Origin of the sequence: Pseudomonas sp. IT-P218 (assembly GCF_949767605.1) — a bacterium.
GTDB classification, from domain to species: Bacteria; Pseudomonadota; Gammaproteobacteria; order Pseudomonadales; family Pseudomonadaceae; genus Aquipseudomonas; species Aquipseudomonas putida_AE.
Window position 1 is genome coordinate 1 of sequence record NZ_CATKQQ010000009.1, and the last position, 57,223, is coordinate 57,223.

Annotated in this window: 49 protein-coding genes, 1 tRNA gene, 1 rRNA gene and 2 pseudogenes (1 of these 53 cut by a window edge); 32 read left to right on the top strand and 21 right to left on the bottom strand. The window is 59.9% G+C overall.

Translation table 11 applies throughout. The annotated features are described in order from the left end of the window. Nucleotides 1-59 precede the first annotated feature (59 nt). Nucleotides 60-175 (top strand): 5S ribosomal RNA (rrf, locus tag ACM6I6_RS05970). 70 nt (nt 176-245) lie between these two features. Here the strand turns inward: rrf and ACM6I6_RS05975 are convergent. Next, nucleotides 246-953, bottom strand: a complete 708-nt coding sequence (locus ACM6I6_RS05975; RefSeq protein WP_414919580.1) for a GntR family transcriptional regulator — start codon at nt 951-953, stop codon at nt 246-248. Nucleotides 954-1,147: 194 nt separating this feature from the next. Here ACM6I6_RS05975 and lapG point away from each other — a divergent pair, with 194 nt between their 5' ends. Continuing rightward, entirely contained in the window at nt 1,148-1,840 is a 693-nt protein-coding gene (gene lapG, locus ACM6I6_RS05980; protein ID WP_414919581.1) for a cysteine protease LapG, read from the top strand. A gap of 14 nt (nt 1,841-1,854) precedes the next feature. Next, complete coding sequence (lapD, locus tag ACM6I6_RS05985; RefSeq protein WP_414919582.1) at nt 1,855-3,801, top strand: cyclic di-GMP receptor LapD; 1,947 nt, start codon at nt 1,855-1,857, stop codon at nt 3,799-3,801. Nucleotides 3,802-3,863: 62 nt separating this feature from the next. Here lapD and ACM6I6_RS05990 read toward each other — a convergent pair whose 3' ends face one another. The 10 genes from ACM6I6_RS05990 to bcsE all read right to left on the bottom strand — a co-directional run bounded on the left by ACM6I6_RS05990 (nt 3,864) and on the right by bcsE (nt 18,216). After that, nucleotides 3,864-4,229 (bottom strand): tryptophan synthase subunit beta, encoded by a 366-nt coding sequence (locus ACM6I6_RS05990; protein WP_414919583.1) that lies wholly within the window; start codon nt 4,227-4,229, stop codon nt 3,864-3,866. A gap of 80 nt (nt 4,230-4,309) precedes the next feature. After that, nucleotides 4,310-7,912: a cellulose synthase complex outer membrane protein BcsC gene (gene bcsC / locus ACM6I6_RS05995; RefSeq protein ID WP_414919584.1), complete on the bottom strand. Its 3,603-nt coding sequence runs from the start codon at nt 7,910-7,912 to the stop codon at nt 4,310-4,312. After that, nucleotides 7,900-9,033 carry a cellulose synthase complex periplasmic endoglucanase BcsZ gene (gene bcsZ, locus ACM6I6_RS06000; RefSeq protein ID WP_414919585.1) on the bottom strand — a complete coding sequence of 378 codons (1,134 nt, stop codon included), beginning with the start codon at nt 9,031-9,033 and terminating at the stop codon, nt 7,900-7,902. The genes bcsC and bcsZ overlap by 13 nt, the downstream gene beginning before the upstream one ends. Further along, nucleotides 9,023-11,314 (bottom strand): cellulose biosynthesis cyclic di-GMP-binding regulatory protein BcsB, encoded by a 2,292-nt coding sequence (bcsB, locus tag ACM6I6_RS06005; protein WP_414919586.1) that lies wholly within the window; start codon nt 11,312-11,314, stop codon nt 9,023-9,025. The genes bcsZ and bcsB overlap by 11 nt, the downstream gene beginning before the upstream one ends. Then, nucleotides 11,311-13,908 (bottom strand): UDP-forming cellulose synthase catalytic subunit, encoded by a 2,598-nt coding sequence (gene bcsA / locus ACM6I6_RS06010; RefSeq protein ID WP_414919587.1) that lies wholly within the window; start codon nt 13,906-13,908, stop codon nt 11,311-11,313. The genes bcsB and bcsA overlap by 4 nt, the downstream gene beginning before the upstream one ends. After that, nucleotides 13,905-14,624, bottom strand: a complete 720-nt coding sequence (bcsQ, locus tag ACM6I6_RS06015; RefSeq protein WP_414919588.1) for a cellulose biosynthesis protein BcsQ — start codon at nt 14,622-14,624, stop codon at nt 13,905-13,907. Before bcsQ ends, bcsA begins: the two co-directional genes overlap by 4 nt. Next, complete coding sequence (bcsR, locus tag ACM6I6_RS06020; protein WP_323626477.1) at nt 14,621-14,875, bottom strand: cellulose biosynthesis protein BcsR; 255 nt, start codon at nt 14,873-14,875, stop codon at nt 14,621-14,623. Before bcsR ends, bcsQ begins: the two co-directional genes overlap by 4 nt. Next, nucleotides 14,845-16,488, bottom strand: coding sequence for a cellulose biosynthesis protein BcsG (gene bcsG, locus ACM6I6_RS06025; protein WP_414919589.1), 1,644 nt, complete (start codon nt 16,486-16,488; stop codon nt 14,845-14,847). Before bcsG ends, bcsR begins: the two co-directional genes overlap by 31 nt. Then, nucleotides 16,475-16,675 carry a cellulose biosynthesis protein BcsF gene (gene bcsF, locus ACM6I6_RS06030; protein ID WP_323626480.1) on the bottom strand — a complete coding sequence of 67 codons (201 nt, stop codon included), beginning with the start codon at nt 16,673-16,675 and terminating at the stop codon, nt 16,475-16,477. The genes bcsG and bcsF overlap by 14 nt, the downstream gene beginning before the upstream one ends. Further along, the gene (bcsE, locus tag ACM6I6_RS06035) at nt 16,672-18,216 is read right to left on the bottom strand and encodes a cellulose biosynthesis protein BcsE (RefSeq protein WP_414919590.1); all 1,545 of its coding nucleotides are present in this window, start codon (nt 18,214-18,216) and stop codon (nt 16,672-16,674) included. The genes bcsF and bcsE overlap by 4 nt, the downstream gene beginning before the upstream one ends. 532 nt (nt 18,217-18,748) lie before the next feature. Here bcsE and ACM6I6_RS06040 point away from each other — a divergent pair. From ACM6I6_RS06040 to ACM6I6_RS06055, 4 genes are read left to right on the top strand one after another with little or no spacing between them, the layout of a single operon-like run. Next, the gene (locus ACM6I6_RS06040) at nt 18,749-19,636 is read left to right on the top strand and encodes a TauD/TfdA dioxygenase family protein (RefSeq protein ID WP_414919591.1); all 888 of its coding nucleotides are present in this window, start codon (nt 18,749-18,751) and stop codon (nt 19,634-19,636) included. Between the two features lie 18 nt (nt 19,637-19,654). Continuing rightward, nucleotides 19,655-20,680 carry an ABC transporter substrate-binding protein gene (locus tag ACM6I6_RS06045; protein WP_414919592.1) on the top strand — a complete coding sequence of 342 codons (1,026 nt, stop codon included), beginning with the start codon at nt 19,655-19,657 and terminating at the stop codon, nt 20,678-20,680. 5 nt (nt 20,681-20,685) lie between these two features. Then, a complete protein-coding gene (locus ACM6I6_RS06050) occupies nt 20,686-21,546 on the top strand; it encodes an ABC transporter ATP-binding protein (protein ID WP_274075009.1) in 861 nt (286 codons plus the stop codon). Nucleotides 21,547-21,568: 22 nt separating this feature from the next. Continuing rightward, on the top strand, nt 21,569-22,435 hold the full coding sequence (locus tag ACM6I6_RS06055) for an ABC transporter permease (protein ID WP_406591427.1): 867 nt from the start codon (nt 21,569-21,571) through the stop codon (nt 22,433-22,435). Between the two features lie 32 nt (nt 22,436-22,467). Here ACM6I6_RS06055 and ACM6I6_RS06060 read toward each other — a convergent pair whose 3' ends face one another. Then, complete coding sequence (locus ACM6I6_RS06060) at nt 22,468-23,406, bottom strand: RHS repeat-associated core domain-containing protein (RefSeq protein ID WP_414919593.1); 939 nt, start codon at nt 23,404-23,406, stop codon at nt 22,468-22,470. Nucleotides 23,407-23,555: 149 nt separating this feature from the next. Here ACM6I6_RS06060 and ACM6I6_RS06065 point away from each other — a divergent pair, with 149 nt between their 5' ends. From ACM6I6_RS06065 to ACM6I6_RS06085, 5 genes are all read left to right on the top strand, one after another. Continuing rightward, a complete protein-coding gene (locus ACM6I6_RS06065) occupies nt 23,556-24,479 on the top strand; it encodes a LysR family transcriptional regulator (RefSeq protein WP_274075012.1) in 924 nt (307 codons plus the stop codon). 195 nt (nt 24,480-24,674) lie between these two features. Next, nucleotides 24,675-26,210 carry an MFS transporter gene (locus ACM6I6_RS06070; protein ID WP_414919594.1) on the top strand — a complete coding sequence of 512 codons (1,536 nt, stop codon included), beginning with the start codon at nt 24,675-24,677 and terminating at the stop codon, nt 26,208-26,210. A gap of 26 nt (nt 26,211-26,236) precedes the next feature. Beyond that, nucleotides 26,237-27,301 carry an HlyD family secretion protein gene (locus ACM6I6_RS06075; RefSeq protein ID WP_323626490.1) on the top strand — a complete coding sequence of 355 codons (1,065 nt, stop codon included), beginning with the start codon at nt 26,237-26,239 and terminating at the stop codon, nt 27,299-27,301. Further along, nucleotides 27,298-28,791, top strand: a complete 1,494-nt coding sequence (locus ACM6I6_RS06080; RefSeq protein WP_414919595.1) for an efflux transporter outer membrane subunit — start codon at nt 27,298-27,300, stop codon at nt 28,789-28,791. Before ACM6I6_RS06075 ends, ACM6I6_RS06080 begins: the two co-directional genes overlap by 4 nt. A 114-nt stretch (nt 28,792-28,905) precedes the next feature. After that, entirely contained in the window at nt 28,906-29,466 is a 561-nt protein-coding gene (locus ACM6I6_RS06085; protein ID WP_274075016.1) for a hypothetical protein, read from the top strand. Nucleotides 29,467-29,479: 13 nt separating this feature from the next. Here the strand turns inward: ACM6I6_RS06085 and ACM6I6_RS06090 are convergent, their stop codons facing one another. Continuing rightward, on the bottom strand, nt 29,480-30,238 hold the full coding sequence (locus tag ACM6I6_RS06090) for a slipin family protein (RefSeq protein WP_274075017.1): 759 nt from the start codon (nt 30,236-30,238) through the stop codon (nt 29,480-29,482). Between the two features lie 2 nt (nt 30,239-30,240). Further along, nucleotides 30,241-30,774, bottom strand: a complete 534-nt coding sequence (locus ACM6I6_RS06095; protein ID WP_406591422.1) for an NfeD family protein — start codon at nt 30,772-30,774, stop codon at nt 30,241-30,243. A gap of 196 nt (nt 30,775-30,970) precedes the next feature. Between ACM6I6_RS06095 and ACM6I6_RS06100 the strand changes: the two genes are divergently transcribed. Both ACM6I6_RS06100 and ACM6I6_RS06105 read left to right on the top strand, forming a co-directional pair. Then, nucleotides 30,971-31,432 carry an aminoacyl-tRNA deacylase gene (locus ACM6I6_RS06100; protein ID WP_274075019.1) on the top strand — a complete coding sequence of 154 codons (462 nt, stop codon included), beginning with the start codon at nt 30,971-30,973 and terminating at the stop codon, nt 31,430-31,432. A gap of 130 nt (nt 31,433-31,562) precedes the next feature. Next, nucleotides 31,563-31,808 (top strand): DUF2789 domain-containing protein, encoded by a 246-nt coding sequence (locus ACM6I6_RS06105; protein WP_274075020.1) that lies wholly within the window; start codon nt 31,563-31,565, stop codon nt 31,806-31,808. Between the two features lie 4 nt (nt 31,809-31,812). Here the strand turns inward: ACM6I6_RS06105 and ACM6I6_RS06110 are convergent. Together ACM6I6_RS06110 and ACM6I6_RS06115 are read right to left on the bottom strand one after the other, a co-directional pair. Further along, nucleotides 31,813-32,095 (bottom strand): annotated as a pseudogene (locus ACM6I6_RS06110) (type II toxin-antitoxin system RelE/ParE family toxin). Further along, nucleotides 32,092-32,202: pseudogene (locus ACM6I6_RS06115) on the bottom strand (antitoxin of toxin-antitoxin stability system); the annotation flags it as partial. The pseudogenes ACM6I6_RS06115 and ACM6I6_RS06110, both read right to left, overlap by 4 nt. 143 nt (nt 32,203-32,345) lie before the next feature. Here ACM6I6_RS06115 and ACM6I6_RS06120 point away from each other — a divergent pair. The 7 genes from ACM6I6_RS06120 to ACM6I6_RS06150 all read left to right on the top strand — a co-directional run bounded on the left by ACM6I6_RS06120 (nt 32,346) and on the right by ACM6I6_RS06150 (nt 39,872). Beyond that, entirely contained in the window at nt 32,346-32,774 is a 429-nt protein-coding gene (locus ACM6I6_RS06120) for a MarR family winged helix-turn-helix transcriptional regulator (protein ID WP_323608091.1), read from the top strand. After that, on the top strand, nt 32,771-34,843 hold the full coding sequence (locus ACM6I6_RS06125) for an FUSC family protein (protein WP_414919596.1): 2,073 nt from the start codon (nt 32,771-32,773) through the stop codon (nt 34,841-34,843). The genes ACM6I6_RS06120 and ACM6I6_RS06125 overlap by 4 nt, the downstream gene beginning before the upstream one ends. Continuing rightward, a complete protein-coding gene (locus tag ACM6I6_RS06130) occupies nt 34,840-35,049 on the top strand; it encodes a DUF1656 domain-containing protein (RefSeq protein ID WP_093227920.1) in 210 nt (69 codons plus the stop codon). The genes ACM6I6_RS06125 and ACM6I6_RS06130 overlap by 4 nt, the downstream gene beginning before the upstream one ends. Then, nucleotides 35,046-35,933, top strand: coding sequence for an HlyD family secretion protein (locus ACM6I6_RS06135; protein WP_274075024.1), 888 nt, complete (start codon nt 35,046-35,048; stop codon nt 35,931-35,933). Before ACM6I6_RS06130 ends, ACM6I6_RS06135 begins: the two co-directional genes overlap by 4 nt. Then, nucleotides 35,930-37,378 carry an efflux transporter outer membrane subunit gene (locus ACM6I6_RS06140; protein WP_414919597.1) on the top strand — a complete coding sequence of 483 codons (1,449 nt, stop codon included), beginning with the start codon at nt 35,930-35,932 and terminating at the stop codon, nt 37,376-37,378. Before ACM6I6_RS06135 ends, ACM6I6_RS06140 begins: the two co-directional genes overlap by 4 nt. A 92-nt stretch (nt 37,379-37,470) precedes the next feature. Beyond that, on the top strand, nt 37,471-38,106 hold the full coding sequence (locus ACM6I6_RS06145; protein ID WP_274075026.1) for an NADH:ubiquinone oxidoreductase subunit N: 636 nt from the start codon (nt 37,471-37,473) through the stop codon (nt 38,104-38,106). 254 nt (nt 38,107-38,360) lie between these two features. Beyond that, nucleotides 38,361-39,872, top strand: a complete 1,512-nt coding sequence (locus ACM6I6_RS06150; RefSeq protein ID WP_414919598.1) for a YdgA family protein — start codon at nt 38,361-38,363, stop codon at nt 39,870-39,872. A gap of 96 nt (nt 39,873-39,968) precedes the next feature. Here ACM6I6_RS06150 and ACM6I6_RS06155 read toward each other — a convergent pair whose 3' ends face one another. Beyond that, complete coding sequence (locus ACM6I6_RS06155; protein WP_414919599.1) at nt 39,969-41,489, bottom strand: FAD-dependent oxidoreductase; 1,521 nt, start codon at nt 41,487-41,489, stop codon at nt 39,969-39,971. A 140-nt stretch (nt 41,490-41,629) separates the two neighbouring features. On the opposite strand from ACM6I6_RS06155, the gene ACM6I6_RS06160 reads away from it, so the two are divergent. The 5 genes from ACM6I6_RS06160 (at nt 41,630) to ACM6I6_RS06180 (ending at nt 45,483) form a co-directional block, all read left to right on the top strand. After that, nucleotides 41,630-42,193 (top strand): YbhB/YbcL family Raf kinase inhibitor-like protein, encoded by a 564-nt coding sequence (locus ACM6I6_RS06160; protein ID WP_414919600.1) that lies wholly within the window; start codon nt 41,630-41,632, stop codon nt 42,191-42,193. An 86-nt stretch (nt 42,194-42,279) separates the two neighbouring features. Continuing rightward, nucleotides 42,280-43,992: a vWA domain-containing protein gene (locus ACM6I6_RS06165; protein WP_414919601.1), complete on the top strand. Its 1,713-nt coding sequence runs from the start codon at nt 42,280-42,282 to the stop codon at nt 43,990-43,992. Beyond that, nucleotides 43,992-44,603 carry an RNA polymerase sigma factor gene (locus ACM6I6_RS06170; RefSeq protein ID WP_414919602.1) on the top strand — a complete coding sequence of 204 codons (612 nt, stop codon included), beginning with the start codon at nt 43,992-43,994 and terminating at the stop codon, nt 44,601-44,603. Before ACM6I6_RS06165 ends, ACM6I6_RS06170 begins: the two co-directional genes overlap by 1 nt. Next, a complete protein-coding gene (locus ACM6I6_RS06175) occupies nt 44,600-45,193 on the top strand; it encodes a hypothetical protein (protein WP_414919603.1) in 594 nt (197 codons plus the stop codon). The genes ACM6I6_RS06170 and ACM6I6_RS06175 overlap by 4 nt, the downstream gene beginning before the upstream one ends. A gap of 20 nt (nt 45,194-45,213) precedes the next feature. Beyond that, nucleotides 45,214-45,483: a hypothetical protein gene (locus ACM6I6_RS06180; protein ID WP_274075033.1), complete on the top strand. Its 270-nt coding sequence runs from the start codon at nt 45,214-45,216 to the stop codon at nt 45,481-45,483. A 243-nt stretch (nt 45,484-45,726) separates the two neighbouring features. Here ACM6I6_RS06180 and ACM6I6_RS06185 read toward each other — a convergent pair whose 3' ends face one another. Next, a complete protein-coding gene (locus tag ACM6I6_RS06185; RefSeq protein ID WP_323626556.1) occupies nt 45,727-46,734 on the bottom strand; it encodes an Abi family protein in 1,008 nt (335 codons plus the stop codon). A gap of 172 nt (nt 46,735-46,906) precedes the next feature. Beyond that, nucleotides 46,907-46,983, bottom strand: a tRNA-Arg gene (locus ACM6I6_RS06190). 348 nt (nt 46,984-47,331) lie between these two features. Between ACM6I6_RS06190 and gabD the strand changes: the two genes are divergently transcribed. The 3 genes from gabD (at nt 47,332) to ACM6I6_RS06205 (ending at nt 51,604) form a co-directional block, all read left to right on the top strand. Next, a complete protein-coding gene (gene gabD / locus ACM6I6_RS06195; protein WP_046815380.1) occupies nt 47,332-48,774 on the top strand; it encodes an NADP-dependent succinate-semialdehyde dehydrogenase in 1,443 nt (480 codons plus the stop codon). Nucleotides 48,775-48,974: 200 nt separating this feature from the next. Continuing rightward, nucleotides 48,975-50,252, top strand: coding sequence for a 4-aminobutyrate--2-oxoglutarate transaminase (gene gabT / locus ACM6I6_RS06200; protein ID WP_274075035.1), 1,278 nt, complete (start codon nt 48,975-48,977; stop codon nt 50,250-50,252). A gap of 137 nt (nt 50,253-50,389) precedes the next feature. Continuing rightward, on the top strand, nt 50,390-51,604 hold the full coding sequence (locus ACM6I6_RS06205; protein WP_406591398.1) for an HDOD domain-containing protein: 1,215 nt from the start codon (nt 50,390-50,392) through the stop codon (nt 51,602-51,604). A gap of 109 nt (nt 51,605-51,713) precedes the next feature. Here the strand turns inward: ACM6I6_RS06205 and ACM6I6_RS06210 are convergent, their stop codons facing one another. Both ACM6I6_RS06210 and desA read right to left on the bottom strand, forming a co-directional pair. Then, nucleotides 51,714-52,700: a sensor domain-containing diguanylate cyclase gene (locus tag ACM6I6_RS06210; protein WP_323608081.1), complete on the bottom strand. Its 987-nt coding sequence runs from the start codon at nt 52,698-52,700 to the stop codon at nt 51,714-51,716. A gap of 148 nt (nt 52,701-52,848) precedes the next feature. Beyond that, nucleotides 52,849-54,033: a delta-9 fatty acid desaturase DesA gene (gene desA / locus ACM6I6_RS06215; protein WP_274075038.1), complete on the bottom strand. Its 1,185-nt coding sequence runs from the start codon at nt 54,031-54,033 to the stop codon at nt 52,849-52,851. A gap of 146 nt (nt 54,034-54,179) precedes the next feature. On the opposite strand from desA, the gene dibA reads away from it, so the two are divergent. From dibA to ACM6I6_RS06230, 3 genes are all read left to right on the top strand, one after another. Then, nucleotides 54,180-56,084 carry a phosphodiesterase DibA gene (dibA, locus tag ACM6I6_RS06220; RefSeq protein WP_414919604.1) on the top strand — a complete coding sequence of 635 codons (1,905 nt, stop codon included), beginning with the start codon at nt 54,180-54,182 and terminating at the stop codon, nt 56,082-56,084. Between the two features lie 189 nt (nt 56,085-56,273). Continuing rightward, complete coding sequence (gene oscA, locus ACM6I6_RS06225) at nt 56,274-56,456, top strand: sulfur starvation response protein OscA (RefSeq protein WP_274075040.1); 183 nt, start codon at nt 56,274-56,276, stop codon at nt 56,454-56,456. Nucleotides 56,457-56,537: 81 nt separating this feature from the next. Then, nucleotides 56,538-57,223, top strand: the 5' portion of a protein-coding gene (locus tag ACM6I6_RS06230; RefSeq protein ID WP_414919605.1) for a sulfate ABC transporter substrate-binding protein. It continues 328 nt past the right edge of the window; the window shows 686 of its 1,014 coding nt (coding positions 1-686); it begins with the start codon at nt 56,538-56,540; its stop codon lies beyond the right edge, outside the window.

Below are 57,223 nucleotides of genomic sequence, written 5' to 3' on the forward strand. Positions count from 1 at the left end.
TAGTAGAAGCATCAAGAATTCGCTGGCACGTCGTAATGACGGACTGGCACACAGAATTTCTTGACGACCATAGAGCGTTGGAACCACCTGATCCCATCCCGAACTCAGAAGTGAAACGATGCATCGCCGATGGTAGTGTGGGGTTTCCCCATGTGAGAGTAGGTCATCGTCAAGATTGAATTCCGAAACCCCTGTCTGCTAACGCAGACAGGGGTTTTGTCGTTCTGGGCCTGCCGTTGCCTTTGCTACGAGGTTTTTTTGTTCTGGGCTTCTGGACTGGCGAGGTACCGGGTGATGACCTCAACCCCGCGATTGAGATGGTTGACCAGCAATTGCACCGATCCTTCGACATCCCGCGCGTCGGCGGCCCGCCACAAGGCCCGGTGATCTTCCTGGGACAACTTGCCCAGGCCCATCGCTTCGAGGTTGAAGCGCAGGAAACGCTCTTCTTCGTTCAGTCCGTCCTCTACCAGTTTCAGTAACCGGCGATTAGGTGCCCTGCTGTAGAGCGACATATGGAAGAGGCGATTGAGCCGGCCGATTTCGGTATAGTCCTGTTCCGTCTCCAGCTCGTCGATATAGCTCGCGGCCTGTTCGAGATCCGCCGCCTCAAGCAACGGCACCGATAAACGTAGTGCTTCGGACTCCAGTAAAATCCTTAGGGCGTAGGTTTCCGCGGCATCGCCCTGGACGAGCGGGGCAACCACAGCGCCTTTATGGGCGATCACGTTGAGCAATGCCTGGGCTTCCAGTTGGCGCAACGCTTCACGCACCGGCATGCGGCTGACCCCGAAGAGATCGGCCAGGTCTTGCTGGCGCAGAGCGATGCCACACGGCAGGCGACCGTCCAGGATGGCCGAGCGCAAGGTTTCTTCGATCACCGAGCGCGCCAGGTGCGCGGGAATCGGCCCGTTGACCTTGATACTGCTGAGGGGGTTGGGCTTTTGTGTCACTACTACGCACCCTGATTGACTGAAGTTTTGGATCCAATTGACACTAGTGACTGCCTGACGGCTTGTCAAACGCCCCATAAGAGCGTCTTTCCCTTAGTTTAGCGTGCCGTCAGTGATCTCAGTGTGCCATTATTTTTTCCCGAGCTAACCTACACCTTCACTCGATTCCACCTGACTACCCTGGATGCCTCGCCTTGGCGGTACGTTTTCCGATATCCCGGATCTTGCGCTGCTCGTGCGGCGCCTTGCTGCTGGCCGGTGTGCTGCTGGGCGGTGTGCATGCCGATTGGGACTTTTCCCTGATCAGCGCTCGGGCGCAGGCATTGTACGGATCTTTGGGCGACGGTCAGCAGCGCATAGATGCGTGGCAGCACATGTTGGCTACGCAGAAACAAGTTGGCGAGCTGGAACAGCTCAACGTGATCAACCGCTTCTTCAACAAACAACTGCGTTACGTCGAAGACATCGACCTGTGGCATCAGGTCGATTACTGGGAAACACCCGTCGAAGCCTTGTGGAAAGGCGCCGGTGATTGCGAAGACTACGCAATCGCCAAATATTTCAGTCTGCGCCACCTTGGCGTTTCCAGTGACAAGCTGCGCATCACGTACGTAAAGGCGCTGAGCCTGAATCGCGCGCACATGGTGCTGACTTACTACTCAAGCCCGGAAGCCGAACCGCTGGTGCTCGACAGCCTTGTCGACTCGATCAGGCCAGCCAGCCAGAGAAAGGATTTGCTGCCGGTCTACGCTTTCAACGCAGAAGGGTTGTGGTTACCGGGGGCCAAGGGCAATCAGAAGGTCGGGGACACCAAGCGTTTGTCCCGTTGGCAGGATGTGCTGAAAAAAATGCAGGCCGAAGGATTCCCGGTCGAGACGACTAACTAGGAGCACGCCCACAGATGTCTTTGTTCAAACAGCTTTTGATCGCTATCTGTCTGTTCCTGGTCGTCGCCTTCACCGGCAGCTTCATGGTCAGCCTGGAAAGCTCGCGCTCCCAGTACGTCAACCAGCTGCGTTCCCACGCCCAGGATGCGGCGACGGCGCTGGCGCTGTCACTGACGCCCAATATCGACGACCCGGCGATGACCGAATTGCTGGTCAGCTCGATCTTTGACAGCGGTTATTACGCCAGCATCCGTGTGGTCGATTTATCCAACGACAAGACCCTGATCGAACGCAGCGGCATTGCGGCCGATACCCGGGTGCCTGACTGGTTCGTCAAACTGATTGGCCTGGAGCCTGCCGGGGGCGATGCGATAGTCAGTCGCGGTTGGGTACAGGCCGCACGGGTCGAGGTGGTCAGTCACCCGATGTTCGCGCTGGCCAAGTTGTGGCAAAGCGCGTTGGGCAGCTTGGGGTGGTTGCTGTTCTGTGGCGTGGTCAGCGCGATACTGGGCGCGCTGTTGCTGCGTCGGCAATTGAAGCCCCTCGATTACATGGTCCGGCAGTCCCACGCCATTGCCCGCCGCGAGTTTCTCAGCCTGCCGCAATTGCCGCGCACGCCGGAACTGCGTCGCGTGGTGCAGGCCATGAACCAGATGGTCGAGAAGCTCAAGGCGCTGTTTCAGGAGCAGGCCGAACGCAGTGAAAAGCTGCGGGTCGAGTCCTATCAGGACAACCTGACCGGCTTGGCCAACCGACGTTACTTCGAGATGCAACTGAATGCACGGGTGAGCAATCCCGAGCAAGCCAGCTCCGGTTACTTGCTGCTGTTGCGGGTCAAGGATCTCACCGGGTTGAACCAGCGGCTGGGCGGCCAGCGCACGGATGCGTTGCTCCAGGCGGTTGGTCAGCAGTTGTCCCGCGAGTGCGCCAGATATCCGGAAACAACCAACCTGGTCACACGGATTCGTGGCGGCGAATTCGCCGTTCTGGCCCCAGGCCTGGTGCGTGAAGAGGCGGTGCAACTGGCGCAGCACCTCGACACGGCCTTAGGCAGTCTATACGCGACCGGTGCTACTGACGTCCCCTCTGTAGCGGCGATCGGGCTGGCGCCCTTTATTCATGGCGACGCCCCGCAAGCCGTACTCGGGCTGGCGGATCAGGCATTGGCGCAGGCCGAAGGCCAGACCGATTCGAACTGGGTCTGCCTCGATCACAGGGCCCCGACCCATGTCGGCGACGACCATCATGCCTGGCACAACCTGCTGGATCAGGCCTTGGAGCAACGACGATTCAAGTTGTTTTTCCAGCCCGTGGTGGCCAGTCAGAACACGCAGCTGGTACTGCACTACAAAGTGCTTTCCCGCCTGATCGACGACCAGGGCGAGAGCATCCCTGCCGGACGTTTCTTGCCGTGGCTGGAACGGTTCGGCTGGGCGGCGCGACTGGACCGGCTGATGCTGGAGCTGGTACTGGAGCAGATGAGCACCCACGAAGAATCAATGGCGCTGAACCTGTCGTCGGCCACCCTCGAAAACCCGCAAGCGTTGACTGCGGTCTTCGCCACGCTGCGTTCGCACTCCAATCTGGGACCGCGACTGACCCTGGAAATCGGCGAAGAGCAATTACCACAGCAAGCCAGTCTCGAAGCGCTGACCCGGCGTTTGCGAGCGCTCGGGTTCTCCTTGGGTCTGCAGCATTTCGGTGGACGCTTCAGCATGATCGGCAACCTGGCGCGCTTGGGGTTGGCCTACTTGAAGATCGACGGTAGCTACATCCGTGCGATTGATCAGGAGCGCGACAAACGCCTGTTCATCGAAGCCGTCCAGCGTGCGGCCCACAGTATTGATCTGCCGCTGATTGCCGAGCGGGTCGAGACGCATGGGGAGTTGGCGGTGCTTAGCGAGATGGGCGTGTACGGCGTTCAGGGGCGGTTGGTGGGTGAACCCAAGCCTTGGCAATAGGGTAATCGCAAAGGTTGCAGCCTTCGCACAGCTGTCGCTGACGAAGGCTGCGACCCCGGATGTCAGATAAACCCTGCCTCATCATCCTCAACCAGATTACTCAACCCACCCAACGCCTCACGCGCCTGGAAGCGGTCCATGAGTTTGGTCTGCGCGGGCTCTGGCAGGTCCGTTACGAGAATCACGCCTTTGCTGATCAGCACGGCGATCAAGTCGTCGAGTACCCGGATCATTTCCAGGTCGCTCTGGCGCAGTTGCTTGAGCTGTTTGATTTGCAGCAGTTGTTTGTGGCTGGTGGCCATGACTTCATTGGCGAACCAGGCCTGGAGGTCAGGGTGGTCGGCCGGCAGCGTTTCCGTGGATTCGGCGTAGGCTTCGGCTTCCACGCGCAGCAGTCGGCCGTCTGTATTGCGTTGCACGTAGAACATCGAGCATCCCTCAGAAGTGAACCGCGTCATGCTGTCAGCAGCATAGCTAACACCGTGCACAGCAGCGAGATTTCACATCGTCACCGCATATCCGCATAGGGTGTTACGGGTTCGATCGGCATCGGGAGGTTGCCCTGCCATTCATCGAAGGTGTAACGCAAATACAGCATCGCGCGGCTTGGGGCGTAGCCTTCGCTGTGTTGCAGGGTGATCCCCGAGCCCACGACCATATGATTGGTCAGGCGGCGTTCGACCAAACCCTGCAGGCGGATACTGGCGCCGCTGCTGCTGCTTCCGTCCTTGGTCAGGGTCGTGTCTGGATCGATTTCCAATCCAGCGGCGGCGGCCTGGCTGAATAGCTTGCCCGCCGGACCATCCAGTGGATACAAATCGCTTCCATCGGTTTTCGAGACGGACCAGCCCACCGAACTGTCCAGCTGAGCCGACCAGTTGGCATTACGCCACGCGTAGCTAAAGGGTATGCCGATCGAGTAGTACCGTTGTGGACTGTAATAGCCGCCCTGACCCAGGGTGTACTCGCTCAAGTCTTTGTCGTAACCCCAATACATGAGGGTCAAACCGGTGCGCATGCGCTCGTCGGCGCGGTCCACCAGTCGGTAGTAGTAGCCGGTCATGGCCGAAAGGCGCTGATTGTCGACCACGTTTTTACCGCGTAGCCAATGGCTGCCGAGACTGGCCCACACACCATCAACGCCACCTTCATCATGGCTCAGGCTCAAGGTCACACCGTTGCTGGTCACGCCACCCCAGCGTGTACCGGACACGGGATCGACGGCTCCGGCGTATGACACGACCGAGTTGCTCATGGGCCGGCGTGAGGCGGTCAACGTCCAGCCAATGGACCTCCAGTCACTGCTGTAGGCGATACCTCCAAGCCAGTTGCCCACTTCGAAACCTTGCGGCGAATGGCCAAGGTCGAGCGCCCATTGATCGTTTTTCCAGCCCACAGCGAGGCTTGGCCCGTTGGTGCTCAGTGAAGTGCCGGGACAGCCATTGGGCACAGGCGCACCTGTGGCCTGAACCCGATATTGCACGGCGCAGGTGCCGAACTGTTCCCGGTGTAAACCATCGGCGTCGGTGTCGAAGGCGCTGGCGTCAAGGTCCACCTGTTCGGCCTGAACGAAGCCCTCTCCTTGGGCGAACGGCGAGTCGATACGCACAATGGTTATCTGCGTCGTCAGGTCGGAGATGCCCGGTGCCGTGTTGTCGGTACGCCAAGCGTAGTCATGGTAAAGATTGACGGTCGGGTTCTGCTGTTTGTAAAGCTCGTCGACATCACTGCGCAGGCTTCGCGCCAGCCACTCATCGCTGTCCTTGGCGCGACTGGCCTCGGTCATGGCTACGTTGTCGCGGGGGCTGGCTTGGGCAGGTGAAATCAATCCTGCTGCGGCCATGCTGCGGGCGTAATTATCCAGCGCCTGTTGCGGCTGATCCCTGGCCATCAGACGCGCCGCATCGCGGTAGATCAGCGGATCGGTCTGGGGTGTTTTCAGCAGATTGGCGAACATCGCGCTGGCTTTGTCCTTTTCACCCACCGCAGACCAGGCATTGATCAGGCGTCGTTGCCAGGGCGCAGGTGCCGAAGGCGACGGGACGATTTTTTCCAGGCCGGCACGCGCTTGCTGGATGTGCCCGGTGGCAATCTGCATTTCGATCAAGCCCAACTGCGCCTCGTCATTCTGCGGCTGGAGCTTGAGCACCTTGCGGTAGTAACGTTCGGCTTCGACGTAATCTTCACGCTGGGCGGCCCAATCGGCGAGGGTGCCAAGATCATCCACCGTTGGATCACGCAACAACAAGGCAATGGCCTCAGACTCATGCCCGCTGTTACGTCGCTGTTCGACCTGAGCCATCAACTGCCGACGTTTGATCCGAGTCTGCAGTTCACGCATGTTATCGGTCCAGGCGGTGGCCGGAATCTGCCCGAGGGTGGCCAGCACTTCGCTGTCGCGGTTCTCATTGGCCAGGTACAGACCATGGGCGTAACGAGCCTCGGGATTGCGGCTTTGCAGCGCCAATAATTCATGGAACGCTTTATCAGCCTCTCGCGGTTGTCCCATGGCAATCTCGGCGGTGGCCAGGCGATAGGTCGTCCATGGATTGTCGGGGTCCAGCGTGCGGATTTTCTTCAGCAGTGATGCCAACTGAGCCCAGTCCGAATGCTGACTGGCGAGGTCAGCCTGCACATTCAGCCGCTCAAGTTCAATGCTCCGACGCAGGCTGGCAAACTCAGGCTGGTTGCTGGCCGGCAAGGTATTGAGGAAGGCTTCAGCGCGCTCGCTTGATTGCCCGCGATACAGTCGGACCAGTGCACGCACCACGCTGCCATTGCCCGGTTCGACCTTGCGCGCCTGTAACAACAACGCTTCGGCCTCGATTTCATTGGACTCGGCCATAGCGACATTGGCGAGGCCGATCAATGGCTCGGCGGAATCAGCCTTGAGGGTTCGCGATTGCCGATACGCACTACGCGCCGCCGCATAGTCCTTGCGTTGCAGGGCTTCATCGCCTTTCTGCAGGAGCATCCAGTTGCGCGTAACAGCCTGTAGATCCTGCCATTTGCTGATGTAATCGGTGTCCTGTTCCTTGCTCAGAGCCGTGGAGAAAGCCTCATGTGCCGCCGAGTATTTGCCTTGGCGCATCAACGCGGTACCCAGTGCGCCGTAAAGGCTTGAATCTTGCGGATAAGCCTTAACGGCACGGCGTAACAGTCCCTCGGCTGTTGCAGCCCTGGCCACAGCGTCCGTGGCATTGTCTTGCTCAAGCAGGCCCTTGGCCTTGACGCCGGCCTGCCAGGCAGGATCGGTCAACAATCCTTGTTGCAGCGCAAGTCGCTGCGTAGCGTCTTTAGCCAACGGTGAATACGGGTAATAGTGAATGAATGCCTGCCATGCCTGCGCCGTTTTCGGGCCAGTTGGCAATTTGATCAGGTAGTTGTATTCCCGCTCCGCCGCATTGGCACTGGCCTGAGGATCAGCCGCCAATTGATGCAGCGTGGCCAGAGCCTCGTCGTCGCGACCCTCGGCGAACAATAGGCCGACCAGCATCTGTCGTACGCCGGTATTGCCTGGATAATCCCGGTCCAGCGCCTGCACATGACCGAGCACAGCCACTCTCTGGCCGCTGATCCGGCTGCGTGCGCTCCAGTATTCAAGCGCTGAGGCGAGGTCCGGCGGCTCTTTTGCGAATAGCTGTTCAAAGGCTTCACTGGCTTCGTCGTAGCGCCCGGCGGCAGCCAATAACCGCGCCTGCTGCAACTGACGCTGACCATCCTGGCTCTGCAATTTGATCAATGCTTGAGCCTGGCGCAGTTGCGCGGAGTCCGGCGCTAACTGGCGCAGGCGAGTCAATCTTTGCTCGATCCAGGCGCTGTTCTGCGCCTGAGACTTATCAGCCAACGCCTGGCGTATTTCACCCACCAGGACCTGGGGATTGTCGGGGGCGATCAATTTCAGTCGCGCCAAAGAGTCGCGAACCAGATCTTCGCGTTGCAACGCTTCACCGATACGCATCTGTTGCAGCAGCCATTGCTGTTGCTCCTGTTGAGTAACAGGAACCGTCGCTGCGAGCGTGGCACCGCTCAGACAGGACAGCAGCAGTGTGCAGCGCAAGACCAAAACCTTGAATGCACTGGTATGGGGGGCTCTGTTCAGTGCGTGCATGTACTCGTCCAGTTCGGTTGCAGTCGCCCATCCTTGTCGAACCGATAGCGCTGTTCGTCCCAGCCCTGGCCAAACATCAACAGCGACTGGTTGTAATAGGCATCGGCCAACGGCGGCGATTGACGCAGGCGTTCACGCTGGGCAGAGAGCACCGCAGCCGTCGATGCATCGTTGGTCAACAACGGCAAGAGTGCCGCCGAAAACCCGACCGGCCCAGAGCCCAGGGTCTTTGCGGAGACGGAGTCGACGTGCTCCGGCACATAGCCCAGGCGGGCGGTGGCCTCAAGCATGGGTTTGAAGTGATCGAGCAAGTCGGTGCGCCCGGGGGCATCGGGCGCCAACATGCCGAGCCACAGATAGACACGAATAGCGTCGTAGCTTCCCTGCGCGTCCTTGCCATCGACGGAAGCAACTTGCCCGGCCTGCCACACCAGCCAGTCCGGTGCGAAGCCTTTGGGAGCGCCCTCGATCAGCAGGCGCCGAGAGTTTTGCGCCACTTCGGCCCATACCGGTGCGATGAGCGCAAAGCGCGATAACAATTGTGGTGGCAGATAGCTGGGGTTCAGGCGCCAGCCCTGGCTGGATTCGAAGCCGACATCCCCTGGGAGCAACATAAGGCCAAGACCCGGCAGCTTGCGCAGGGTTTGTGCGGCGCTTCGCCACAGCAGGTGATTACCTGACGCCAGATAATCAGGCCGGTGCCACAGGCGGCCTGCTTCCAGCAGGCTGTAGGCAATCCATAGATCAGCATCGCTGGCGTTGTTGGCGTCAAGTACGCCCCATTGACCGTCCTTGTCGAGCCCCCATTTCCAGGCGGGCAGACGATGGCTGAGATCGCCGTCCGCCAGATTGTTGCGGGTCCAGGTCAACAGCCGGCCGAAGCTTTGCTCATCGTTGGCCACCAACGCAAAAAACAGCCCGTAGCTCTGCCCTTCAGACGTGGTTATCTGCTGCGGGGAGGACGCGTCTATAACCCGCCCATCATCGCTGATCATGTGATGCTTGAAGTTTTCCCAGGCTGGCCAGACGCATTGGCTCGCGCCTTGCGCAGGCCATGCCAGGATTGGCAAAACCGCTGCAAGCAGTCGCGCCCGGGCATTACTCACCGACTTATTCTTCATAAGCCAGACGACGACGAGCTGCCCATTGCAGGACGCGCCAGATCAGGAACGCACTGAGCAGGACGCCAGACACGGCGAGAAATGCGAGCAGGACCGGGTGCTCGGACAACTTGAACCAGAGCATCAGCCACCATGGCAGACTGCCGACGTAATAGTGGTCGCCGACCATATGGCCCTGGACGCCACTACTGCGGATCAACACCACTGAGCCGGCCACCGCGTCCATCTTGCCGCTGTCATTGAGCGTCTCGCGCAACAACTGGAAGCCTGCATCTTCATTGGCCAACAGGGCCACGATGCTGCGCTGTTCATGGAAAGGTGATTGCATGCCGACCATTGCAGCAATCGGTCCTTCAGCTGAGACCTCGACCCGACTGGCAGCCGGGTTACCCGCGTTATTGTTTTGCGACGAACCCGGCCCCTGGTGGTTTGCTTTCAGCAGCCAGTCCCGGGAGCGGTCCAGGAGCACACTCATGTCCTGGTTATCGCGCATGCCTGGATCGAAAGAACCGAGGATCAGCACGTCTGCATCGCGCTTCGACACCTCGTCCCAGCTGTCGGTCAAGGTCAGGTTCATGGCGGGCAGACCCGAGCGCGCCGAAATACCGGCGATGGCTTCCAGGTACGTGCTCAGCTGCACGGCACTGGGCTGCGCTGGCACCATCACCACAGTCTCGGAAAGATCCGCCATGCGGCTGAAGGGGAAGCCACTGCGGGCAAACGCTGCCAGATCAGGCATGGCGATGTAATGGTGATAGCCCGACAAATCGATAGTCGACTGATCGTCGATCACCGCTTGAGTGTCCACCGGTAACGAGGTCTGGCAACGATCTCGCTGGGAACTGCTGGTCGTGGTGGCGAAGCTGAAATTGAACCGCAGGTTGTTGCGGTCGCCGATTTTCAGTGCCGGGACCGACAGGTTTTCATTGATGTTCGCCGACTCGCTGGACAACACGGCAAGGCGCAACTCTTCGAGCCGGTCATTGCTGTTGACCAGCAACGGCAGGCTGGTGATGAACTGATTGTTGAGGCTGATGTTCAGTCGCGAACCGTCATTGGTGGCCGATGGCGTGTAGCGGTATTTTGTTTGCAGCGGAATGCCCTGGTTGCGCCAGACAAACAGATCTGGCGGCAGGTTGATGTCCAGGCTGATAGGCAGGGGCTGCAGGCCGCTGGTACGCAATTGCTCGGGATACTTGACCAACTCTGCGAAACGAACGGCCCGATCGGTACGCATCCAGTTCGGAGCGTCATAGGGTTGGCGCGGCTGGATCTGCTGCACCTTGTCGATCACAACCCGCTCACCACGAAACAGATCGCCACCCAGCACCAGTGCCTGCGCGGCCACGGACAGATCGGCCTCGTCACGGCCCAGCACCAGCAACACCTTGCTGAAGCGGTCGGAGGGGTTGTCGATCATTTGCACCACCGGCGCCTCGACCGGCGGGAACTGCTTCATGTCACTCAGGAATGCCGGGCGACGCGTGTTGGTGGCAAATACGATGGCGGCGGTTACGGGCGTCGCGGGCGTCGCGGTGGGCAGTTGATCGAACAATACCGGGAGCTTTGTGCCGCGCCACGCGGCCTTGCTGCCGAAGTACGAGGCAAGAATACCCGCCGCACGCTGTTCGCCAAGCGTCGGCGAAGCCGCGAACACCATGTTCAGAACAGGCTTTTCATAGTCGCGCGCGTCAAAAAAAGGCATCGGGAAATAGGCCAGATCGTTTTGCACGATCAACGCCTGCTCTTTCAGGGATACCAGACTGGCCCGGCTGATATTGACCCACAGCGCGCTATTGGAAGGCTCTTCGCAAATGTCGGTGTAGTGGCCGACAAACTCCAGCCTCACGCGGTTGAAGTCGCTGATCAGGCGCGGATCGAGTTCGACTTGGCGGACGGTCTTTTTCCCCAACTGCTCCTTGTCGATGGTGATCACGCTCATCAGCACGTCGTTGAGGTAGACCCGCAGGTGCGAAAGTGTTGGCAGCAGTGCCGGTGACGGTGTGTATTCAAGTTGCAGCTTCGCATCGCTGGCGATGCGGTCGCGACGCATGGTGAATTCAAACTGTTCGGTGTTGTGCGTGCCGAGCAACAGACTGTCAGCCACTCGCCCCAGCTCTTCGAAATTACGCGATACGTCCCAGCCAGGCACGCTGCTCACTGCAACCGAGACTGACGCTGGCGTCGTGACCGGTGGTTGCTCCTTGATGGGCTGCGCCTGGGCGCAACTCATTGCCAGCGACAGCAGGCTTACCAGCGTGAAGTTGAAATAGCGACTCATGGGGCGCATACCGATCGAGAATTGGAAGAAAGGGGGGGCGCTTTGGCGAAACGCGGCACATAGCTGATCAGCCAAGCGAGCAAACGCGTGAACGGTCGGGCCAGGTTCCGTGTCCAGGCAGGCAAGTATTGATACAGGCGGTAATAGCCACTGGCACCCAGGCGCAGCACGTCGATAAAACTATGCAGCGGCCGGTCCGGCTTGAAGTCTTCGTTCCAGTTCAACCAGGCATCGGCACGGGAAAAAGTGCATTGCACGTAATCGATTTTCTGTTGCGAAGTAAGCTCGTTGAGGGCGATACCAATAAAGTTCTTGTGGCTGCGGCTGATGATGCCGGAGAACAGGAACTCGCGTTCTCCGCGCTGCATCATCAGGTAAATCCGCTCACCGATTGACAGGGAAAGCTCAACGTCCAGCTCGACACCGGTGCCCCCTTCGGAGTAGTCCACCAGCATGCAGGGATAGAATTTTCCGTTTTGCAGGCGCACCGCCGCCGGCAGCTTGGCCTGCACACGATGGGTCTCGCGCACCTGGCGAACCTCAGCGGCAATGGCCACCGCGGAGCCGACGATCAGCAAGTTGTAAATGACCCACAGACTGCTGACCAGCGTGGTGCCGATTTCATTGCTCGGCCCGTAGAACAAAAGCCATATCGCAAAACCCAGGCCAATGATATTCAGCAGCGCCAACACCAGGTACGGCCTGGCGATACCCCAGTCGAACTGATCTTCAGTCATCAAGCCGCCCTTGGCGGTCACGTTGAATTTGCCTTTCTTGGGGTTGAACAGGGCAACGGTGGTCGGCCGCGCGATGTACCAGGCGAGCACGGTTTCATAGACCTCTCCCCAGAACGTCAAACGGTGTTCTCCCTGCATGCGTGAGTTGGTCAGGCTCGCATGAACCATATGCGGGATCACATACAGAATGATCATCAAGGCCGGCGCGTAGATGATGTAGGCGTGCAACAGCAGGAACGCCAGAGGCGCGGTAAGGAACACCAGGCGCGGCAGACCTGCAAGAAAGTGCAGCATGGCGTTGGCGTAGCAGATGCGTTGAAAGATCGTCAGGCCTTTGCCCAGCAACGGGTTGTCCGTACGGAAAATCTGCGCCATGCCCCGAGCCCAGCGAATCCGCTGGCCAATATGTGCAGACAGGGTTTCAGTGGCCAACCCCGCAGCCTGGGGAATGCGCACATAAGCCGAATTCCAGCCCTTTCGGTGCAGGCGCAACGCGGTATGGGCATCTTCGGTAACGGTTTCCACGGCAAAGCCACCGATTTCATCAATAGCCGAACGCCGTAGCACGGCACAGGACCCGCAGAAAAATGCGGCGTTCCACATGTCGTTGCCATCCTGTACCAGGCCGTAAAACAGCTCGCCTTCATTGGGCCGCTGCCGAAAGGTATCGAGGTTGCGCTCGAAAGGATCCGGCGACAGAAAGTGATGCGGCGTCTGCACCAAGGCCAGCTTGGGGTCGCGCAGGAACCAGCCCACCGTGAGTTGCAGGAATGAACGCACTGGCACGTGATCGCAGTCGAAAATGGCCACCAACTCCGCATCGAGCTGCTTCAAGGCCTGGTTGAGATTGCCAGCCTTGGCATGCTTGTTATCGCTACGAGTGATGTAATTCACCCCAGCCTGTTCAGCGAACAACCGGAATTCATCACGCTTGCCATCGTCGAGTATCGAAATACGCAACTTTTCCTGGGGCCAGTCGATACCGAGGGCGGCATACACGGTGTTGCGAACGATGGACAGGTCTTCGTTGTAGGTCGGGATCAACAGATCGACCGTAGGCCATAACCTTGTATCACCAGGCAGTTGCGCCGGTGGGCGGTTCAACGGCCAGCAGGTCTGGATGTAACCGAGCAACAGCACCAGCCATGAGTACGTTTCGGCAATCAGCAACAGGACCCCGCAAGCCAGATCCAATGGGCTGTCCCAGTTCAGGGTCGCGGTGTAGCGCCACCAAAGGTAACGACAGGATACGATGATCGACAGCATGATCAGCAGCAGCGTCGGAAACCGGCCCGGAACGCGCCGAATCACCATGGCTACCACCCACAGCAGAATCACGAAAATCAGTTGCGATATGTAATTGAAGGGCTCGGTGATGCACACCACCACGAGGATCAACCCGACGGCGGCGCAGATGTAATTCAGCCAATGCTGCTGGCGAGGATCAAGGTTACGCCACCATTTAGCACCGTCATGCATGACTTTGCTCTCGCTGGCGTGCTCCGGCAGGCCAGTGAGAAAAACACCGATACGACTCCAGAGGCGCTGGTTGGATTTGCCAACGCTCTTCGCCCATTGCGGTGCAGAGCGCGGGCGGGCTTGCGGCCAGGGACGGAATACCAGTAACCACAAGCTTTGCAGGGCAATGCGCAAAGGGTCACCCACACTTGGAGCGGCTTTGCTGGCCAAGTGCGGATACCAGCGCTGGCGCTGCTCTATCAGACGCTGCCAGGCCGGCGACTCCAGTCGCAGGAACAGCCAGGCCAGCGCGGTGAACGACGCCAGCAGCAAAGCCGTCAACGGGTAGCAGTCGTAGCGACGACGCAGATACAGGTAAGGAAACCATTGCCTGATCATGTCAGCTCTCGGCGTCTTGCCAGGCACCAGGTCGCCAGACTCAGTGCATCTTGCGCAGCAAGGCTGTCCGGTGCGTATTGCCCCACTGACTGCTTGAACGCGAGCGCTTCGCGCACGGCTTCGTCTGCATGTACTTTCATGGGCAAGAGACGAGCTGCATAGTGTTTTCGCCAGATGAGCAACAGATCGCGTTGCAGCTGGCTGCCGGGATCAAAGCGATTCACCAGGACGGGATTGTTACCCGCCTGCTGCAACAGCAGCACATGGCAAGCTGCATCAGCCTCGGCTACCTGAATCGGGAGCAGGCAGGGGCCAAGGGTGGCATGCCCCGGCAAGCGTTGCGGTACATCGAATAGCAGCCAGTCAAAGTGAGCCGCCAGACTCGCCTGACGCCGGGCCCAGATCTGCGGGTCATGGAGCAGTTGCTGCTCAATGCTCATGGTCTCTTCGGCACTCAGGCGACCATAAGGCAAAAGCTGCAGAAACGGCTTCAGGCTCCAGGCCTGCTTGTGCCAGTCCTGACCATCGAGCATCGCCCGCGCCCAACCCGAATCCTGGGAGTCCATCAGATTGAAATGCAGACGCAGCAGGTTTTCCGGGCACAGGTCGATCATCAGTACCCGCTCACCGAGGCTTTCCAAGGCATGACCGAGCGCGGCCACCAACGACGTGGTACCGACTCCTCCACGGACTCCGCAGATACTCAGCGATGTCACTTGAGCGCCCCGAACTTGCCCTGGCGTACTGGCTGGGCAACCGGCGATGACGACTGTTTGCCAGTGATCGCGAAATCAGCCAGCAACGGCCAGCGCTTTTGCGCCCGGCTTAATTCCAGCAGTGCCGAAACATCGACATATTCCAGGCTCGGCAAGTGCAGCTCGGCTTTAAGCCGGGCAATATCATCGGCTCGCTCGCTGCGCGAGAGCGTCTGGTTCTTTACTTGAGACTTTGCGGGTAAGGAAGCCAAGCTCCTTTCTCCTTGATTCGAACATAAGGCTTGCCCGCGTAGTCGAGGACAACGGTACCAGCGTTTTCCGAGACCGCCGGGGTTTGCGGCAGATTGGCCAGCAATGCCTGCCAGTCCGGGCCCAGGCCATCGCCTTGAGGAGGCGCGGCGTACAGGCGCGAGATAATTTCCGATAGAGCCAGATAACTGCTCGGTCCTTTGATGAGAATCGGCTCAGATCGCGGATTCTTACCCATGCCCACCAACTTGATGCCGACCGGCACGTGGGTAATCGACGAACTCGGGATTTCCCGCATTCCGGATATCTGCATGCGGTCACCGTGCAAGGCGGCACCATGTTCAGGCACGATCACCACCGCCACCCGGCGTCCGCTCTTTTCCAGGTCTTTGAGGAAAGCGCTCAGGTCATCGATCAATGCCTGGGCGCGGGGCTTGTACTCGGCGCTCTTGGTGCCGCCATCGAGGGTCAGGCTGCGGTTGCCGTCATGCAGCGTCGTGGTGTTGTAGAACAGCGCTACCCTGGAATCACTCTGCCCCTCTCGGTGCTGCCACCATCTGTTCAGGACTTCACGATCACGCCAGATTGACGAACCATCGAAACCCACCAGGGCGCGCTGCAAACTGGCGACACTGACTGCCGGCGCCGGCAATGACCCTTGGGCACGTACTTCGTCGATAAAGCCTTCAAACTGGCCGGTGTGGTTGAGCATGACTTCGCTGTTGAATCCCAGTTTGCGCAGGTCATCCATCAACAGGCATTGCTCGGGCGCCGCGTCGTAAAGCTTGCTGTGCGACTGCTGGCCGCAACTGGCGCGCAATAGCCGAATGGCCGCCGGCCCACTGTAGGAAGTGGCCGAGTTGAAGTTCTCGAACACGATGTCCATCTGCCGCAACAAGCTGTTATCACGCAAACCAACAGCGTCCAGGTCATCCCAGGCCATTGAACAGATATTGATGAGCAACAGATCGAACGGCTGAGCCGCCGATGGTGATGGCTGGAATACAACCTGCCGACCGGCCTCGGTGCTATAGAAATTTTGCAGATAAGCGTCGAGTGTCGCGCTGTCCGGTTCGGCGCTGACGATCGGCGCGCCACCGGAAACGGGCGCTTGAGTAGTGCTTTGCGGTACCTGCGCATGCATTGCCATCAACCCTGCGCCGCCCAGCCAGGCGAAACCGGCAAGGGTCAAGGTGGTCAGGCGCAGCCACTGACGCACGAAGAAATAGGCCACCACTAAAACCAGCAATGCACCGCACAGGTTCAGGTCAATGAAACGGCCGGCAAGATCGAGCAGATAATCGGCGCTGAAATTCAGCACGCCCGGCTGGTCCAGTAACCTGCTGAAAGGCGGCAGCCAAGTGTCCTGATAGAACAACGCTACACCCAGCGGCAAGGCGATCAACGTGCGCAGCAGCGCCAGGTATCGATTGCGCAGCGGCACCAGCAATACAGCGGCGAAGACCAGGTTCGGCAGGATCTGCAGGTTCAGGTAACCGCCCCAGAACAGCGCCAGCTTGATGAGGAAATACAGGTTCCACAGTCCCAGGCCCGGCCAGGTCCAGTCGCTTTGTGCTGCTGTCTTGTCTACTTCGATTCGCTCAGGACGGTTCATGTGCGTCACTCTCAACGGGCGACACAGGTTTGCGCCGACGCACCCCCCGCGGCTGCAGATAACGCGGTGACAAATACTGCTGGAGCAAGCGATTGAAGCGCTGCAAAAAACTGCGCAGAACCAGCATTATCGCGACGGTCATCAGGCAGCTTGCCGCGATAACCTGCAACAATTGGACGTAACTCATGGGCACGGCTCCGACAACGGCAGCGTAATACGTTGCGGCGTGTAACCGCTCTGGGTAATGGCGCGAGTCAAATCAGCGGTTACCTGCCCGGTGGCCAGGCGTGATGCTTCAAGAGTTTCGGGAGCATCGAGAAAATCCTGGCGCGGCAACACATCCACACCGGAAAGCACCTTGCACTCGCTGAAAATGTCGCGCCATGGCAGGCGGCAAATGTTGCCCAGTGCTGGTTCCAGTCCGTCGCCACGGCAAGCGAACAGAAACAGATAGAACACGCCGTCGAGTGCGCAGGCGACATCGCCGAAGCGGCGCAAGGTGATCTGACTCAAGTATTGGTCGATGTTCAGTTCGCCTCTTGGGCGCAACCGCAACAATTGATGGACAAGCTCGCCCGAAGCGCCGCCGTAGACCTCATCAAGCAAGTCGATAAATTCACGAGGTAGCAATATCCCGCGCTGCGCAGGAGGACGTAGACGTGCAAACAGTGATTGGATATCGGGTGTCTGACGATAACGCCAGATCTGTCCCTGGGCGCTTTCCACCATGCTGAGGAAGTTTGCCAGTGTGGTTTTGGCAGGCACGATGAGGTTGGCCCCGCAAGTCAGCAATAAGCGTTCGTCGCGGTACCGCAGGCACGGCTCCATTTCCCGCACGATGATCTTCAAGGCGGCGCCACATTGCTCGCGTAATCCATGTAATTGCCGAGCCAGCGGTTCTACATCCTGGTTGCTTTCCAATGTCAGGATCACGCAGGCTGCCCGCGCGCGTGCCGCCTGCTGAAGGAGATCGGCACGATGTTCAAAAAGTCGCCATTGCTCGGACAAGGGTGCCGACCCCTCAAGGGCAGAGCGCTGGGTCAGGTAGATACGCTGGTCATCGGTACGGGTTTGCGAGGGAGTCGATAGCTGCGAATCGCTCAAGGAAAAACCACTGTCGGACACTTCCAGGTCAAATGTTTGAGCGGCGCAAACACCTAACTCACTGTGCCAAAAATTCAATTGGTAGTGAATCGCGCCATCTTGGCGATACAACTGCGCCAAACCGGAAAGTTGCTCATTAAGACGGGACAAACACTCATGTAATAGTGGCGCTTGACCGCTGGACAGAACTAAGAGAGTGCAGTCGATATTCAACAACCATTGGCGGGTACTTTCACACCAGCGTTGTAACTGTTGGGTACCCAGGCTTTCCAGATGGGCCGAATTCAGCATCAACACGAGCTGACTGCCGCGTGCGATTTTTATTCGCTGCAGATCAGAGGTCAAGGCCGTGAAGGCCTGACGAGCAGAGGTGTCATGAGGCATGGAAAACATGCGCAGCGCCGAAGGACCGCAATCTGCAGCCAAAGTCTCGGCGATGGCTTCGGGGTCGGTGCCGCTGCATATCAACGTGGCAGTATTGTCTTCAGATAACGCCGATAAAAACTGACGCGCAAAAATTTCCGCATCGGTCGTACGGTCCAAAGCAATCCAATACAACCCGCCTCTTCGTAGCAGCATTTGCTCATCCTGCAGATGCCGGATGGCTAACGTGACATGACCCACAGCCTTCTACTCCAATCCGAATGCACGAAAAACACTCAACCCGAATGGTTAAGAATCGGCAAAACATGAAGGCCGCTAACTAAGAGAAGATGAGACAAAGAGTAATTAGCATCGCTTTCTGCGGCGAAGCTCGTCTCAATAAAATGATAAAAAACTTTCATCAATCAACTAAGCCAGAGAAACCTATCACCGCACCAGAGCCTGATGGCCTTTTTGCAGGGTGCGAATAATGTGATACCAAATTGCCCGTGTCAATATTTTGTAAGAAAGACTTTAGGGTCGAAGGGACGAACGGCGAATAATCGTCATTTTATTGGCGCCTTTGATTGGTTAGCGAAACTATATCGCAGCGCTACAAATGCCATATCGTTATTCTTTAACGGTATTTAAATTAGTCTTCTTATATCTATAAAGTTAGTTCCCTGCGTACCTGTCGACCAATCGGCGCGCCGCACGACACGAACCAACACGACATCCGTGAGTTTCTGATCGACGCGCGCGCCCTTGAGCGTGCCGTGCGTGGGAGTGTTTTATGTCTGCAGCTTCAGCATCGCCAAGCATCGCGCCACAATTCTTCGAAATCCGCCCGTTCAGCGGCGCGGTGGGTGCCGAAATCATCGGTCTCGATTTGTCCCGCCCGGTCAACGAGCAGGACTTCGCACGCATTCACCGTGCGCACCTGGATCATCACGTGGTGGTGTTCCGCGACCAACGCATTACCCCCGAGCAGCAAATCGATTTCAGCCGCCGTTTTGGCGTGTTGCAGATCCACGTGCTCAAGCAATTCCTGCTGGCCGGGCACCCGGAAATCCTCATCGTTTCCAACATCATCGAGAGCGGCCAATCCATCGGCCTGGGTGACGCCGGCAAATTCTGGCACTCCGATCTTTCCTATAAGGAACTGCCAAGCCTGGGTTCGATGCTGCATGCCCAGGAACTGCCGTCCGAAGGCGGTGACACCCTGTTCGCCGACATGCACAAAGCCTGGGAGAACCTGCCCGAGGCGCTGCGCAAGGCCGTCGAAGGGCGCTCGGCCGCGCACTCCTACACGGCGCGCTACAGCGAGACCAAATTCGAAGGCAACTGGCGCCCGACCCTGACCCCTGAACAACTGGCGCAAGTCGCCGAAGTCATCCACCCGGTCGTGCGCACCCACCCGGAAAACGGCCGCAAGGCGTTGTTCGTCAGCGAGGGTTTCACCACCCGCATCGTTGGCTTGCCGGAAGACGAGAGCAAGCAATTGCTCGACGAGCTCTACGCCCACAGCGTGTTGCCGCAAAACATCTACCGCCATCAGTGGCAGCCCCATGACCTGGTGTTCTGGGACAACCGTTCGCTGATCCACCTCGCCGCCGGATGTCCCAGCCATCTGCGCCGCAAGTTGTATCGCACCACCATCCAGGGCGACGCGCCTTTCTGATTTGCCGGAGATTTGACCATGTCCAAACGTCTACCCTTTGCACCGCTGGCCGCGGCCCTCGGCCTGGGTTTCAGCCTGATCGCCGGCAGCCTGGTGGCACCGACCGTGGCCCACGCCGAAGGTGAAATCCGCATCGCCGAACAGTTCGGCATCGTCTACCTGTTGCTCAACGTGGTGCGCGACCAGAACCTGATCGAGAAGTACGGCAAGCAGGAAGGCATCGACATCAAGGTCGACTGGACCCAGCTCTCCGGTGGCGCGGCGGTCAACGATGCGCTGCTCTCCGGTTCGATCGACATTGCCGGTGCCGGCGTCGGTCCGCTGCTGACCATCTGGGACCGCACCCACGGCAAGCAGAACGTCAAGGCCGTGGCCTCCCTGGGTAACTTCCCGTACTACCTGGTGAGCAACAATCCCAAGGTCAAGACCATCGCCGATTTCACCGAGAAGGACCGCATTGCGGTGCCGGCCGTGGGCGTGTCGGTGCAGTCGCGCTTCCTGCAATACGCGGCCGCCAAGCAGTGGGGTGACAAGGAATTCAATCGCCTCGACAAGTACACCATCGCCGTCCCTCACCCTGATGCCACGGCCGCATTGATCGCCGGCGGCACCGAGTTGAGCGGGCACTTCTCCAACCCGCCGTTCCAGGATCAGGCGCTGACCAACCTGAACGTGCACGTGGTGCTCAACACCTATGACCTGCTCGGCCCCAACTCGCCGACGGTGCTGTTTGCCACCGAGAAATTCCGTGAGGAAAACCCGAAGACCTACAAGGCCTTCATCGATGCGCTGACCGAAGCCGCGCAATTCGCGCAAAACGATAAAGGCGCGGCGGCGGACACTTACATCCGCGTCACCAAGGCCAAGATCGACCGCGCCGAACTGCTGAAAATCATCGACAACCCGCAGTTCGAATTCAGCGTCACGCCGAAAAATACCTACCCGCTGGCCGAGTTCCTCTACCGTGTGGGCGCGATCAAAAACAAACCGGATTCGTGGAAGGACTACTTCTTCCAGGATGCCAAACCGCTGCAAGGGAGCTGACCGACATGAACGCCCCCTTGCAAGGCCACACGGTCAGCAAACCGATCGCCGCAGCCCAGGCGCTGTTGTCGGTCGATAACGTCAGCCTGGAGTACCGCACGCCCCAGCGGGTGGTGCGGGCCACCCACCAGGTCAGCTTCGAGGTCGATCCGGCGGACCGTTTTGTCCTGCTCGGGCCGTCCGGTTGCGGCAAGTCGACATTGCTCAAGGCCGCCGCCGGCTTCATCCAGCCAGTCGAAGGCGAGATCCGCCTTCAGGGTCAGCGCGTCGATGCGCCGGGGCCGGACCGCATTGTCGTGTTCCAGGAATTCGATCAACTGCCGCCGTGGAAAACCGTCAAGCAGAACGTGATGTTTCCGCTGCTGGCCTCGAAAACCCTCAAGCGTAAAGAGGCCGAAGAGCGGGCGCTGCACTACCTGGAAAAGGTCGGCCTGGCGGCATTTGCCGACGCCTATCCACATACCCTGTCGGGCGGCATGAAGGCGCGCGTTGCCATCGCCCGGGCGCTGGCGATGCAGCCGAAAATCCTCCTGATGGACGAACCCTTCGCCGCGCTCGACGCCCTGACCCGACGCAAGATGCAGGAAGAGTTGCTGCTGCTCTGGGAGGAGGTGCGTTTCACGCTGCTGTTCGTCACGCACTCCATCGAAGAGGCGTTGGTGGTGGGCAATCGCATCCTGTTGCTTTCGCCACATCCGGGTCGGGTGCGGGCGGAAGTCCACAGTCATCAATACGATCTACACAGCCTCGGCGGCGTGGCTTTTCAGGAGTCGGCGCGGCGCATTCACAGGTTGTTGTTCGATGAAGGCCAGTCACCGGAGACCGAGCGCGAGCTGGGTTTCGCTGACATCCGCATCGCTTATTGAGCCAGTTTGAGAGGAGGGCCCGATGAGCCATTTATCATCTGCGCGTGAAGAATTCGAAACCGTTTTGCAGCCACTGACCAGCGTACCGCTGGAGCGTGAATTACCGCTCGGCCAACGCCTGTGGCAACAGGGCTGGCTGCGCAAAAGCCTGATCCTGACTCTGCTTGCCGTACTCTGGGAGGCCACTGCGCGTTACACGAACAACGACTTGCTGTTGCCGAGTTTTGTGCAGACCGCTCATGCGCTGTATGACGGCCTGCTCAGCGGTGAGTTGCTGGGCAAGGTGTGGATTTCCCTGGTGGTGCTGCTCAAGGGCTACCTGATCGGCATTGTCCTGGCGTTTGCCCTGACGACGCTGGCGGTATCGACCCAATTCGGTCGCGACCTGCTCAGCACCCTGACCTCGATGTTCAACCCATTGCCGGCGATTGCGCTGCTGCCGCTGGCGCTGCTGTGGTTCGGCCTGGGGCAGAACAGCCTGATCTTCGTGCTGGTGCATTCGGTGCTCTGGGCCTTGGCACTCAATACTTACGCAGGCTTTCTCGGCGTCTCGGAAACCCTGCGCATGGCCGGCCGCAACTACGGCCTCAAGGGCATGCGTTTCGTGCTGTTCATCCTGATTCCGGCGGCACTGCCGTCGATCCTCGCCGGATTGAAAATCGGCTGGGCCTTCGCCTGGCGCACGTTAATTGCCGCCGAATTGGTGTTTGGGGCCACCAGCGGCAAGGGCGGGTTGGGGTGGTACATCTTCCAGAACCGCAATGAGTTGTATACGGACAAGGTGTTTGCGGGGTTGGCGGTGGTGATTTTGATTGGGTTGCTGGTAGAGAATCTGGTGTTTGATTCGTTGGAGCGAGTGACGGTGAAGCGGTGGGGGATGCAGCGTTGAATTGACATTGGCGCGATACAAAAGGGTGTGGGTCAGCTATTTTCGCGCATCCACACCAAACGTTGTATCCGGCTTATCCGGGCAGGGTCATTCTGTATCGCGACTGAGGCATGAGAGTTGTTCTCGCGAATTTGCTCAACCATATGGCTCGGATCGGTGCGGGTTGATATCTGTGGGAGTTGGCGGGAGATGTCGCTATCAATTAATGGGCTCATGTCCTGGGCGGTGTATGGCGGAGGCGGAGGCGGTGGTCGAACTGAAGGTCTAGGCATGCGGCGTGTATACGCTGGAGGCGTTCCGTCAAAGATCGCCAAGGTGTTTGGAATCAGTTTTTTGTAGGAGAAGGTGCCAGGGTCATGGCTGAAGTACGCAGGTGGACTATCATGGGGTCTCGAAAAAGAGCTGATACTCCCAAATATTTCTTCAGTGGGAGGAACAGTACGACGTAGGGATATCGAAGGCGCTGCGTCCATGGGTCTATTTCCGAGCGCGCCTCTCCCAGTGACAGGGGAGCTTGACACCCAGTGATCGAAAAGCGTGTTTGCTCTACGCCGAGCGTAGTTAATGGCGGTTTGTAGAGCTGAGGAAATGACGCGCAATACTCCAACATGTCCAGTCGGATCTATATGATTGACTGGATCTCCCACGCAATACGTATACGGATTCAACCCGCCCCACCCAAACGGACTCCAACTGTCCGGACTATGAAACCGCATCAATCGCGGGTTGTAGGCACGATAGCCATTACCCAACAAATACCAACTGGTTTGCATCTCACGCAATTGGCCATTGAGGCCCAGGTGTGTGATGACTTCCTGTTGCCCGGACTGTTGCCCGTAAGCGGAATAGGCGATGGCGTTGGTTCTCCCATCGACGATTTCGACGATGATTGAATGGCTGCTGTCGGTTGCCAGCAGCGTCGTGCGTTGCCAGGAAGGAGATTTCTGATCAACAGGTTTGAGTTGAGTCATGCCGATGGCTTCGCCGAAATATGGTCGAGAGATTTAGTTTTACACCTCACGTCCTCAGGCGAGAACTATCAGAACTGCTAGGGCGTCTGGATCTTTTGATCTGCTAGCATTGCGCCTGAATCAATCCTGATTAGCTACGAGTGCTCCCCATGCAACTCCCAGACATGAACCTCTTGGTCGCCCTCGACGCCCTCCTCGACGAGGGCAGCGTGGTGGGCGCGGCGCGGCGGATGAACCTCAGCCCGGCGGCCATGAGCCGCACGTTGACGCGCATCCGCGAGGCCATTGGCGATCCGATTCTGGTGCGTGCCGGCCGGGGGCTGGTGCCGACGCCGAAGGCGCTGGAGTTGCGCGAGCAGGTGCGCGACGTGGTGGAGCAGGCCGCGCAGTTGTTCCACTCGGCCAGGGTGGTGGATCTGGGCAGTTTGCGGCGGCGCTTCAGTATCCGCGCCAATGACTTTTTCATCGGCATCTACGGCGGCAAGCTGTTCGATACCGTGGAGCGTCAGGCCCCGCATTGCGAATTGCGTTTTGCGCCGGAGGGCGATGGCGATGATGAGGCCTTGCGCGAGGGGCGCATCGATCTGAGCGTCAGCAACAACCGGCCGTTGATGCCGGAAGTGAAGGTGCAGAACCTGTTTTCCACTCAGTTTGTCGGTCTGGTGCGCGAGGACCATCCATTGCTCGATGAGGAGATTACTGCCGAGCGTTTTGCAGGGTTTCCCCACATCAGTATGTCCCGCCGCGGTATCGCTCGAGGGCCGATCGATGCGGCACTCAACGCCCTGGGCCTGGAGCGCCGGGTAGCGGTGATCGCCCCGAGTTTCCACGCGGCGATGTTCGCCTTGCCCGATTCCGACCTGATTCTGCCGGTGCCCAGGGAGACGTTATTGAGCGTCCGTCGGCTGGGGCTGAAGTTGCGTTCGTTCACCCTGCCAATCCCGTTGCCCACCATCGTGCTCAACCAGGCCTGGCATCCTCGTTTCGACAATGACCCGGCTCACCGTTGGCTGCGCGAAACCCTGAAAACCTGCTGTGACGAGACGTGGCTGGCGGCGCAACCGGTCCCGTAGGAGCGAGCTTGCTCGCGAAAGCGGTGGGTCAGACGACTTCATTGTTGTCTGACACGCCCTCTTCGCGAGCAAGCCCGCTCCCACAGGTTATTTATCGTTGCGTCTAGCGCACTTATAACCTGTCGATAAGTCAGTTTTCGTCAGGTCCCGACCTTTTTAGAATGCTCCGACACCAAAATCCCGGAGCTAGCAGTAATGACTTCCCTGACGGTCACGGCCCCTATCGCCGCGGCCAGCCCGACGGCCGCCGCGCCACAGGTTTTTGGTCCGCGGATCATCATCGGCCTGGTGGGCGTATTGCTCGCCGTGCTGGTGTCGGGCTTGAACGAAATGGTGACCAAGGTAGCCCTGGCCGACATCCGTGGAGCCTTGGCCATTGGTTACGACGAAGGCACCTGGCTGGTCGCCAGCTACGCCGCGACCTCGGTAGCCGCCATGGCCTTCGCGCCGTGGTGCGCGGTGACGCTTTCGCTGCGGCGCTTCACCCTGTGTGCCATCGGTGCCTTCACCCTGCTGGGCGTGTTGTGCCCGTTGGCGCCGAACTACGAAAGTCTGTTGGTCCTGCGTACGCTGCAAGGCCTTGCCGGTGGCGCGCTGCCGCCGATGCTGATGACCGTCGCCCTGCGTTTTCTGCCGGCCAACGTCAAGCTGTACGGACTGGCCGGTTATGCCCTCACCGCCACCTTCGGACCCGGACTGGGCACGCCGCTGGCCGGGCTCTGGAGCGAGTACGTCGGCTGGCAGTGGACCTTTTGGCAGATCGTCGCGCCGTGCCTGATCGCCATGGTCGCCGTGGCCTATGGCATCCCCCAGGACCCGCTGCGCCTGGAGCGCTTCAAGCAGTTCAACTGGCGTGGTCTGCTCCTGGGTTTTCCGGCGATCTGCATGCTGGTGATCGGCATCCTGCAGGGCAATCGCCTGGACTGGTTCGAATCGAGCCTGATCTGCGGATTGCTGGTGGTCGGTACGCTGTTGCTGGTGGCGTTTCTGATCAACGAGTGGTCGCAGCCAATTCCGTTTTTCAAACTGCAGATGCTCGGCATCCGCAACCTGTCGTTCGCCCTGATCACCCTGGCCGGCGTGCTGGTGGTGTTGCTGGCGGTGGTGATCATTCCGTCCAGCTATCTGGCGCAGGTCCAGGGTTATCGCCCGGTGCAGACCGCGCCCATCACCCTGTTGGCAGCGCTTCCGCAGTTGATCGCGCTGCCGTTGGTGGCGGCGCTGTGCAACCTGCGCTGGGTCGATTGCCGCTGGGTGCTGGGGATCGGCCTGAGCATGCTGGTGTTGTCCTGCATCGGCGGTTCGCAGCTGACCTCGGTGTGGATTCGCGACGAATTCTATGCCCTGCAACTGCTACAGATCTTCGGCCAACCGATGTCGGTGCTGCCATTGCTGATGCTCTCGACCGGCAGCATCAGTCCCATGGACGGACCCTTCGCGTCGTCCTGGTTCAACACCGTCAAAGGCCTGGCGGCGGTGATCGCCACCGGCGTGCTGGAAACCCTGACCACGCATCGCCTGCACTTTCACTCGACCATGCTGGTGGACCGCCTCGGTAATTCGCCCCTGGTCGACAGCGACACCCCGGGCCTTGCCCACCGCCTGCATGAGCAGGCCGTGGTGCTGGCCGCAGCGGATCTTTACCTGTGCATGGCTGGCGTCGCAGTGGCGCTGATCCTGCTGATTTTCTGGCTGCCGACGCGGATCTATCCGCCCCGTGCGCCGACTTGAACGCATCACTGAAACAGAAGGTTTTCATGACGACTCAATCCAAGCAAAAAGTAGCCGTTGGCGTCTGCGTCGTGATCGCGACGGGCGTCCTGATTTATCTGCTGGCGCCCGGCCTGTTCGGCCAGCGCACGCAGCAGAGCACCAATGATGCCTATGTCTCGGCCGACTACACGCTGGTGGTGCCCCGCGTTGCCGGGTTCATCAAGCAAGTGCTGGTGGAAGACAACCAACAGGTCAAGGCCGGGCAGTTGCTGGCGCTGATCGATGACCGCGATCTGCGCGCCGCTGCCGAAGCGGCCGCCGCCGAAGCCGTGATGGCCCAGGCACAACTGGAAAATGCCCGGGCGACGCTTGAGCGTCAGGCTTCGGTGATCGCCCAGGCGCAGGCACAGGTGGTGTCCGCCAAGGCGGAAATGGCCTTTGCGCAACATGAACTGGACCGTTACAACCACCTGGCCGGGGTCGGGGCCGGCACGGTGCAGAACGCTCAACAAGCGCGCACGCGGATCGACCAGGCCGGTGCCCGGTTGACCAATGTCACGGCGGTGCTGGCGGCGGAGCGCAAGCAGGTGGACATACTCGCCGCCCAACGTGATGGGGCGGAGGGTGGTTTGAAACGGGCGCAGGCCAAGCTTGAAATCGCCAGTTACGAGCTGTCTTACACGCGGATCACCGCGCCGCAGGACGGCATGGTCGGTGAGCGCGCGGTGCGGGTCGGCGCCTATGTCACGCCAGGCAGCAAACTGCTCGCGGTGGTACCGCTGGCGCAGGCCTACGTGGTGGCCAATTTCCAGGAAACCCAACTGACGAATGTGCAACCGGGGCAGGACGTGCAGGTGCATGTCGACACCTTTGGCGGCGCAACCTTGAACGGGCGGGTCGAGAGCATCGCACCGGCCACCGGGGTGACTTTTGCTTCGGTCAAACCGGATAACGCCACTGGCAACTTTACCAAGGTGGTGCAGCGGATTCCGGTGAAGATCGTGCTGGAGCCGGGGCAGGCCCTGGCTGCGCATTTGCGGGTGGGGATGTCGGTGGAGGCGAGTATCGATACGGCCAGCGTCAAGGCTAATGAGGTTGTTCAGCGATGAAGATGTTCGTTGAATGTGCCGACGATTCGACTTGCTCGCGAAGAGGTCATCCGTCTCGACTTACCTTTTGCGCCTTGCTCGTGATCAGCCTCTCAGCCTGCACCGTCGGCCCGGACTTCCAAAAACCACAGGCACAGCAAGTCACCGTATGGTCAAAACCATCAAAAGCCGCCACCAGCCAAGCCACCGCCGAGACGATGAACGAGCGCTGGTGGCAAGTGTTCAACGATCCGAAACTCTCGGCCCTTACTCAGCGCGCCCTGACCGACAACCTCGACCTGAAGCTCGCCAGCAGCCGCTTGCAGCAAAGCCGTGCGGTGCGCCAGGTGGTGACGGCCGATCGTTATCCCACCAGCGCCGTCGGCGGCAGTTACGCCCGTAAACGCAACAGCGGCGAAGGCCTGAGCGACCCGTCGGGACATGACGGTAACTCCGCGTTCAACCTTTGGGATGCCGGGTTCTCCGCCTCTTGGGAACTGGATTTCTGGGGCAGGGTACGTCGCGAAACCGAGGCTGCCGATGCCACTCTGGAAGTGGCGGAAAACGACCGTCGCGGCGTGCTGTTGTCGGTGCTGGCCGAAACCGCCCAGGACTACATTCAACTGCGCGGTGTGCAGAATACCCGCGCCGTCACCGAACAGAACCTCGACGTCGCCCGCCATAGCCTGAAGCTGTCGCAACTGCGCCTGGCCGACGGCGTCGCAACCGACCTCGATGTCGCCGAAGCGGCCGCCCAGGTCGCGACCATCGAATCGCGCCTGCCAGCACTGGAGCAACGCCAGGCCCAACTGATCAACGCCCTGAGCCTGTTGATGGGCGAACCGCCCCAAGCGCTGGCGGCCGAGTTATCCGCCGACGCGCCGGTGCCGCAAACCCCGCGCCAGGTCGCCATCGGCCTGCCGTCGCAACTGGCCGAGCGCCGCCCGGACATCCGCCAGGCCGAAGCCCGCCTGCATGCCGCGACCGCGAGCATCGGCGTTGCCAAGGGTGATTTCTACCCGCGCATCACCCTGTCGGGCAGTGTCGGTTCGCAAGCCATGCAATTGAGCGATTTCGGTTCCTGGGGTTCACGCAGCTTCGGCATCGGCCCGCAGTTCAGCCTGCCGCTGTTCGACGGCGGTCGCCTGCGCGGCGTGCTGGATCTGCGCGAGGCCCAGCAACAGGAAGCAGCCATCGCTTACCAGCAAACCGTGCTGCGCGCCTGGCATGAAATCGACGACCAATTGAGCGCCTACAACGCCAGCCAACTGCGCCGCGACAGCCTCGCCGAAGCGGTGCGGCAGAACCGGATCGCCCTGCAAACCGCGCAACGGCAATACGTCGAGGGCGTGGTGGACTTCGTCAACGTGCTCACCGTGCAAGGCGCCTTGCTGGCGACTCAGGAGCAGTGGGTGGAGAGCTCCACCGGTGTTTCGCTGGCGGCGGTCGGGTTGTACAAGGCGCTGGGTGGTGGATGGGAGTCGGTTTATCCGCTGACCGCACAGCGGTGAGTGAAACTGTGTAGCCGGGCGTAGGAAGGGTCCTGATTTTTTTGTGTGGGCATCCGGGATGCCCATCAGGGGTTAGCATTTTGGTCCACTCCATGACCCTGGTTATGCATCCCTATGAATGCCAATCCTTATGCGCCTCCAGTGGCCGAACTTGATTGCACTGAACCACCCCGCGCGACCTTTTTTGTTGTGGGGACAAGCAAATTCGCGCTGATGATCGTTTTCACCTTTGGTTTGTACCTTACCTATTGGATGTATAAAAACTGGAAGCTTTACCGCACCGCCACGGGCAACAAAGTGTTACCCATAGTTCGTGCAATTTTTTTCGTGTTTTTTGTGTACTCGTTGTTCACCAGCATTGAACGGCGAATACGCGCTTCAGGTAAGGACTATCGTTGGTATCCACGCTTGCTTGCGTTGATTGTGATCATGACTGCGCTAGCGGGCATGGGGCTGGCGTGGTTACCGGATCTGCACATCAGCTTTGCCCTGAGTCTTCTGGTTCTACTCTTGCAAGTCTGCTCCTTGTTGCGTGTACAGGAAGCAATCAACTATCTGGAAAACGACGTGCGCGGAACGGCGAACGCAACACTGACTTTTGCCAATGGAGTCGGGTTCACATTTGGCTTGTGCGTTTGGGGCGTAGCGATTCTGGGTTTCTATATCCTGTTGTAGAGTTACCCTCGACTCAAGATTTGGCCGACAGATCCGCCATGCCCTTGAGCAATTCGATCGGCAACGGAAAGACGATGGTCGAGCTCTTGTCCCCGGCGATCGAACTCAGCGTCTGCATGTAGCGCAGCTGCATGGCACCGGGCTGGCGGCCGAGCATTTCGGCGGCCTGCATGAGTTTTTCCGAAGCCTGCAATTCGCCTTCAGCGTGGATCACTTTGGCCCGACGTTCGCGCTCCGCCTCTGCCTGTCTGGCGATGGCGCGGATCATCGATTCGTTGAGGTCGACGTGCTTGATTTCGACGTTGGCCACCTTGATGCCCCAGGCGTCGGTCTGGGCGTCGAGGACTTGCTGGATGTCGATGTTCAGCCGTTCGCGCTCGGCCAGCAGTTCATCAAGTTCGTGTTTGCCGAGCACCGCGCGCAAGGTGGTTTGCGCCAGTTGGCTGGTGGCCATGAGAAAATCTTCGACCTGAATGATCGCCTTCTGCGGATCGAGCACGCGGAAGTACAGCACGGCGTTGACCTTGACCGAGACGTTGTCGCGGGTGATCACATCCTGCGGCGGGACGTCGAGGACGATGGTGCGCAAGTCGACGCGGACCATTTGCTGGATCACCGGAATCAGCAGGATCAGGCCTGGGCCCTTGACCTGCCAGAAGCGTCCGAGCTGGAACACCACCCCGCGCTCGTACTCGCGCAGGATGCGGAACGTCGCCCCCGCCAGTGCGATCAGCAGTAGCAGCAGCGCGACAAAACCGATTTGCAGACCCATGACTAACCTCCAACCGTTACCGCGTCAGCCGCGGCCACTTCCAGCAACAATCCCTTGCGTGCCACCACCCGGACCTTTTGCCCGATCTGCAATGGCGTGGTGCTGGACACCTGCCAGCGTTCGCCCTGCAAATGTACCCAGCCCAGGCAGGCATCGCCGGCCTGCAAGGCCAGCACCGGGGTAACGCTGCCCAGCAGGCCGGCATCGCCGCTGACGGTATGACGCGGCCGGGTCTTCAGGGCGCGGATCAGCAGGAATATCAGCAGCAACGCGCTGATCAGGCCCAGGCCGATCATCAACGGCACGGGCAATTCGGCATTGGTCAGGATCACCGCGCCGATCACGAACATCACGATCCCGCCCAGACCGATCACGCCGTAGTTGGGCAGGGCCGCCTCGGCGATCAGGAACGCGATACCGAAGGTAATCAGCCAGATCCCCGCGGGGTTGGAAGCGGGCAGTCCGGCGGTGTCCGCGGCGATGGCGGATCCGCTTAATGCCAACAGCAATGCAACGGCACAACAGCGAGTGTTCACGTGACCCTCCGGGAGAGTCGCAGGTGGTTCTGTATACAGTCTAGTTGAGGCGCTGGTTGTATGAATTTTGCCCAGTTGTAAACCTGCCCGATGGGCGGATTTCCCGCTGGTTTGCCCCGGCGGGCCTAGACTTTTACTACGTACAAAAATGTTAACCATCGTCCGCCAGGCGTTATTGCGGACTCCGAGGTGCATCATGCGTATGGCAAGAACCGTGCAGAGAAGCCTGGACCAGGCTCAATGCGAATATGACATCGTCACCCATCCACACTCGGCCAGCAGCCTCGAAACCGCGCGGGTCGCGGGTATTCCCGCGGAACGGGTGGCCAAGTCGGTGATCCTCGACGACCACCACGGGCATTACCTGATGGCCCTGCTGCCTGCCAGCCGTCACCTGGACTTGAGCAAAGTGCGCAGCACCGGTGAATGGCAGGTCTCCAGGGAAAGCAATCTGCCGCACCTGTTCGACGACTGCGAACGCGGCGCCGTGCCTGCCCTGGGCGAAGCCTATGGCCTGGACGTGGTCATCGACCCACTGCTGACCCGGCAGAAAGACATCTATCTGGAAGCCGGCAACCACATCAACCTGTTGCATATGGACATGCCTCAATTCCTGAAAATGGTGCCGCATGCGGAGGTGCGGGAGTTGAGTCATTGAATTTTGCGCAGTCAGTCACATCGCCTTCGCGGGCAAGCCACGCTCCTACAAGGTGACGCGTTCCCCTGTAGGAGCGAGCTTGCTCGCGATTGACCGCGCAGCGGTCACCTAAACCACCCAGGAGCCAGACATGGAAAACCCAACCCACAGCCTTCCCTCCCTGTTCAAACAACTCGGCCTTCCCGACGACGCCGAGAACATCGACAAATTCATCGCCACCCACTCACCGCTCAAACCGGACCTGCACCTGGCGGATGCTTTTTTCTGGAGCCCGAGCCAGGCGGATCTGTTGCGCAATGAAATCCTGGATGATGCCGATTGGGCGGAGGTGGTGGATCAGTTGAATGTGATGCTGAGAAAGGGGCGGGGGGTATAGAGATTCAATTCTCTGGCGGCCACTGTCGAGATGTGTGAACCAGGGCAAGTATCCAGATTGCATTCACCGCTTGCTCATAAACGATGCGATAGCTCTGATGTGGAATCAGCTCGCGAGTGCCTGCAATGATTCCCGCGGGGCCGCTTTCCGGGTATTGGGCTAGTTGGGACATCGCATCGCTGAAGCGGCTATCCATGTCGATGGCTGCTTCAGGGTTAACGGTGTGCAGGTAAATACCAGATGTCCGCACGATCCTGTGCTGCTTCTCGCGTCCAGATTATTTTCATTCTTGTATGGCTGCCCGTCCACGCCTGGAGGCGAATTCCGCTTCCACTTCATCGTTCGTCAGGCCGTCGCCTCTGCTCATCGAAACACGAGCGATGTCCACCTTGCGAACTCCATTTGGGCCGTCCTACGACAGATGGCAACCAATTTGTTTCAAAACTTGACTGAAAATCCCCTCCAATGGCATATTGATAGTTAGCAAACTAACAGTGTGTATTGACCCTCGTGCCGAATTCCCTCGACGCTCTCCAGATGAACATCAGCAGCACCATGGTGGTGGCCGCGCGGCACTGGCGCAAAATCTGCCAGGCCACGCTGGCCAACTATGGAATTTCTGAAGCCTGTGCCGTCCCGCTGCTGATGATCGGGCGCCTGGGGGAGGGTGTGCGGCAGGTGACAGTGGCGCAGGCGGCGGGAATGGAAAGCCCGTCCCTGGTGCGATTGCTTGATCAGCTGTGTCATGGCGGCTACGTCTGCCGCACCGAAGACGCCCAGGATCGTCGCGCCAAATGCCTGAGCCTCACCGATAGCGGTCGCATTCTGGTGCAAACCGTCGAGGTCGAACTGGTTCGATTGCGCAATGAGGTGCTCGAAGGTATCGATCCGCGAGATCTGGAAGCCACTCTACGGGTATTGAAGGCCTTTGAAGCGGCCGGGCAATCATCGGACGACAACCCTTGAACGGCTTTTTTTCCGGCTTCCCCCCAGCGCGGGACTGGTTCTACGGCGTACGCACCTTCGCGGCCTCGATGATCGCGCTGTACATCGCCCTGCTCATGCAAATGCCGCGTCCTTATTGGGCGATGGCTACCGTTTACATCGTTTCCAGCCCGTTTGTCGGGCCGACCAGCTCCAAGGCACTGTACCGTGCGGTCGGCACTTTTCTGGGTGCCGCTGCGGCTGTCCTGTTCGTGCCGATGTTCGTGCAGAGCCCTTATGTGCTGGTGGTGGTCATCGCGCTGTGGACCGGGACCCTGCTGTTCCTGTCCATGCATTTGCGCACCGCCAACAATTACGCCTTGATGCTGGCCGGCTACACCTTGCCGTTGATCGCCCTGCCGGTGGTGAATAACCCGTTGGCGGTGTGGGACGTGGCCGAAGCGCGCACCGAGGAAATTTTCCTGGGCATCGCCGTCGCCGCGGTGGTTGGCGCCATGTTCTGGCCGCGCCGGCTGGCCCCGGTGTTCAACGATTCGGTGAGCAAATGGTTTGCCGACGCGTCGATCTACAGCGCGCGCTTTCTCGACCGCAACGTGCAGCCCGAGGAAGTCAGCGCTTTGCGCTCCTCGATGGTTGCCACGTTCAATACCCTTGAACTGATGATTGGCCAGTTGCCCCACGAAGGCGCGCGGCCACAAACGGTGCGCAACACCAAGGAGTTGCGCGGGCGGATGATTCACCTGTTGCCGGTGATCGATGCCCTCGACGATGCACTCTACGCTCTGGAAAGACGCACCCCCGAGCTGGTGGACAAGTTCTCGCCCTTGCTGGCCGCCTCCACCGAATGGCTCGAGCACCAGGACGCTGACATCGAGCGCTGGCAAGCGCTTAAAGACCAGCTCGAAGCACTGCAACCCAGCCCCGAAGTGCTGGATGATCGCAAGCAACTGCTGTTCTCCAACGCCATCTATCGCCTCGGCGAATGGGTCGATCTGTGGCAGGACTGCCGCAGCCTGCAACACGCGATCGAGTGCGAAAGCCAGGACAGTTGGCGCGCGGTCTATCGGCATTGGCGCCTGGGGCGCCTGACCCCCTTCCTCGATCGTGGCCTGATGCTCTATTCCGCCGCCTCCACCGTCGTTGCGATCATTGTCGCCTCGGTGTTGTGGATTCTGCTGGGCTGGACCGACGGCGGCGCGGCGGTGATTCTGGCGGCCGTGGCCTGCAGCTTCTTTGCTTCGATGGACGACCCGGCGCCGCAGATCTACCGGTTCTTTTTCTGGACGGCGATGTCGGTGGTGTTCGCCAGCCTCTACCTGTTTCTCGTCCTGCCCAACCTGCATGATTTCCCGATGCTGGTGCTGGCATTCGCCGTGCCGTTCATCTGCATCGGCACCCTGACGGTCAAGCCACAGTTTTACCTGGGCATGCTGCTGACGTTGGTCAACACCTCGTCGTTCATCAGTATCCAGGGCGCGTACGACGCGGACTTCCTCAGCTTCGCCAACTCCAACCTGGCAGGTCCCGTCGGCTTGCTGTTTGCCTTCGTCTGGACCCTGATCGCCCGGCCATTCGGGGCCGAGCTGGCGGCCAAGCGCCTGACCCGTTTCGCCTGGCGCGACATTGTCAGTCTCACCGAGCCGGCCACATTGGCCGATCACCGGCGCCTGGGTGTGCAGGTGCTGGATCGACTGATGCAGCATCTGCCGCGCCTGGCCGTGACCGGCCAGGACACCGGCATCGCCCTACGCGAAGTCAGGGTGGCACTGAACCTGCTGGACCTGCTGGCCTACACGCCGCGGGTTCAGGGTGCACCGCAGGCGTTGCTGCATCAGGTGGTGGCCGAGGTTGGCGAATACTTCACGGCCTGTCTCAAGGCCGGTGAACGCCTGCCGGCACCGAGCCCGTTGCTGATGACCCTCGACCGCACCCGCCGAGCCTTGGCCAGCGCGCCGGATGAGCAAACCCGCCTGCACCTGCTGCACGCCCTCAGCGGCCTGCGCCTGGCGTTGTTGCCCGGCGTCGAATTCGTTGGTTCTGCCGAGTCTGAAGAACCGCTTCCCCACGGCATCGATGGAGCGCCTTTATGATCGGTGATCTGGATATCAGTGGGGTGTTCCTGCCCACGCTGCTGGTGCTGATGGGCATTACCTATGTGGTGTACCTGTTGGTACACGGGGTGCTGACGCGCCTGCACTTTTACCGTCTGGTCTGGCACCGGGCATTGTTCAACGTGGCCCTCTACGCCCTGCTGCTGGGCGCTGTGGACTCACTCAGCCGATACCTGATGACATGAAAAAACCGTTTTTAACCCTCGGCCGCGTGGTCCTGACGCTGCTGATCGTTACCTTCGCCGTGGTCGTGGTCTGGCGCATGGTGATGTACTACATGTTCGCGCCCTGGACCCGTGACGGGCATATCCGTGCCGACATCGTGCAGATCGCGCCGGACGTGTCCGGGCTGATCCAGCAAGTGCAAGTGCGCGACAACCAGTTGGTCAAGCGCGGCCAGGTGCTGTTCAGCATCGACCAGGACCGCTTCAAACTGGCCCTGCGCCAGGCGAAAGCGGCGGTCGCCGACCGCGAGGAAACCCTGGCCCAGGCCCAGCGCGAAGCCAAGCGAAACAAGGGGCTTGGCAACCTGGTGCCGGGCGAGCAACTTGAAGAAAGCCAGTCGCGGGTGGCCCGCGCCCAAGTGGCGTTGATGGAAGCTCAGGTCGCCGTCGACAGCGCGCAACTTAACCTTGATCGCTCGGTGATCCGCAGCCCCGTAGACGGCTACGTCAACGACCGCGCGCCGCGCACCCAGGAATTCGTCAGTGCCGGGCGGCCGGTGTTGTCGGTGGTGGATAGCAATTCTTTCCATATCGACGGCTATTTCGAAGAAACCAAGCTCAACGGCATCCACATCGGCCAAAGCGTCGACATCCGGGTGATCGGCGACAACGCGCGACTGCGCGGCCATGTGGAAAGCATCGTGGCCGGTATCGAGGATCGCGACCGCACCAGTGGCAACAACCTGCTGCCCAACGTCAATCCGGCCTTCAGTTGGGTGCGGTTGGCCCAGCGGATTCCGGTGCGCATCGCGTTCGATGACGTCCCTGAGGATTTCCGCATGATCGCCGGGCGCACCGCCACGGTATCGATCATCGACGACCAGAAACGGGAGCCCGCGTTATGAGCAAGGCCTCGGGTTTGGCGATCGCCGGATTAGGCTTGCTGTTGTCGGCGTGTCAGGTGGTCGGTCCGGATTATCACTTGCCGGACGAAGCCGCCATCCACCGTGAAGACCTGCAGGGCGAACTGGCGGTGAACGGCAAGCCGGTGGTTTCGGCGCCGGTGCCTGGCGATTGGTGGCGCCTGTATCATGACCCGCGGCTTGACCAGTTGGTGCAGCAGGCCCTGGCCTCCAACACGGATCTGCGCGTAGCGGCCGCCAGCCTGCTGCGAGCGCGCGCTCAGGTCGACCAGGCCGAAGCAGCGGGCGGCTGGAGCGGTGGGGTGAAGATGGGCGCCCAGCGCTTGCAGGAATCCGGTGAAGCGTTCCTGCTACCGGAAAAAGTGCCGGTGGCCAACATCGGCGATATCGGCATCAGTGCGTCCTACCAATTCGACCTGTTCGGCACCTTGCAGCGCGGCATCGAAGCGGCCAAGGCCAATGCCGATGCGACCCAGGCGGCGGCCGATACGGCGCGCATCACCCTGGTGGCCGATGTGGTCCGGGCCTACACCCAGGTGTGCGCGGCCAACGAGGAACGGGAAATCGCCCAGCATTCCCTCGACCTGCAAGCCCAGAGCACCACACTCATCCAGCGATTGCGCGATGCCGGGCGTGGCGACGAAACCCAGGTCACCCGTTCGCAAACCCAATTCAAATCCTTGCGCGCCGACATGCCGCGCTATGAAGCGGCGCGGCAGGCCGGGCTGTTCCGCCTGTCGATGCTGCTGGCCAAACCGCTGGATCAACTACCGGCTGGCACCGACAGCTGCGCCGAACTGCCAAAAATCGCGCAATTGTTGCCGGTGGGTGATGGTGCATCGCTGCTCAAGCGCCGCCCCGACATCCGCCAGGCCGAACGTCGACTGGCGGCCGCGACCGCCGGTATCGGTATCGCTACCGGTGAGCTGTACCCGGACATCCGCATCGGCGCGACCATCGGCACGGTCGGTATCCTGGAAAACCTCGGCGAGCCGTCCACCAACCGCTGGGGTTTCGGTCCGTCGCTGACCTGGAATGTGCCGACCAACGGCGCCCGGGCACGCATTCGCGAGGCTGAGGCGGTGACCCAGGCCACGCTTGCACACTTCGATGGCGTGGTGCTCAACGCGATTCGTGAAACCCAGACCGGTCTGGCCCAGTACTCCGCCTTGCTGCAACGCCGTGAGGCCCTGGCGGACGCCGAGCAGTCGGCGAAGCTGGCCGCAGACCAGACCCATCGCTTCTTCCAGGCCGGCCGTGCGTCGTTCCTGGCGGATCTGCAGGCGACCCGCACCTACACCGACGTCACCGCGCAACTGGCCGCCGCCAACACTCAGTTGGCCATCAGCCAGATCGATTTGTTCCTCGCCCTGGGCGGCGGTTGGGAAAGCGGACGAACGCAAGCGTCGAACTCCGGCAAACCCTGAGGCCGTTGCTATGCTTTGAAGTGTCGAAAGGGCGTTCGTGCAAAGCGCCCTCGATTCGCACAAGGCATGCGCAGGTCATGGGGAAACCAATAATGAAAAACCCTTATGCTCTCGGCTTCTGGTGCGCCGTTGTGGCGTTGGTGCTGCTCACGGCCACCTATTTCTACGGCATCATGCTGGCCCACCAGATCGACACGGCGCTGACGTTCCTCGACAGCGCCGCACTGTTGATTGCCGTGATGTCCATTGCGGTGGTGGCCTGGGCCTCGGTCCAGGGGCAACGAGTCAAGAAAAGACAGCTTGAACAAGGCAAGACCCTGGTGATGATCTGGGACACCAAGGTGGCGCTACGGCGTGTCGAATCGGTGTTCGATCGGTATTTCTGGGGCAGCTACTGGCAACCTGGCAGGACTTTCCAGGAAGTCATGGGGGAACTCACGGGCACGCCGCTGGAAAAAAGCCTCGAAACCCTGAAAAAACAATGCCTGGAGCTGGACAAGCAAGTGGCCGACGACGGTCGCCATTGGCTCAATAATGCCCGCGAGCTGGCTGACGTCGCCACCGCCATGGCCCGCGAGCGCTATCAGCTGGACTTCTGCGACCCGCGCGAGGAAGTGACGGGTGGGGCGGTGATCAATCGGGATTTCGAGGTGCTGATCTATACATGGACGGCGCGGTTGAAAACCTTTGATCATCAGCTTGATGAGATTGAAGTGCAGTATTCCTGATTCATTGTTGGCGGGACAGACGCCTTCGCTGGCAAGCCAGCTCCTACAGGTATTAAGTGATCCTTGTAGGAGCTGGCTTGCCAGCGAAGGCGATCGTGTGTTCGCCAAGACACTTTTTCACCGTTAACCATTGGGCTGCCCTGCATGCCTGATGCTAACCTGCACCCCACTTTCAGCGCAGTCGTGACCGCCACCCGTCAAGGGTTCAGGGAAGACGACCACACCTTCAACAACGGACATTGAACAGGTCATTCATGAATAAATCAGCAGGCGTGCTCCTGGGAATCGTTGTCGCCATCGGTGCAATCAGCGCCGGCGGCGCCTGGTTCACCGGCACCAAGATCGAAGGTGTACTCAACACCTCCCTGGCGGATGCCAACAAGCAGTTGCAGGCCGCCATGGTCGGTTACAAAGGCACCGCCTCGCTGGAGCTGGTATCCCTGGAACGCCATGTCTTCAGCAGCACGGCGCATTATCGCCTCAAGGGAGAGGGCGAAATGTTCGGCGAGGCCCCGGTCGAATTGCTGTTTGTCGACCACATCGAACACGGCCCGCTGCCGTTCTCGCGCCTGGTATCGCTGAAGTGGTTGCCGGTCATGGCCACCAGTCACTATGAACTGGAGAAGACCCCGCTCACGGAAAAATGGTTCGCCGCCACCAAGGACGCTTCGCCGCTCAAGGGGGTGGTCAACATAGGCTACGACAATTCCACCAACGGCACGCTTGAATTGCTGCCGCTGGAAACTGCACTGGATGACAAGTCCAGCCTGAAGTTTTCCGGTCTGAAAGTTGACGTCGCGGCCAGCGCCCAGGCGCAGAAGGTCAAGGCCGACGGCTACATGGACAGCCTGAAGCTGACCACCGTTGCCGAGGACCAGACACCCGTGCAGGTCGAATTGAGTGGTCTGACCCTGGCCAGCAACCTGGCAAAAAGCACCTACGGTTATTACACCGGCGATAACACCGTCGAGCTGAGCAACAGCAAAACCACCTTCGGCCCCAAGCAGTCAGTGCTGGGTTTGAAGAATTTTGAAATGAAGAACCACACCGAGGAATCGGGTACCAGTGCTTCCGGGCGAGCCGATTACAAGATTGCCGAAGTGTCCCTGAACGGCAAGGCCGTGGGTTCTGCCCAGTTGGCCATGAGCCTGAAGAACCTCGACATCCCGGCGACGTTGTCGCTGATGCAGATCTACCAGACAAAATTGCAACCCTATGAGCAGGCCGCCGCCGAAGCTGCCGAGGCCGGTCAACCGGTTCCTGAGCTGAAGTTGACCGAAGCGGAAGAGGCGCAGCTTAAAACCGGCCTGGAACAATTGCTGGCGGCCGGCCCGCAGGTGGCCCTGGAGAACCTGTCGTTCAATACTGCCAATGGCGAAAGCCGCGCCAACCTGGTGCTGAACCTGACCAAGCCGCAGTCGATCGACTTGCCCGCCGACCAGTTAGTCCGCCAGATGATCGCGTTGCTGGACGTCAACCTGAAAGTGTCCAAGCCGATGCTCGTCGACATCCTCACCGTGCAGTCGCAAATCGACGGCCAGACCGACGCCAAGCTCGTTGCCGATCAGGCCACTGCCACCGCCGATATGTTCAGCAGCATGGCGGTCGGCTCGCAGCTGGCAAAACTGGACAACAACAACGTCGTCAGCCAACTGCATTACGCCAATAACCAGGTGGAATTCAACGGCCAGAAAATGACCGTCGAGGAGTTTGTCGGCTTCGTGATGAGCAAATTCGCTGGCCCAGGCGTAGCCCAGGAGCCATAAGAACCCTGTAGGAGCTGCCGAAGGCTGCGATCTTTTGATTTTGGTATCGCCGAAGATCAAAAGATCGCAGCCTTCGGCAGCTCCTACAGGCCCATTTCAATCGCGGATCAACCGCCACGCCTCGTCCACGGGCAACGGCTGCTTCATCCGTTCGGCGAGCATCGCCATCGTGCGCTCTTCCTCACAGGCCACGGCCGCCGTCACCACACCGTTTTTGCCAAACAGGCCGATAAAGGGCGGATTGTTCGGATCACCCTTGAACTCGACTTCGTCCCAGCCTTGCGCGTGGCCGAGGTAGTCGTAGTTTTTGCCAAAGTGCCAGGTCCAGAAGTACGGCACATCGAGGTAATGTTCATCACCACCGAGCATGTTCGCCGCCGCAATTCGTGCCTGTTGTTGCGCCAGGCGCCAGTGTTCGATGCGTTGCGGCTGACCGTTGAGGGGGAAGGTAGCGATATCGCCAGCGGCCCATAGCCCGTCGGTCACGCGCATCCCGCCGTCAACCAGCAACGACTGATCCTTTTCCTTCGGTAGATCGGCAAACGCCACGGTCGCCGGGGTAACGCCAATCCCAACCAGCACCAGGTCTGCCGGTACACGCTGACCATTATCCAGGCGCACGGCTTCGACTCGCGTTGTTCCTTCGATCTGCACGGCTTCGCCCGCCGTTCGGTACACCACGCCGTTAGCCTCATGCAGGGCCAGGATCGCCTTGCCGACGCTGTCGCCGAACTGTTTGGCAAAAGGCACCGGTTGCCGGGCCAGTACCGTGACGTCCAGACCGTATTGGCGCAGGGCTGAAGCGGATTCCATGGCGATGAAGCTGTCGCCGATGATCACCGCGCGCTGACCGGGTTTGGCGCTATCCAGGATCCGACGGGCATGGTCCCTGGAGCGTAATACGAAGACCTGCGGCAGCTCGGCGCCGGGTAACTCCAGTGGCTTGGGAATGCCTCCGGTTGCCAGCAATGCAGCGTCATATTCGAGTGACTGGCCGTCGGCCAATTGCATTACCCGGTTTTCAGCATCCAGGCTCGTTACTTGCGCGTTGATCCGCTCGATGCGTTGCTCGCCGTAGAACGCTTCATCGCGCAAGGCGGGGACTTCATCCGGTGGAGTCTGCCCGGCGATCACGAATTTGCTCAGCACCGTACGGTCATAACCCGCCGTTTCGAGGTCGATCAGCAACACCCGGCCACCAAAGCCTTTCTCGCGCAGGGCCGATGCCGCCGCCGTGCCCGCAGCGCCCGCACCGACAATCACAAAGACGCGTTCGTCATCGGCCGGCGGGGTGTGGGCGTCCTGCAGCGGCTGATCGCCTACCCAGACTTCGTCGTCACGCACTTCGAGAGGGTAACGCTTCAGGCTGTCCAGGGCGGGCGGTTCACACAACCCGCCGTCCTCGATCCGAAACTGCGCCTTGTGCCACGGGCAAGTCAGCCGGCCATTACAGAATGCGCCTTCGGCCAGGGGCGCCCCGGCGTGCGGGCATTCGCCTTGATAGGCGCGTAATTGATCGCCGACTTTCAGCAGTAGGATCTTGCTGTCCTGGACGCTGACTTCCAGGCCGCGGTCTTCGGGTATATCGGCGGCACGGGCAACGCGATGCAGGGTCATGATTGCTCTCCAGACCGGCGTTTCAATTAAGAGTCTGGCGCTTGACTCGAGGTTCATCCAATTCCCACTGCCACCGCGCGAACGGTCCGGCTATAGTTTGCTCGCCGACCTCGGCCCCACCCGCACAAGGTGCTCCCGGTATGACCCGATTGACCTCTCTGACCCCTTGGCTGGCGGCCGCAGCAGTCGCCCTTTGCGTGCAATTTCCGGCACAGGCGGCCCAGGAGCGTTTCACCCTGAACATCCCTGGCGTCTCGGATGACCGACTGTTCACCGCGGCCGCCGCCAGCGATGCCCCGGGGTGCGGTGGGCACAACGTCTCGCCAGCGCTGAACTGGAACGCCGGCCCTGCAGGCACGCTCAGCTACGCCATCGTCATGCACGACCCGGACGGGCAAAAAGGCCAGGGCGTCGATCATTGGGTGCATTACGGCATCAAGGCCGGCACCCACCAGATTGCGGCGGGTGTCGGCGCCAAGTCCGCTCTCGAGGGCGTGGGTGGCACCAACAGCAAAGGCACGACAGGGTACGTCGGCCCTTGCCCACCGGTTGGCGACAGCGCACATCACTACATCATCCAGCTCTTCGCCTTGGACCTGGCCCCAGATGCCCTGCCGGCCGGCCTGACGCGCACCCAGTTGCTGGAAAAAATCAAAGGTCACGTGCTGAGAAACAGCAGCGTGGTGCGGCGCTACCACCGCTGAAGATTTTTTAGCGCGGGTTAACCCAAACTTTCCGGGCTGTCCGTCTCACAGGATGAATGGATCAATTTCCTCCTGAGGTCAGCCCCATGTCCCTCCCACTGCATGTTCTGCGTCCGCTCGCCCAGGGTTTCGCCGCCGGGCTGTTACTGGCCGTTACCGGTTGTGGTGTTTCGTCCAAGCCCGATTCCGCCTCTGTGTCATCGCCGGCCCAGGCCGAGTTGAAAACCGAATCGTCGGTGCATCACGAACTGCTCGACGCTGACGCCTCGATGAGCAAGCGCAATGTCAGACCCGCACCGATGGCCGGCTTCGCGCCAATGCCTGCGGGCGAGGCTTATCCACAGGGATATCGCGACGAACAGCGCGAGCAGTACCAGGCCCTGGCAGATAACCCCATCCACAGCGTCGCCGAAACACCGGTCTCGACCTTCAGCGCCGACGTCGATACCGGTGCTTACGCCAACGTCCGCCGTTTGCTCAACCAGGGGCGATTGCCACCGGAAGGAGCGGTGCGGCTGGAGGAGATGGTCAATTACTTCCCTTACGACTACGCCTTGCCCACCGATGGCTCGCCCTTCGGCGTGACCACGGAACTGGCGGCGTCGCCCTGGAATTCGCATACGCGCTTGTTGCGCATCGGCATCAAGGCCTCGGATCGCGCGGCCGCGGAACTGGCCCCGGCGAACCTGGTGTTCCTGGTGGACGTGTCCGGCTCGATGGATCGCCGCGAGGGCCTCCCGTTGGTCAAAAGCACCCTGAAATTGCTGGTGGATCAACTGCGCGATCAGGATCGGGTGTCCTTGGTGATCTACGCCGGGGAATCGCGCGTGGTACTGGAGCCCACTTCCGGACGGGAAAAAGCGAAGATTCGTACAGCCATCGAGCAATTGACTGCAGGCGGTTCAACCGCCGGAGCCTCGGGCATCGAACTGGCTTATCAACAGGCGCAACAGGCGTTTATCCCCAAGGGCATCAACCGCGTTCTATTGGCCACTGACGGTGACTTCAACGTTGGAGTCAGCGACTTCGACAGCCTCAAACAAATGGCTGTGGATAAACGCAAGACGGGTGTATCTCTGACCACCCTGGGTTTCGGTGTGGATAACTACAATGAACACCTGATGGAACAACTGGCCGATGCCGGCGATGGCAACTACGCCTACATCGACAACCTGCGTGAGGCGCGCAAGGTGCTGGTGGATCAACTCGGCTCAACCCTTGCCGTCGTGGCGAAAAACGTCAAGCTGCAAGTGGAGTTCAACCCCGCGCAAGTCAGCGAGTATCGCCTGCTGGGTTATGAAAACCGTGCGTTGAAACGTGAGGATTTTAGCAATGACAAGGTCGATGCCGGTGAAATCGGTGCAGGACATACTGTGACTGCGTTGTACGAAATTGTCCCCAAGGGTGAGAAGGGCTGGCTGGAACCGCTGCGCTACGCTCAACCGGGCGCCGCTATTGCTGAAAAGCATGGCGAATTGGCGATGCTGCGGGTGCGTTATCAGTTGCCGGAAGGTGGGAAAAGTCGCTTGATCGAACGCCCGATCGTTGATTCCCCGATTGGCAAAGCAAGCGATGACCTGCGCTTTGCTGCAGCAGTGGCTGCTTTTTCCCAACAGCTCAAGGACGGACGCTACACCGGCGAGTTCAGCCTCAAGGACACCGAAGCGCTGGCCCACGGCGCCCGGGGCGATGACCGTTTCGGCCTGCGCAGCGAGTTCGTGCAATTGGTGGAACTGGCGCAGAGCCTGCGCACCACCACCGCGTCGAATCCAACTGCCACTGAACGACGGATTGAATAGTGAGCCGATTGAAGGGGTTCATCAGCCAGCTATTTGCGCCCGCAAGCAGCGCCGAGGCCAGCAGCGACGAAGCGCTGCTGGCCCGTTATCGCGAGGGCGACGGTGGGGCGTTCGAGATTCTGTACGCGCGCCACCGCCAGGGCTTATATCGATTTCTGTTGGGGTTGAGCGGCAGGCCTGAACTCGCCGAGGAGGTCTATCAGGAAACCTGGCTGAGCCTGATCCGCAGCGGCAGTCAGCCACAAGGTCGGGCGACTTTTCGTACCTGGCTCTACCAGATTGCCCGCAACCGCTTGATCGATCACTGGCGCAAACATGGCGTCCACCAACCGCTGCACGACAGCTATGACGAACAAGCCCATGCTCTGCCCGATGACACCACCGATCCCGAGCAACTGCTGAGCCTGAGCCGTGACAGCCAGCGTCTGGAGGCCGCCCTGCAAGCCTTGCCCGCCGACCAGCGGGAAGTGTTCCTGCTGCGCGCCTACAGCGATCTCGATTTGCCGCAGATCGCCACCCTCACCGAAACACCGCTGGAAACCGTCAAGAGCCGCTTGCGTTACGCCCAGCAAAAACTGCGTCGGCTGCTGGCCGAGGAGGTACTGACATGACTGACGCCAAGCACACAACCGACCGAACGCTAGAACATTACCGCGAGCACGCCACCGGCGAACCCCCGGCGCATCTCGACACGTCGATCCTGGCCGCCGCACGCAGCGCAGTGCCTGCACCGAAGCCAGGCCTGTGGCAACGCTGGCTTCGCGGCTGCCAGCAACCCCGCTGGCAAGTGGCATTCGCCAGCCTCGTCGGCATCGCGCTGATGCTCTCGCTGGTCCAGCGTTCGCCTGAGCAAGTACCCAGCTACGACTTCGCGCCTGCGGCACCGGTGGCCAAACAGGAAGCCGAAGCAGCGCCGCCAGCGCTGGCCCGTTCCCTCAACGCCCCGGCCCCCGCCGCACCAATGGCGGAATCGGCAGCCCCGGCACAAGCAGAATCCTTCAGCGCCGACATGGCGGACGAAGCCGAGTCCAGCAAGCGCGCCGCGCCCCCGGTGAAATCCCTGGATGAGCAATTGCGCGAAGTGCTGCACCTGCAAAAAACCGGGCACAAGCAAGCCGCCGACAAACTGCTGGCCGACCTGCACAAACGCTTTCCCGAAGAAAACCTCAGCGCCCGACTCAAGGATCTGCAGAAAAACTGATCGGCCCAACGCTCGACGATTTGGCATCAAGGCCCGAAAGCGCGCACTATCGGGCCATAGTCGATGCGTTGGAGGATGCCGTGACAAAAAAAATCGACCGCATCGCCCAAATGCTCAACTGCCCGGAAAAGGGCGAGGAATTACGGCGGGCAATTACCGAGAGCCGTAAGGATTTTCTGCTGAATCAGCAGGAAGAGGCTAATGCTGAGGAAGAAGATGTTCTTGAAGGGGAAGAGTTCGAGGACGACGAGGACGATGAATACGACGAGTTTGACTGGACGACGGAGTGAATAAGCTGCTGCCGCCAAAGGATGATTAACAGCAATTCGAAGGGTTACGAGTCGCAAGACACTCTTGAATGTATGGTTTCTCTTTCATATTGCGGAACGGAAAGTCGGGAGTCATGGCCTGCTTGTCGGCAGTTGACGAGATGTCCTCAAACCTTATAATCGGCCACAACACGGCCCCTGTCGGTTGATGCGCTTCGGCGTTGAGATTGCTCAGGGGTTTTTTATTGCCTGAAATTTTTCCGCTTACCAGTCGCGCTTTTTCCAGTCTGGGTCGACTCCCATCCCTTCCAGGCTGAGGTCCAGATGCGTCAGATCAGGGAAATCGTTTTCCAGCAACGCCTTCAATCGTTTTCCCCAACTCGATGATGGGTTGATGACTTTCATCAGATGCTGGGTGATGCACAAAAGCATGAACGGACGAGCCCGGCGGTGTGCGTCATCATGGAAAGCTGACAAGGTTGGCGCTTGGTCCTCAGATGGCAGCTTCGGTTGATCGACAATATTTCGGTTCCACAGACGACTGTGATGGGCGCAGACGTTGCGTAGATAATTCAGGCTGCGCAGCCAACTGGCGAAAACCCTGCCGTTGCTGATGCCGTACTCCTGCGAAATAGCATCTTGGTCTGCCTCGGCCATGCCAGCGTAAAGCGTCGAAAGCGTGCCGAAGTCCCAAACCTCGCATGCCACCCACACCGCCAATGGAAGTCCGTACTTTTCCTTGTTGTGGCGAATGAAGTCTTCGTTCGAGCGATTGATCAACGCAGCGTGTTTACCAAGCCAGGCATGATGTTTAGTCAGTCCGGTTTTACCGTCCAGTCGAGTGGAAAAGCTTTCATGGAACAGATCAGGTCGTAGGTAGGCAAACTTTTCGTGTTTGCCGAGCCCGTGGGAAATGTCAACCCGTAAAGCAATTTCAATGCGCTCCAAGGCATCCATGGTCAACAGTCGCAGTTTCTTATCGAAGACGTACAGGTCGACTGCGTTCTGGAATGTCGTGCCAGGCTTGAAACTGTCGAGCGGAAGTCGAGTCGGCTTCGTCCTGGTTGGCTTTGTACGAGCTTGTTGATCGAGTGGGCAGCAGAGCTCAGTGCGTTCGCGGAATGCAAACCAGTAACCGCTTAGGCGGTAGTAACCTATGCGCTCCAGATATTCCAGCGCTTTGGCTTGGTCTGTTACAACCATTCCTCGAACCATCAGCAAATCAAGCTGCATTTGGTAGCTCTGCCACGGCTTTGGATAGCCTTGCATCATTTGCATATCACCTTGCACTCCTTGGCAGCGAGTTGTGCAGGACGCTGAATTCAGCGTTAGAGGCAACTCGACGTTCGCTGCACCTTTTATCATTTCGTAGCCGTTCAGATAAACCGAGCACCCACAAAAAAGCCCCAGACCCTACGGCCTGAGGCTTTCTCGATTTTACGTATGGTGCACCAGGCGGGATTCGAACCCACGACCCCTGCCTTCGGAGGGCAGTACTCTATCCAGCTGAGCTACTGGTGCAGCGGGCGCCATGATACTCATATGCGTTGCAGGCGTCCATGCTGCTGAATCGCCTGTGTTTTTTTAAAGCGTAACCTGCGTTTGCTACGTTGATCAGAAATTTGCAGCAAAAAAGAGGTTTTCGTTCTTTTTTTCGAACGGCCTATTGTCCTTTACCCCCTTTGATCCTAGGATTCGTTTGAGATTTCAAACGCTCTTGTCTGGGTGCTGAACCGCACGATTTGAATCAGTGCGCTATTTATGTGCTTCAGCCCGGTGAATGATTTCCCTGACGGCAGCCTACTGAGGCGCCTTTCTACAATCATAATTTGCTCCGCGCCTGCCGCGGTGCTGTTAAGGAAAGCCGACATGCAGCTTAAAGACACCCAGTTGTTCCGCCAGCAAGCCTTCATCGATGGCGCTTGGGTTGATGCGGACAATGGTCAGACGATCAAGGTCAACAACCCGGCAACGGGCGAAATTCTGGGCACCGTGCCGAAAATGGGCGCTGCCGAAACCCGCCGTGCAATCGAAGCCGCTGACAAAGCGCTGCCGGCCTGGCGTGCACTGACCGCCAAAGAACGTGCGAACAAGCTGCGTCGCTGGTACGAGCTGATCATCGAGAACCAGGACGACCTGGCTCGCCTGATGACCCTGGAGCAGGGCAAGCCATTGGCCGAAGCCAAGGGCGAAATCGTTTACGCCGCATCGTTCATCGAGTGGTTCGCCGAAGAAGCCAAGCGCATCTACGGTGACGTGATTCCGGGCCACCAGCCAGACAAGCGCCTGATCGTGATCAAGCAGCCTATCGGCGTGACCGCTGCCATCACCCCGTGGAACTTCCCGGCTGCCATGATCACCCGTAAAGCCGGCCCGGCCCTGGCCGCCGGTTGCACCATGGTGCTCAAGCCTGCTTCGCAAACTCCGTTCTCGGCATTCGCCCTGGCTGAACTGGCCCAGCGTGCGGGCATCCCGGCTGGCGTGTTCAGCGTGGTGTCCGGTAGCGCCGGCGACATCGGCAGCGAGCTGACCAGCAACCCGATCGTGCGCAAGCTCTCCTTCACCGGTTCGACCGAAATCGGTCGCCAGCTGATGTCGGAATGCGCCAAGGACATCAAGAAAGTGTCCCTGGAACTGGGCGGCAACGCGCCGTTCATCGTGTTCGACGACGCGGACCTGGATAAGGCCGTCGAAGGCGCGATCATTTCCAAGTACCGCAACAACGGCCAGACCTGCGTCTGCGCCAACCGCCTGTATATTCAGGATTCGGTCTACGACGCGTTCGCCGAGAAACTGAAAGTGGCCGTGGCCAAGCTGAAGATCGGTAACGGTCTGGAAGACGGCACCACCACTGGTCCGCTGATCGACGAAAAAGCCGTGGCCAAGGTGCAAGAGCACATTGCCGACGCCGTTGCCAAAGGCGCCACGGTGCTGTCCGGCGGCAAATCGATGGAAGGTAACTTCTTCGAGCCGACCATCCTGACCAACGTGCCGAACAACGCGGCCGTGGCCAAGGAAGAAACCTTCGGCCCACTGGCGCCGCTGTTCCGCTTCAAAGACGAAGCCGACGTGATCGCGATGTCCAACGACACCGAGTTCGGCCTGGCCTCGTACTTCTATGCTCGCGACCTGGGTCGTGTGTTCCGTGTGGCTGAAGCCCTGGAATACGGCATGGTCGGCGTCAACACCGGGCTGATCTCCAACGAAGTCGCGCCGTTCGGCGGTATCAAGGCCTCGGGCCTGGGCCGTGAAGGCTCCAAGTACGGCATCGAAGATTACCTGGAAATCAAATACCTCTGCCTGGGCATCTAAGCTCGAAGGGATAAGCCCAGCAGGGCATTGCTTCAAGCGCAAAGGGCACGAGAGCGCTGTCCCTTTGCGCTGCTTCAAACCGGAATTTTCTCTGTGGTCGGGAAAGCTGTGGCAGTCGATCATCGCATGCTGCCTCAGTTACCTCCCCACCGCTTAATCCTTGAACCACGCCGACCGATGAGCGGCGAATGAGGAATGTAATGAGCAAGACTAACGCTGATTTGATGGCCCGCCGTACCAATGCTGTTCCACGTGGTGTTGGCCAGATTCACCCGATTTTCGCCGAATCCGCGAAGAACGCGACCGTGACCGACGTTGAAGGTCGTGAGTTCATCGACTTCGCTGGCGGTATCGCTGTACTGAACACCGGCCACGTGCACCCGAAAATCATCGCGGCCGTGACCGAGCAGCTGAACAAGCTGACCCACACCTGCTTCCAGGTACTGGCTTACGAACCGTACGTAGAAGTGTGCGAAAAAATCAACGCCAAGGTGCCTGGTGATTTCGCCAAGAAAACCCTGCTGGTCACCACCGGCTCCGAAGCCGTGGAAAACTCGATCAAGATCGCCCGTGCCGCCACTGGCCGTGCCGGCGTGATCGCGTTCACCGGCGCTTACCACGGTCGCACCATGATGACCCTGGGCCTGACCGGTAAAGTCGTGCCTTACTCGGCCGGCATGGGCCTGATGCCAGGCGGCATCTTCCGCGCGCTGTACCCGAACGAACTGCACGGTGTGAGCATCGACGATTCGATCGCTTCCATCGAACGCATCTTCAAGAACGATGCCGAGCCAAAAGACATCGCCGCGATCATCATCGAGCCGGTTCAGGGCGAAGGTGGTTTCTACGTCGCGCCGAAAGAATTCATGAAGCGTCTGCGTGCCCTGTGCGACCAGCACGGCATCCTGCTGATCGCTGACGAAGTACAGACTGGCGCTGGCCGTACCGGTACGTTCTTCGCCATGGAACAGATGGGCGTTGCTGCCGACCTGACCACCTTCGCCAAATCCATCGCTGGCGGCTTCCCGCTGGCCGGTGTGTGCGGCAAGGCCGAATACATGGACGCCATCGCTCCAGGCGGCCTGGGCGGCACCTACGCCGGTAGCCCGATCGCTTGCGCCGCGGCCCTGGCCGTGATGGAAGTGTTCGAAGAAGAGCACCTGCTGGACCGCTGCAAGGCAGTCGGCGAGCGTCTGGTGACTGGCCTGAAAGCCATCCAGGCCAAGTACCCGGTGATCGGTGAAGTGCGTGCCCTGGGCGCGATGATCGCGGTCGAGCTGTTCGAAAACGGCGACAGCCACAAGCCGAACGCTGCAGCTGTAGCGTCCGTTGTGGCCAAGGCTCGCGACAAGGGCCTGATCCTGCTGTCCTGCGGCACCTACGGCAACGTTCTGCGCGTCCTGGTACCGCTGACTTCGCCGGACGAGCAACTGGACAAAGGCCTGGCGATCATCGAAGAGTGCTTCTCCGAGCTCTGATCACCGAGTGTGACCTGCTTCACAAAAAACCCGCTTCGGCGGGTTTTTTCATACCCCCGAAAACACAACCCGCGTATTAGCGCTGTATCCGGTGGCCGGCTTTGGCTTAAGGTTCACGGATTGCCAGGGAGAGCTGTATGACAGTCGTCATTTTACCCGCGATTCCGCGAGTGTTGATCGCCGAGGCCGACCCGTGGTCCCGGGATCTGCTCAAGGAAGTGTTGTTGAACGTTCGCTGCGATGCACGGCTGGATTTGTGTGCCGATGGTCAGCAGGCGCTGGAGTTGCTGGCGTCAAACCCTTACGACCTGGTCATCGCCGACTGGGGGTTGCCAGGCGTCGATGGCCTGAATGTGTTGCGCAGTGTGCGTCAGCGCAAACGCAATCCACCGTTGCCGTTCATTCTGATGAGCAGCCGCAACGACAGTGCGAGCGTGCGTGAGGCCTTGCCGCTGGCCCCTGCTGCTTACCTGACCAAACCCCTGAACATGGCCAGCCTGACCCAGCGCCTGCAGGTGTTGCTGCTCAACGCTGGGGAAGAGGTGTCGTGCGAAGTGCCGGCGCTGGCGCCAGGCATGACCTTGCCGGTGTTCCTTGAGCGCCGCCGCGAGCTGGCGGAGGGCGCGCCGCTGATGACTGACGTGCAAGTGGCGGTCAAACGAAGCCTCAACCCCAACGGCCTGGATCTGACGGTGCTGGAAGACGAGATCCGCACCGATCCACAGGTTACCGCCGTGCTGATCGCCGCCGCCAACAGTGCCGCCCAGCACCATGGCACCGCTGTGCAGACCCTGAGCCAGGCCCTGCACCGGTTGGGCACCGGGCAAAGCATGAACCTGATCCTGGGCCTGACGCTCAAGCGCAGTGCTCGGCTCAGCGATCCGCAGCTGGCGGACTATGCCGAGCGTTACTGGGATTTGTCGCTGCACACCGCCGAGTACGCGCGAACGCTGGCGCGCTTGCTGGACCTGGACCAGGCGCGTTGCTACTGCGCCGGCATGCTGCATCGACTGGGCGACCTGGCGTTGTTGCGCTGTTTGCAGGAATGGAAACAGGCCGGTGGCGAACTGGACGAGCAGGAGCAAGTGGGCGAGGCATTGGCCGAGTTCAGTGCCGCCTACGGTTCGGCGTTGCGCACCCGCTGGCGTCTGCCGTTGGAGCTGCGACAGCTGATTGCAGCCGCTTACCAGCTCGGTGGCGGGGTTTACTCCCGTGAAGCCCTGGTGATGAACATGGCGGCGCAACTGGCGCGCCTGAACGAGCATGAGGGCCTTGAGACGCTGGCCAATAGCCGGACGGCGCGGTTGCTGAGGATTGGCTTGCCGGAGTTGGTAAGGATGCGCAAGAAATAAGCCTTACACCGCCCTTTGTAGGAGCTGGCTTGCCAGCGAATCCAGACAGCGCGGTGAGTCAGGTACGCCGCTTTCGCTGGCAAGCCAGCTCCTACAGGGACCGTGCCGTTCAGGCGGTGATGATGCGATTCTTGCCCTGGCGCTTGGCCTCGTACATTGCCGCATCCGCCCGGGCAAACAGGTTTTCCACGCTTTCATCCTCGGCCGTAAGGCTGGTCAGGCCCTGGCTGACGGTGATGCCGAACGTCTGGCCATCATGGTTGAAGCTCAGGCTCTGAATCTCCCGTTGCACGCGCTCAGCCACCTGCAGGGCCATCTGCGGCGTGCAACCGGGGAACACCGCGGCGAATTCCTCGCCGCCAATGCGCCCGAACAGATCGCCGCGGCGCAGCGCCGCGCGGCCGCTGTCGGCAATGTGCTGCAGCACGTTGTCGCCTTCCTGGTGGCCATAGGTGTCGTTGATCACCTTGAAATCATCGATGTCCAGCATGAGGAACGACAGCGGCGTGCCCTGTTGTCGCGCCTGTTCGAATTCCTGCTCGGCACCTTCGAAGAAATGCCGGCGGTTGCTGCTGCGGGTCAGGGCGTCGGTGGTCGCCAGCCGTTGCAGTTCGGACTCCAGTTGCTTCTTGTCGGTGATGTCTTCAGCGATGCCGACAATGATCACCGGCTGACCAGGCTCGGCCTGACGGTTGATGAAGCACTTGTCGCTGAGCCAGCGCAGCTGCCCGTCGGCGGTCATGATCCGGTACTCGCGATCTTCAACGGCGCCCTTGACCAGCACGTCCGCCAGGCTGCGCTCGGCGTACTCGAGGTCGTCGGGGTAAATGCTGTCGCGCCATTGGTTGTAGTCGGCCAGCAGCAGGTCGGCGCTGCGGCCGAAAATCCGCTCATAGGCAGGGCTGACATACAGCACCTGACGGGTTTCCCAGTTGAATGCCCACAGCACCGCGTTGACGCTCACCAGCAAGGTGCTGAACAGCTGTTCACGCTCGCTCAGGCGCGCCACCTCGCCCTGGGCGTGCATCAGCGCCATCAGGGTTTGCGCGGCCTCGGGCCACTGCACAGGGGATGAGTCTTGTTGATTGTTGACCATCGACACAAATCTCAAAGGGCGTGCGTCGCTCCAGGTTCGAAGCGGCCACGTTCAAGCCCGCCAGGATGGCGAAGTGTCTTTGAGATAAGGGATTTGTAGCGAAGTTCCGAAGGGTGCGCCCTGCTAAAGGGCGCACCGATCAACGGTGTCAGGCAGCGCTTGGGCGCAGGGAATAGGTCTTCAACTGATCGGCAAAGTCACGCAGGGATTGAATCCCGCTGGCTTCCGCTTCGTGTACCCAATCCTTGATGGCGGCCAGCATGTCGTGGCCATTTGAGCTGGTCTTGACCCAGATCTGCTGCAAGGCCAGGCGTTTCTCGTAGATGACCTTCAGCGCCTGGCTGTGTTCGAGCATGGTCTGGATACGAACGTGGTGCTTGTCGTCCAGCAGGCTGGTTTCCCGCGAAAGCAAACGCTTGGCGCGATGGAACTGGTGGCGCACCGAGTGATCGACCTTTTCCAGCTCTTGCTTGACCAACGGCCCGATCACCAGCTTGCGGTACTGGGCCATGATCTGGAAGCGGTTGTTGAGGATCGCCATCGCGGTGTCCATGTCCAGGTTGCCCTTGCCTTCGACGCGGTGGGCAATCGGCGCGACCCGCTGGACCTTGGCCAGGCGCAGGAAGCTGAACACCTGGATCCAGGCCCAGCCCAGGTCGAACTCCCACTTCTTCACCGACAGTTTTGCCGAGTTAGGGTAGGTGTGATGGTTGTTATGCAGCTCTTCACCACCGATCAGGATGCCCCAGGGCACCAGGTTGGTCGCTGCATCGCGACACTCGAAGTTGCGGTAGCCGACGGCATGGCCCAGGCCATTGACCACGCCGGCGGCCCACACCGGGATCCACATCATCTGGATGGCCCAGATGGTGATGCCGATGGTGCCGAACAGCAGCAGGTCGATAACGCCCATGATCGCCACGCCCAGCAGTGGGAAGCGGGTGTAGACGTTGCGTTCGATCCAGTCATCGGGGCAGTTCTTGCCGTAGATGCGCAGTGTCTCGGGGTTTTCCGCTTCGGCGCGATACAACTCGGCGCCTTTGCGCAGCACGGTGGACAAACCCTTGATCACCGGGCTGTGCGGGTCGTCGACGGTTTCGCACTTGGCGTGATGCTTGCGATGGATGGCGGTCCACTCGCGAGTGTTCTGCGCCGTGGTCAGCCACAGCCAGAAGCGGAAGAAATGTTTCAGGCCAGCATTCAGCTCAAGCGAGCGATGGGCTGAGTAACGGTGCAGATAGACCGTGACGCCGATGATCGTGACGTGGGTCATCAGCAAGGTGACTGCCACCAGAGACCAGGGCGACAAGCCGAGAAAACCTTGGTACCACATAGGCTATTGGGCCCTCGAAAAAGAAAAAACAGCCGATGCATTATCACCAAGCGGACAGATAAAACCAGTCGCCCTTTCAGATAAGAGTGGCAGGATGTGTCTTTAAACTATAATCCCGACTTTTTCGTAGGGACATGGACAGCCTTATGTCTGCCAGTTATCGCGATGCCGTGCGTGCAGCGCTGCTCTACCTGCTGATTTCCGTCATCTGGATGCTGTTCAGTGGCTATTTATTGAGCAGTTTATTCGATAACTCGGCCGAGCGCTTACGCTGGCAACTGATCAACGGTTATGCCTGGGTGGTGGTGAGCGCCGGCTTGATCTTCATGGCCCGGACGCGATTGTTGCGTTGCCTGGGTGTCGACGCGAAATTGCCCGAACGAAGTGAAGACCGCGAGCGTCTGCGCCAGGCGGCCGCCGTGTTCGATTGCACCCGTGAAGGCGTGTTGGTCACCGATCACCAGGGGCTGATCGTGCATGTGAACCGCGCCTTCATGGCGATCACCGGCTATCAGCGTGAAGAAGTGCTGGGGCATCAACCCAGTCTGTTCAAGTCAGGGCATCATCCACCGGCCTTCTATCAGGCGATGTTCGCCACCCTCAACAGCGTCGGCGAGTGGAGCGGCGAAATCTGGAACCGGCGCAAAAGCGGCGAAATCTATCCGCAATGGCAGACCATTCGCATGATTCACGACGACCTGGGGCGTTGCAGTCATTTCGTGGCGGTATTTTCCGATATCAGCGCCATCAAGGACTCGGAAAACGAACTGAGGCACCTGGCCCATCACGATCCGCTTACCGGCCTGCCCAATCGCCTGCTGTTCACCGACCGTGCCACGCATGCCCTGGCGTCGGCGCAGATCCACAAGCGGGGTTGCGCGTTGCTGATGATCGATCTGGATCACTTCGTGATGATCAACGACAGCCTTGGGCACTCGATCGGTGACCAAGTACTCAAGGCGGTGGCCGAACGCCTGACTGCGATGCTCGACCCCGCAATCACCTTTGCGCGCCTGGGTGGTGATGAGTTCGCCGTGCTGGCCGAGAGCTGTCCGCAATTGATGCAGGCCGCGGCGCTGGCCCAGCGGATCATCGAGGGCCTCAAGGAGCCTTTCGATATCCACGGGCATCGGCTGTTCATCAACGCCAGCATCGGTATCAGCCTGTTCCCCAGTGACGCCTTGAGTGCCGAGCAGTTATTGCGCAACGCCGACTCGGCGCTGTTCAAGGCCAAGAGCGGCGGGCGTGATGGCTATGCCCTTTACACCGAAGCGTTGACGGCCCAGGCCCGGCAGCGGGTCGAGACCGCTTCTGAACTGCGCAGGGCCCTTGAACAAGACGAGCTGCGGGTGTTTTACCAGCCAGTTCACGATCTCAAGAGTGGTCGCCTGGTCGGCGTAGAGGCGCTGGTGCGCTGGGAGCATCCGCAGCGCGGTCTGGTGTCTCCGGCGCAATTCATTCCGGTGGCCGAACGAACCGGGCTTATCGCCCGGATCGATGCCTGGGTGATGCGCCAGGCCTGCCAGCAGATGTGCCAGTGGCAACAGGCGGGCGTGAAGCTGTCGTTTGTCGCGGTGAATGTTTCATCGCGACTGTTCGCCGGCCGCGAGCTGTACCAGCAAGTGGCTCAGGTGCTGCGCGAAACCGGCCTGGACCCGGACTGCCTGGAGCTGGAAGTCACCGAGAGCGCGGTGATGGAAGATCCGGAGGTCGCGCTTGAGCACATGCACCGGCTACGGGAATTGGGTGTGCGGCTGGCCATCGATGATTTCGGCACGGGTTATTCGTCGCTGTTGCGGCTCAAGCGCTTGCCGGTACAGAAACTCAAGATCGACCAGGGTTTTGTCGCCGGATTGCCGAGGGACGAGGACGACGCAGCCATTGTGCGGGTCATCATCGCCCTGGCACAGAGCATGGGCCTGCAGGTACAAGCCGAGGGCATCGAGCAGGTCGAACAGGCGGCGTTTCTGCTCGAGCATGGCAGTGATCTGGGGCAGGGTTACTGGTTTGGGCGGCCGGTGCCAGCAACGGAGCTGGATTGGACGCTGTAGGAGCTGCCGCAGGCTGCGATCTTTTGATCTTCAACGCCGCAAACCCTTGTCCCGCCAAATAATGTCTTCTGGTTATATAAACATTCTTAAATAGTCTTTTTAAGAATATCCGCGCCTCTCTACTATTGGTCTCACGCCGCAAGCAGTGCCGCCACTGCCAGGCAACCTCTAAGTCGAAGGAGCAGCACCATGAGCGCATCTCTACGTAGCGTTGACGGCCAGGACGAAGCAACCATCCTGCGCGAAATCCAGAGCGCCCTGCGCGATCTGCGTTTTGGCGCGGTGGAAATCACCGTGCACAACGCCCAGGTGGTTCAGATAGAACGAAAAGAGAAATTCCGCTTGCAGCAACCGGGCAACAAACCTGCCTGAAGCGATTTTTTGAGCCGACACCGCGATCCCAGAAATCCATAAGAAATAGCCAACACAATTAGAATTCCAGGAGCTTTCACCATGTCGTCGATTCGCCATTTCGCTTTGGCCGCCCTGGCCAGTGCCCTGTTTGCCGGTTCTGCGGTCGCCAAGGATTACGAACTGCTCAACGTGTCGTACGACCCGACCCGCGAGCTCTACCAGGATTACAACGCTGAATTCGTCAATTTCTGGAAGAAAAGTAATCCCGGCGACAGCGTGAAAATCCAGCAATCCCACGGTGGCTCGGGTAAACAGGGCCGGGCGGTGATCGACGGCCTGCGCGCCGACGTGGTGACCCTGGCCCTGGCCGGAGACATCGACGAAATCGCCAAACTCGGCAAGACCCTGCCGGCGGACTGGCAGAAGCGTCTGCCGGAAGCCAGCACGCCGTACACCTCGACCATCGTGTTCCTGGTGCGCAAGGGCAACCCTAAAGGCATCAAGGACTGGGGCGACCTGGTCAAGAACGACGTGTCGGTGATCACCCCGAACCCGAAAACCTCAGGCGGTGCGCGCTGGAACTTCCTCGCCGCCTGGGCCTATGGCCTGAAAGCAAATGGCGGTGACGAAGCCAAGGCCAAGGAATACGTGCAAACCCTGTTCAAGCACGTGCCAGTGCTGGACACCGGTGCTCGCGGTTCGACCATTACCTTCGTCAACAACGGCCAGGGTGACGTGTTGCTGGCGTGGGAAAACGAAGCGTTCCTGGCCCTGAAAGAAGATGG

Excerpts from the sequence above, each read along its gene's own strand:
- ACM6I6_RS06050 (WP_274075009.1), top strand. The coding sequence starts at position 20,686 with ATGAACGCCCCCTTGCAAGGCCACACGGTCAGCAAACCGATCGCCGCA.
- ACM6I6_RS06155 (WP_414919599.1), bottom strand. The coding sequence starts at position 41,489 with ATGACCCTGCATCGCGTTGCCCGTGCCGCCGATATACCCGAAGACCGC.
- desA (WP_274075038.1), bottom strand. The coding sequence starts at position 54,033 with ATGTGGTACCAAGGTTTTCTCGGCTTGTCGCCCTGGTCTCTGGTGGCA.
- ACM6I6_RS06150 (WP_414919598.1), top strand. The coding sequence starts at position 38,361 with ATGAATAAATCAGCAGGCGTGCTCCTGGGAATCGTTGTCGCCATCGGT.
- ACM6I6_RS06165 (WP_414919601.1), top strand. The coding sequence starts at position 42,280 with ATGTCCCTCCCACTGCATGTTCTGCGTCCGCTCGCCCAGGGTTTCGCC.
- ACM6I6_RS06040 (WP_414919591.1), top strand. The coding sequence starts at position 18,749 with ATGTCTGCAGCTTCAGCATCGCCAAGCATCGCGCCACAATTCTTCGAA.
- ACM6I6_RS06120 (WP_323608091.1), top strand. The coding sequence starts at position 32,346 with ATGAACATCAGCAGCACCATGGTGGTGGCCGCGCGGCACTGGCGCAAA.
- ACM6I6_RS06185 (WP_323626556.1), bottom strand. The coding sequence starts at position 46,734 with ATGATGCAAGGCTATCCAAAGCCGTGGCAGAGCTACCAAATGCAGCTT.
- ACM6I6_RS06205 (WP_406591398.1), top strand. The coding sequence starts at position 50,390 with ATGACAGTCGTCATTTTACCCGCGATTCCGCGAGTGTTGATCGCCGAG.
- ACM6I6_RS06055 (WP_406591427.1), top strand. The coding sequence starts at position 21,569 with ATGAGCCATTTATCATCTGCGCGTGAAGAATTCGAAACCGTTTTGCAG.
- ACM6I6_RS06105 (WP_274075020.1), top strand. The coding sequence starts at position 31,563 with ATGGAAAACCCAACCCACAGCCTTCCCTCCCTGTTCAAACAACTCGGC.
- bcsF (WP_323626480.1), bottom strand. The coding sequence starts at position 16,675 with ATGAGTTACGTCCAATTGTTGCAGGTTATCGCGGCAAGCTGCCTGATG.
- bcsA (WP_414919587.1), bottom strand. The coding sequence starts at position 13,908 with ATGATCAGGCAATGGTTTCCTTACCTGTATCTGCGTCGTCGCTACGAC.
- lapD (WP_414919582.1), top strand. The coding sequence starts at position 1,855 with ATGTCTTTGTTCAAACAGCTTTTGATCGCTATCTGTCTGTTCCTGGTC.
- ACM6I6_RS05990 (WP_414919583.1), bottom strand. The coding sequence starts at position 4,229 with ATGTTCTACGTGCAACGCAATACAGACGGCCGACTGCTGCGCGTGGAA.
- ACM6I6_RS06100 (WP_274075019.1), top strand. The coding sequence starts at position 30,971 with ATGCGTATGGCAAGAACCGTGCAGAGAAGCCTGGACCAGGCTCAATGC.
- ACM6I6_RS06060 (WP_414919593.1), bottom strand. The coding sequence starts at position 23,406 with ATGACTCAACTCAAACCTGTTGATCAGAAATCTCCTTCCTGGCAACGC.
- ACM6I6_RS06070 (WP_414919594.1), top strand. The coding sequence starts at position 24,675 with ATGACTTCCCTGACGGTCACGGCCCCTATCGCCGCGGCCAGCCCGACG.
- ACM6I6_RS06210 (WP_323608081.1), bottom strand. The coding sequence starts at position 52,700 with ATGGTCAACAATCAACAAGACTCATCCCCTGTGCAGTGGCCCGAGGCC.
- ACM6I6_RS06175 (WP_414919603.1), top strand. The coding sequence starts at position 44,600 with ATGACTGACGCCAAGCACACAACCGACCGAACGCTAGAACATTACCGC.
- ACM6I6_RS06145 (WP_274075026.1), top strand. The coding sequence starts at position 37,471 with ATGAAAAACCCTTATGCTCTCGGCTTCTGGTGCGCCGTTGTGGCGTTG.
- oscA (WP_274075040.1), top strand. The coding sequence starts at position 56,274 with ATGAGCGCATCTCTACGTAGCGTTGACGGCCAGGACGAAGCAACCATC.
- bcsB (WP_414919586.1), bottom strand. The coding sequence starts at position 11,314 with ATGAGTCGCTATTTCAACTTCACGCTGGTAAGCCTGCTGTCGCTGGCA.
- bcsG (WP_414919589.1), bottom strand. The coding sequence starts at position 16,488 with ATGAACCGTCCTGAGCGAATCGAAGTAGACAAGACAGCAGCACAAAGC.
- ACM6I6_RS06045 (WP_414919592.1), top strand. The coding sequence starts at position 19,655 with ATGTCCAAACGTCTACCCTTTGCACCGCTGGCCGCGGCCCTCGGCCTG.
- ACM6I6_RS06160 (WP_414919600.1), top strand. The coding sequence starts at position 41,630 with ATGACCCGATTGACCTCTCTGACCCCTTGGCTGGCGGCCGCAGCAGTC.
- ACM6I6_RS06130 (WP_093227920.1), top strand. The coding sequence starts at position 34,840 with ATGATCGGTGATCTGGATATCAGTGGGGTGTTCCTGCCCACGCTGCTG.
- dibA (WP_414919604.1), top strand. The coding sequence starts at position 54,180 with ATGTCTGCCAGTTATCGCGATGCCGTGCGTGCAGCGCTGCTCTACCTG.
- bcsC (WP_414919584.1), bottom strand. The coding sequence starts at position 7,912 with ATGCACGCACTGAACAGAGCCCCCCATACCAGTGCATTCAAGGTTTTG.
- ACM6I6_RS06140 (WP_414919597.1), top strand. The coding sequence starts at position 35,930 with ATGAGCAAGGCCTCGGGTTTGGCGATCGCCGGATTAGGCTTGCTGTTG.
- bcsZ (WP_414919585.1), bottom strand. The coding sequence starts at position 9,033 with ATGAAGAATAAGTCGGTGAGTAATGCCCGGGCGCGACTGCTTGCAGCG.
- ACM6I6_RS06065 (WP_274075012.1), top strand. The coding sequence starts at position 23,556 with ATGCAACTCCCAGACATGAACCTCTTGGTCGCCCTCGACGCCCTCCTC.
- gabD (WP_046815380.1), top strand. The coding sequence starts at position 47,332 with ATGCAGCTTAAAGACACCCAGTTGTTCCGCCAGCAAGCCTTCATCGAT.
- ACM6I6_RS06080 (WP_414919595.1), top strand. The coding sequence starts at position 27,298 with ATGAAGATGTTCGTTGAATGTGCCGACGATTCGACTTGCTCGCGAAGA.
- ACM6I6_RS06085 (WP_274075016.1), top strand. The coding sequence starts at position 28,906 with ATGAATGCCAATCCTTATGCGCCTCCAGTGGCCGAACTTGATTGCACT.
- ACM6I6_RS06075 (WP_323626490.1), top strand. The coding sequence starts at position 26,237 with ATGACGACTCAATCCAAGCAAAAAGTAGCCGTTGGCGTCTGCGTCGTG.
- gabT (WP_274075035.1), top strand. The coding sequence starts at position 48,975 with ATGAGCAAGACTAACGCTGATTTGATGGCCCGCCGTACCAATGCTGTT.
- ACM6I6_RS06135 (WP_274075024.1), top strand. The coding sequence starts at position 35,046 with ATGAAAAAACCGTTTTTAACCCTCGGCCGCGTGGTCCTGACGCTGCTG.
- ACM6I6_RS06090 (WP_274075017.1), bottom strand. The coding sequence starts at position 30,238 with ATGGGTCTGCAAATCGGTTTTGTCGCGCTGCTGCTACTGCTGATCGCA.